43 protein-coding genes and 4 pseudogenes are annotated in these 51,156 nt (G+C 45.6%); 34 read left to right on the top strand and 13 right to left on the bottom strand.

Translation table 11 applies throughout. From position 1 onward, the window contains the following. Window positions 1–123: 123 nt before the first annotated feature. The gene (locus C1T21_RS02490; RefSeq protein WP_103047075.1) at window positions 124–993 is read right to left on the bottom strand and encodes an aminoglycoside 6-adenylyltransferase; all 870 of its coding nucleotides are present in this window, start codon (window positions 991–993) and stop codon (window positions 124–126) included. Between the two features lie 740 nt (window positions 994–1,733). On the opposite strand from C1T21_RS02490, the gene C1T21_RS02485 reads away from it, so the two are divergent. The 6 genes and pseudogenes from C1T21_RS02485 to C1T21_RS02460 form a co-directional block, all read left to right on the top strand. Continuing rightward, window positions 1,734–2,429, top strand: coding sequence for a response regulator transcription factor (locus tag C1T21_RS02485; protein ID WP_103047074.1), 696 nt, complete (start codon window positions 1,734–1,736; stop codon window positions 2,427–2,429). Window position 2,430: 1 nt separating this feature from the next. Beyond that, window positions 2,431–3,486: a HAMP domain-containing sensor histidine kinase gene (locus tag C1T21_RS28285; RefSeq protein WP_103047073.1), complete on the top strand. Its 1,056-nt coding sequence runs from the start codon at window positions 2,431–2,433 to the stop codon at window positions 3,484–3,486. A 222-nt stretch (window positions 3,487–3,708) separates the two neighbouring features. Further along, entirely contained in the window at window positions 3,709–4,890 is a 1,182-nt protein-coding gene (locus C1T21_RS02475; protein ID WP_103047072.1) for an alpha/beta hydrolase, read from the top strand. A gap of 90 nt (window positions 4,891–4,980) precedes the next feature. Beyond that, the gene (locus C1T21_RS02470; protein ID WP_103047071.1) at window positions 4,981–5,931 is read left to right on the top strand and encodes an ABC transporter ATP-binding protein; all 951 of its coding nucleotides are present in this window, start codon (window positions 4,981–4,983) and stop codon (window positions 5,929–5,931) included. Then, window positions 5,931–6,647, top strand: a complete 717-nt coding sequence (locus tag C1T21_RS02465; protein WP_103047070.1) for an ABC transporter permease — start codon at window positions 5,931–5,933, stop codon at window positions 6,645–6,647. Before C1T21_RS02470 ends, C1T21_RS02465 begins: the two co-directional genes overlap by 1 nt. A 439-nt stretch (window positions 6,648–7,086) precedes the next feature. After that, a pseudogene (locus C1T21_RS02460) lies at window positions 7,087–7,334 on the top strand (YdeI/OmpD-associated family protein); the annotation flags it as partial. Between the two features lie 24 nt (window positions 7,335–7,358). Here C1T21_RS02460 and C1T21_RS28395 read toward each other — a convergent pair. From C1T21_RS28395 to C1T21_RS27680, 5 genes and pseudogenes are all read right to left on the bottom strand, one after another. Further along, window positions 7,359–7,733 carry a hypothetical protein gene (locus tag C1T21_RS28395; RefSeq protein ID WP_374703714.1) on the bottom strand — a complete coding sequence of 125 codons (375 nt, stop codon included), beginning with the start codon at window positions 7,731–7,733 and terminating at the stop codon, window positions 7,359–7,361. Then, entirely contained in the window at window positions 7,733–7,846 is a 114-nt protein-coding gene (locus C1T21_RS28390) for a transposase (RefSeq protein WP_348622253.1), read from the bottom strand. Before C1T21_RS28390 ends, C1T21_RS28395 begins: the two co-directional genes overlap by 1 nt. A 413-nt stretch (window positions 7,847–8,259) precedes the next feature. After that, window positions 8,260–9,129: pseudogene (locus C1T21_RS28530) on the bottom strand (transposase); the annotation flags it as partial. Window positions 9,130–9,235: 106 nt separating this feature from the next. Next, window positions 9,236–9,541: a hypothetical protein gene (locus C1T21_RS27685; protein WP_258012335.1), complete on the bottom strand. Its 306-nt coding sequence runs from the start codon at window positions 9,539–9,541 to the stop codon at window positions 9,236–9,238. A gap of 158 nt (window positions 9,542–9,699) precedes the next feature. Next, window positions 9,700–10,011, bottom strand: a complete 312-nt coding sequence (locus C1T21_RS27680; protein ID WP_258012334.1) for a class I SAM-dependent methyltransferase — start codon at window positions 10,009–10,011, stop codon at window positions 9,700–9,702. Window positions 10,012–10,269: 258 nt separating this feature from the next. Between C1T21_RS27680 and C1T21_RS02440 the strand changes: the two genes are divergently transcribed. From C1T21_RS02440 to C1T21_RS02430, 3 genes are all read left to right on the top strand, one after another. Continuing rightward, on the top strand, window positions 10,270–10,998 hold the full coding sequence (locus C1T21_RS02440; protein WP_103047069.1) for a glycosyltransferase family 2 protein: 729 nt from the start codon (window positions 10,270–10,272) through the stop codon (window positions 10,996–10,998). Window positions 10,999–11,457: 459 nt separating this feature from the next. Continuing rightward, the gene (locus C1T21_RS02435) at window positions 11,458–11,811 is read left to right on the top strand and encodes a hypothetical protein (RefSeq protein WP_103047068.1); all 354 of its coding nucleotides are present in this window, start codon (window positions 11,458–11,460) and stop codon (window positions 11,809–11,811) included. Window positions 11,812–12,307: 496 nt separating this feature from the next. Then, complete coding sequence (locus C1T21_RS02430) at window positions 12,308–14,899, top strand: hypothetical protein (RefSeq protein WP_219727863.1); 2,592 nt, start codon at window positions 12,308–12,310, stop codon at window positions 14,897–14,899. A 418-nt stretch (window positions 14,900–15,317) separates the two neighbouring features. On the opposite strand, the gene C1T21_RS02420 is transcribed toward C1T21_RS02430, so the two are convergent. Further along, on the bottom strand, window positions 15,318–16,847 hold the full coding sequence (locus C1T21_RS02420; protein WP_103047066.1) for a glycosyltransferase: 1,530 nt from the start codon (window positions 16,845–16,847) through the stop codon (window positions 15,318–15,320). A 237-nt stretch (window positions 16,848–17,084) separates the two neighbouring features. Here C1T21_RS02420 and C1T21_RS02415 point away from each other — a divergent pair, with 237 nt between their 5' ends. From C1T21_RS02415 to C1T21_RS02370, 10 genes are all read left to right on the top strand, one after another. Next, window positions 17,085–17,951, top strand: coding sequence for a glycosyltransferase family 2 protein (locus C1T21_RS02415; RefSeq protein ID WP_103047065.1), 867 nt, complete (start codon window positions 17,085–17,087; stop codon window positions 17,949–17,951). A gap of 33 nt (window positions 17,952–17,984) precedes the next feature. Continuing rightward, a complete protein-coding gene (locus C1T21_RS02410; protein WP_103047064.1) occupies window positions 17,985–19,127 on the top strand; it encodes a DegT/DnrJ/EryC1/StrS family aminotransferase in 1,143 nt (380 codons plus the stop codon). Then, on the top strand, window positions 19,124–19,765 hold the full coding sequence (locus C1T21_RS02405) for an acetyltransferase (protein ID WP_103047063.1): 642 nt from the start codon (window positions 19,124–19,126) through the stop codon (window positions 19,763–19,765). The genes C1T21_RS02410 and C1T21_RS02405 overlap by 4 nt, the downstream gene beginning before the upstream one ends. A 304-nt stretch (window positions 19,766–20,069) precedes the next feature. Further along, entirely contained in the window at window positions 20,070–22,139 is a 2,070-nt protein-coding gene (locus C1T21_RS02400) for a bifunctional aldolase/short-chain dehydrogenase (RefSeq protein WP_103047062.1), read from the top strand. Window positions 22,140–22,471: 332 nt separating this feature from the next. After that, window positions 22,472–23,692, top strand: a complete 1,221-nt coding sequence (rhaI, locus tag C1T21_RS02395; protein WP_103047061.1) for an L-rhamnose isomerase — start codon at window positions 22,472–22,474, stop codon at window positions 23,690–23,692. Then, complete coding sequence (gene rhaB, locus C1T21_RS02390; protein ID WP_103047060.1) at window positions 23,689–25,164, top strand: rhamnulokinase; 1,476 nt, start codon at window positions 23,689–23,691, stop codon at window positions 25,162–25,164. The genes rhaI and rhaB overlap by 4 nt, the downstream gene beginning before the upstream one ends. Before the next feature lie 20 nt (window positions 25,165–25,184). Beyond that, a complete protein-coding gene (locus C1T21_RS02385; RefSeq protein ID WP_103047059.1) occupies window positions 25,185–25,943 on the top strand; it encodes a DeoR/GlpR family DNA-binding transcription regulator in 759 nt (252 codons plus the stop codon). 267 nt (window positions 25,944–26,210) lie between these two features. Next, window positions 26,211–26,939, top strand: a complete 729-nt coding sequence (locus tag C1T21_RS02380) for a (Fe-S)-binding protein (protein ID WP_061831385.1) — start codon at window positions 26,211–26,213, stop codon at window positions 26,937–26,939. Next, window positions 26,936–28,456: a LutB/LldF family L-lactate oxidation iron-sulfur protein gene (locus tag C1T21_RS02375; protein ID WP_103047058.1), complete on the top strand. Its 1,521-nt coding sequence runs from the start codon at window positions 26,936–26,938 to the stop codon at window positions 28,454–28,456. Before C1T21_RS02380 ends, C1T21_RS02375 begins: the two co-directional genes overlap by 4 nt. After that, window positions 28,449–29,204 carry a LutC/YkgG family protein gene (locus C1T21_RS02370; RefSeq protein WP_103047057.1) on the top strand — a complete coding sequence of 252 codons (756 nt, stop codon included), beginning with the start codon at window positions 28,449–28,451 and terminating at the stop codon, window positions 29,202–29,204. The genes C1T21_RS02375 and C1T21_RS02370 overlap by 8 nt, the downstream gene beginning before the upstream one ends. A gap of 12 nt (window positions 29,205–29,216) precedes the next feature. Here the strand turns inward: C1T21_RS02370 and C1T21_RS02365 are convergent, their stop codons facing one another. Next, the gene (locus C1T21_RS02365; RefSeq protein ID WP_103047056.1) at window positions 29,217–30,194 is read right to left on the bottom strand and encodes a LacI family DNA-binding transcriptional regulator; all 978 of its coding nucleotides are present in this window, start codon (window positions 30,192–30,194) and stop codon (window positions 29,217–29,219) included. 154 nt (window positions 30,195–30,348) lie between these two features. Here C1T21_RS02365 and C1T21_RS02360 point away from each other — a divergent pair, with 154 nt between their 5' ends. The 5 genes from C1T21_RS02360 to C1T21_RS02340 all read left to right on the top strand — a co-directional run bounded on the left by C1T21_RS02360 (window position 30,349) and on the right by C1T21_RS02340 (window position 37,248). After that, window positions 30,349–31,812: a glycoside hydrolase family 1 protein gene (locus C1T21_RS02360; protein ID WP_103047055.1), complete on the top strand. Its 1,464-nt coding sequence runs from the start codon at window positions 30,349–30,351 to the stop codon at window positions 31,810–31,812. A gap of 17 nt (window positions 31,813–31,829) precedes the next feature. Further along, a complete protein-coding gene (locus tag C1T21_RS02355) occupies window positions 31,830–32,684 on the top strand; it encodes a DMT family transporter (RefSeq protein ID WP_103047054.1) in 855 nt (284 codons plus the stop codon). Window positions 32,685–32,942: 258 nt separating this feature from the next. Then, on the top strand, window positions 32,943–33,785 hold the full coding sequence (gene licT, locus C1T21_RS02350; RefSeq protein WP_103047053.1) for a BglG family transcription antiterminator LicT: 843 nt from the start codon (window positions 32,943–32,945) through the stop codon (window positions 33,783–33,785). Between the two features lie 117 nt (window positions 33,786–33,902). After that, window positions 33,903–35,792 carry a beta-glucoside-specific PTS transporter subunit IIABC gene (locus C1T21_RS02345; RefSeq protein ID WP_103047052.1) on the top strand — a complete coding sequence of 630 codons (1,890 nt, stop codon included), beginning with the start codon at window positions 33,903–33,905 and terminating at the stop codon, window positions 35,790–35,792. 19 nt (window positions 35,793–35,811) lie between these two features. Continuing rightward, complete coding sequence (locus C1T21_RS02340) at window positions 35,812–37,248, top strand: glycoside hydrolase family 1 protein (protein WP_103047051.1); 1,437 nt, start codon at window positions 35,812–35,814, stop codon at window positions 37,246–37,248. A gap of 65 nt (window positions 37,249–37,313) precedes the next feature. On the opposite strand, the pseudogene C1T21_RS02335 reads toward C1T21_RS02340, so the two are convergent. From C1T21_RS02335 to C1T21_RS02325, 3 genes and pseudogenes are all read right to left on the bottom strand, one after another. Then, window positions 37,314–38,324: pseudogene (locus tag C1T21_RS02335) on the bottom strand (HAMP domain-containing sensor histidine kinase); the annotation flags it as partial. A 2-nt stretch (window positions 38,325–38,326) separates the two neighbouring features. Further along, window positions 38,327–38,587 (bottom strand): annotated as a pseudogene (locus C1T21_RS02330) (acyltransferase family protein); the annotation flags it as partial. A 318-nt stretch (window positions 38,588–38,905) separates the two neighbouring features. Continuing rightward, window positions 38,906–39,331: a CHRD domain-containing protein gene (locus tag C1T21_RS02325; RefSeq protein ID WP_103047050.1), complete on the bottom strand. Its 426-nt coding sequence runs from the start codon at window positions 39,329–39,331 to the stop codon at window positions 38,906–38,908. Between the two features lie 168 nt (window positions 39,332–39,499). Here C1T21_RS02325 and C1T21_RS02320 point away from each other — a divergent pair, with 168 nt between their 5' ends. The 3 genes from C1T21_RS02320 (at window position 39,500) to C1T21_RS02310 (ending at window position 41,798) form a co-directional block, all read left to right on the top strand. Further along, the gene (locus C1T21_RS02320; RefSeq protein WP_103047049.1) at window positions 39,500–39,922 is read left to right on the top strand and encodes a hypothetical protein; all 423 of its coding nucleotides are present in this window, start codon (window positions 39,500–39,502) and stop codon (window positions 39,920–39,922) included. A 276-nt stretch (window positions 39,923–40,198) separates the two neighbouring features. Next, a complete protein-coding gene (locus tag C1T21_RS02315) occupies window positions 40,199–41,359 on the top strand; it encodes a rhamnogalacturonan acetylesterase (protein ID WP_103047048.1) in 1,161 nt (386 codons plus the stop codon). A gap of 115 nt (window positions 41,360–41,474) precedes the next feature. Beyond that, window positions 41,475–41,798, top strand: coding sequence for an MGMT family protein (locus tag C1T21_RS02310; RefSeq protein ID WP_103047047.1), 324 nt, complete (start codon window positions 41,475–41,477; stop codon window positions 41,796–41,798). Window positions 41,799–41,951: 153 nt separating this feature from the next. Here the strand turns inward: C1T21_RS02310 and C1T21_RS02305 are convergent, their stop codons facing one another. Further along, window positions 41,952–42,140 carry a hypothetical protein gene (locus C1T21_RS02305; protein WP_103047046.1) on the bottom strand — a complete coding sequence of 63 codons (189 nt, stop codon included), beginning with the start codon at window positions 42,138–42,140 and terminating at the stop codon, window positions 41,952–41,954. A gap of 319 nt (window positions 42,141–42,459) precedes the next feature. Between C1T21_RS02305 and C1T21_RS02300 the strand changes: the two genes are divergently transcribed. The 7 genes from C1T21_RS02300 to glpX all read left to right on the top strand — a co-directional run bounded on the left by C1T21_RS02300 (window position 42,460) and on the right by glpX (window position 49,850). Beyond that, complete coding sequence (locus C1T21_RS02300; RefSeq protein WP_103047045.1) at window positions 42,460–43,647, top strand: TolC family protein; 1,188 nt, start codon at window positions 42,460–42,462, stop codon at window positions 43,645–43,647. A gap of 13 nt (window positions 43,648–43,660) precedes the next feature. Continuing rightward, window positions 43,661–45,121, top strand: a complete 1,461-nt coding sequence (locus C1T21_RS02295; protein ID WP_103047044.1) for an efflux RND transporter periplasmic adaptor subunit — start codon at window positions 43,661–43,663, stop codon at window positions 45,119–45,121. 6 nt (window positions 45,122–45,127) lie between these two features. Then, a complete protein-coding gene (locus tag C1T21_RS02290) occupies window positions 45,128–45,847 on the top strand; it encodes an ABC transporter ATP-binding protein (RefSeq protein WP_103047043.1) in 720 nt (239 codons plus the stop codon). Next, window positions 45,844–47,055, top strand: coding sequence for an ABC transporter permease (locus C1T21_RS02285; protein WP_103047042.1), 1,212 nt, complete (start codon window positions 45,844–45,846; stop codon window positions 47,053–47,055). Before C1T21_RS02290 ends, C1T21_RS02285 begins: the two co-directional genes overlap by 4 nt. Window positions 47,056–47,292: 237 nt before the next feature. Then, a complete protein-coding gene (locus tag C1T21_RS02280) occupies window positions 47,293–47,907 on the top strand; it encodes a helix-turn-helix transcriptional regulator (RefSeq protein ID WP_223822107.1) in 615 nt (204 codons plus the stop codon). 13 nt (window positions 47,908–47,920) lie between these two features. Next, window positions 47,921–48,724: a pyruvate, water dikinase regulatory protein gene (locus tag C1T21_RS02275; protein WP_103047041.1), complete on the top strand. Its 804-nt coding sequence runs from the start codon at window positions 47,921–47,923 to the stop codon at window positions 48,722–48,724. A 148-nt stretch (window positions 48,725–48,872) separates the two neighbouring features. Beyond that, complete coding sequence (glpX, locus tag C1T21_RS02270; RefSeq protein WP_103047040.1) at window positions 48,873–49,850, top strand: class II fructose-bisphosphatase; 978 nt, start codon at window positions 48,873–48,875, stop codon at window positions 49,848–49,850. Between the two features lie 504 nt (window positions 49,851–50,354). Here glpX and C1T21_RS27190 read toward each other — a convergent pair. Further along, window positions 50,355–50,525, bottom strand: a complete 171-nt coding sequence (locus tag C1T21_RS27190; RefSeq protein WP_180984539.1) for a hypothetical protein — start codon at window positions 50,523–50,525, stop codon at window positions 50,355–50,357. Between the last annotated feature and the right edge of the window lie 631 nt (window positions 50,526–51,156).

The raw sequence follows: 51,156 nt of genomic DNA, 5'->3' as shown, positions 1-51,156 counted from the left end.
AAACACCTCCAAGGTTGTCTCCATATCTTACGACATGGCTGCATTCTCTTGAAGGTGTTTTAAAATTTGTCTCACGCTATGGGGTCAGTCCCCATATAAATCAAGTGCCGACTGTTTTTTTTATCAATAAATGTCCTTAGCATCTGCTGGGAGAGCTTTTACGTGATGGAGATAGTTTGTAACACGTTGATCGTCCAGAGTCGGATATTCGTAACCATAATGGTTCGCTACTTCCAAGGCAACTTCTCTAAATAAATTTCCCATGATCAAAAGAGACTGCCACATATGTTCATAATCTGCATCCGCAAACGTTTGGATATAGAGTGTCCAAAGTCCAGGTTCAAGGTAGTTCTCGAAATATTTTCCCTGTTTACCCGGATCTGCAGCGAAGTCTGTTCGTATACCAATATGCCATTCCAGCATCAAGTGAAGCGCATCTCTCACAGGCCGATCCAGCATAAATTTGGCATAGGGTAGCTCCTGTCGCCATAACCCTTTAGCCACATAAGTACTGACCCACCAGAACTCGTTGCAGGAATTCGTATAGACTTGGGCAGTTGGAGGTATCGTCTTATAATCTTGAAGACTTGGCGGTGGGAAAGGCTCCACAAGCCCGTCTTTATCCAGCAGCAGTACACTTAAGCTGTCTCGGGTCCAATTGGCGATGTTATTCGCAGGGTAGAGTGTAAGATCTATGCGATTGCCGTCCGTAAATAACATGAGAAAAGCAAAGCGATCATGGGGCATCGGGGTAGGTTCCATATGCTCATCGTGCGTCTGCATAATGATCAATTCACCAAAATGGTTGATCCAGCGACGTTCCTGAATAAAGCTGTCCATGGAAGATACGAGAAAGACAATATCATAATCCTGAAAAATATCCCGTGGAGCATGTGGATTGGCGCGTGAACCATTCAGAATCACGGCACGTACCCGTTCGTCCTCTTGAGCAAAATGGAGAATGGTATGAAGCATTTCATGTTCACTTCTCATAATGTTGTCTCCATAAGCGGAAGGATCATCAAGGAAAACAACCTCCTGTAAGTTCTTTTATCTGGGAAAAGTCTCCTACCCTTACAATAGCCTATACACAGAAGCCATTCAATTGTGCTGCCGAGGCCTTCTTCTTACCCAAAGTACACTTGACCGAATTGTATGTGTTATCCATAATGAAGCGAGGCATCAAGTACAGACCATCCTAGAGCCTAATCCTCTAATACGTTTAAAGGAGTGATGATGTTTGAATACGAACAAACAAATCAAAAAGCTTATGAGAGGTTTATGTATTTAGATGAATAAGAAAGAATCTTTCATAGGCTTATGGGAGGCAAATCAGACAGATGTGTGCTCATCACATGATTCAAGGAATGGAACTCGCAGAATCTTATTTTTATAAGGCATTCGGTCTTTTTAATACAATGAAGCATCACATATCGATTCAAGGTGTCATTAGCGGCACCATACCGGGTAGAATTTTTTATCTAATAATGGGGATAACGCTGTATTGAGCAACCCCCAAGGCATTTTTCTGGGAGGAAGTCCGGACAATAAAGCCTTTTTAAAAGAAATCAACATGTTGCTTCAAGAAATCCTATTACCTCAACTGGCATCCAAAGGAGAAATATCCGGAACTGGAGAGGCGCTTTGAGCGCGACTTTTTTTGTCAATTCGAGTCCATGCGGCTCTTGTGTTATATAAATGCAGTCCATTTAAAGAGGTTGGGAGGTATAAAGATGCCAAAAACGATATTAGTTGTAGACGACGATGAAGAAATCGTAAAACTCATCACAAAGAGTTTAAGGTACGAGCAATTTGCAATAATTTCGGCATGTTCCGGGAAAGAAGCCTTATCTGCATTGGAAGAAAATCACATTGATTTCATCGTTCTTGATATAGTGATGCCTAATATGGATGGACTTGATGTCTGCAGAAGTATCCGAAATTCTTATAATGTCCCAATTCTGTTTTTAAGTGCACGTGATAAGGACATTGATAAAATCGTCGGGCTCGAAATAGGAGCAGACGATTACATGACCAAACCTTTCAGTATTCAGGAGCTTGTCTCCAGGATAAAGGCTCACTTCAGAAAAGTGGACAGGCTTTTTAAAGAGTGGGATGAACTTAGTCCCAGTAACGAAAAGGCGGATGCTCCGCTCATTTTGAACGATAAGACGTTTGAAGCATTTCTGAATAGCAGGAAGCTCGACTTATCAACGAAGGAATTTCAGATTCTGTCTATCCTCATGCGCCACCCCAATCATGTATTGACTCGTGAGCAGATATATGAAAACGTCTGGGGAGACGAATACGGAGAAATAAATACCGTAACGGTTCATATAAAAAATATCCGTAAGAAACTTGGTTCTGAATATGACTTTATTAAAACAATATGGGGCATAGGATATAAATACACGGAAAGAGAGCAATAGTATGAAACTGAAAATAAAGCTCCCTCTTTTGTTCCTGCTGATGTTTATAATATTCATGTTTTCGATTGGAATGTATCTGAAGCTTGTCTTTGCAGTATATTCCCCTATACGCAGTTCATTGCTGGACTCGCGATATATAGCATTGCTCCTGCCCATATTTGCAATTGCCTGTTTCATATTTATTATTCTGATTATCTATATTCATTTTTGCATAGAGAAACCCATTCAGCTTCTGAATACCAGGCTTGAAGAAGTAAATATTGTACATCCACTGCCTCCGCTAGCTCTGAGAAGTAATGATGAGATCGGAGAACTTTATAAGCACTTCAATAAGATGGAGCATCGGCTTCAACTCGCGCACAAAGAGCAGATCGATATGATCGCGGCAATTGCCCACGACTTGAAAACACCCTTGACATCTATTAATGGTTTTACTGAACTGCTGGCTACACACAAGGATTTACCAGAAACTGAAAAGCAGGAATATTATGATTTGATTCAAAAGAAGTCAGGATATATGGTCGAACTCATCAATGATTTCTCCAGCTTCACCAAAGAAAAACTGAAGTTGGAATCTATGGTAGCTAAACCTGTAAAAGCATCAAAATTATTTGAAAACATTGCCCTTGAATATGAGTATGAGTTGGCGGGACTTGACAACGAGCTTACTTGCCGCCATTCATTCACGGAAAATATATTTCTGATGGTCAATGAACCGATGATACGTCGGGTTTTCGGCAACCTCTTTAGCAATGCTGTAAGATATGGAGGGAAAAATAAACTGAAAGTGTATATGACCGGATACCAGCTAGGACAGTATGCCTTTTTTCAAATCGAGGATAATGGAATTGGAGTGCCGGATAAGGATATATCTTCTCTGTTCCTCAAATTTTTCACTGTGGATAAATCGCGGCAAATCCAAAAGGGCGGGCTGGGTCTGGGTCTTGCAAGCTGTAAATCCATTATTGAACATCATAGGGGCAAAATTTGCGCCTACCCTTCCGAATATGGCGGTTTGGGGATAAGATTCAGCCTTCCCTTGGCCGCACAACACTGATTTTATTTTTGCACATTTTCTTTTACTACAGGAGTTAAAGGCTGCTGCCAGGTGTGAACACCCAGGCAGCAGCCTTTTTTTGTTTTTTCAGCGGTTTATAGTTTTTTATATTCTCTTTATAAACATTTATTTTTCTTTTAAAGAAGCTTTATCTTTGTGTTGTAAAAATTACTTGTAGTAAAAAAACTACAATCACTAGAACTGGAAAAGGAGGATGTTGCAATGTCAATTGAGTTCAGCCGTTGGCCCAATAACTACATGATGTCATACCAAGTCACCAAAGCTTTGGGTATGGCAAGCCTCGGTGCTACGGACGTCACCGAGATCTACGAGGCCTGCAAAAAAATCGATCCCGATGACAAGGACACGTGGCACAGGGAATGGCTCATAACGGCTCAGGCATTGGAAAGACACGGCAAGGAGGCCGAAACGGCTGGAAACTGGTATACAGCACGAAACTGCTACATTCGTGCCTGCAATTACTACAGAATTGCGGAATATGCGGTGATGGATGATGACACCGAGAAAATCCGTATATTTAAGAAAGTAAATGAACTCTTCGAAGCTGCCGGAAAGTACTTCGATGTCCAACCGGAGAAGATCCAAGTCGATTACGAAGATGTCAAGTTGGATGGTTACTTCTTCTCCCCTTCCTGGATAAAAGGTCCGAAGCCGACCCTTTTTGCTCTCAACGGTGGCGACGAGTGGTCAATTGAAAACTATTTCTGGCTAGGTCCCGCTTTTATTTCGTGTGGATATAACTTTCTGGTCTATGACCAGCCTGGCACCGGCCTCTCGCTGTACGAAAAGGGAAAAGGAAGACGAGCGGACAGTGAGGCTTTCCATTCCCGAGCAATCGACTTTCTTCTAACGCGGCCGGAAGTCGATCCCGATAAGATTATCGTGCACGGGGAGAGTTTTGCGGCTTACGACTCGCTGCGATTCGCTTCGTTCGATCACAGGATTGCTGCCGTCATCTCCGACGGCGGTACGCACGCCTTCGACTGGGATGCCATGCTTAAATGGATGCCGCCGAGTCTGGCCGCACACGGCATGAGAATTCTGGGGGCAAAAAGCTTGGAGGATTTTGCGGGGAATCCGCGTTTTGCCTATGATCTTGAGGGCGTGCTCCACCAGATAGAATGTCCGCTTCTTGTAATGCACGGAGCGGAAGAGATATTGGTTCAGCCAAATCCGCTGACACAAGCCTTGAAGAATTACGAGCAAGCGGGTTCGAAAAACAAGACGTTCTACCCGATAGAGGATAGACGACTTGGCGGATTAGAACACTGTCAGGTAGACAACATCAACGTGCTGCATGAGGTAGTGCTGAATTGGCTCTGCTCAATTGGGCTTGGGCCAGCCTCGCCTCGCTTAAGCGATTGCCAGGACATCATAAAGTAGATTTATTGAAAAATTTCTGATTGAGCTTGTTCAGGAGTGTCGTACTTAGAATCCTGAATAAGCTCTCTGTTTATGGAGGAGTTGAAGGCTATGAGTATTTTATCAAAGGAAAAAAATGGCGGAACGCCCGCCATACAAATTGAGGGAGTGCACAAAAAATTTGGCGACTATATCGCATTGAACAATCTTTCGCTGGAGGTGAGCCGAGGAGAGATATTTGGATTTTTGGGACTGAATGGCGCTGGAAAGACAACGACCATAAAGATGCTCTTGGCGATGCTCAAGCCAACCTCCGGCAAGCTCTATATGTTAGGTGAAAAGGTCGATGCCGGAAACTATAAATTATGGGACAAGGTTGGATATTTGGAGGAGGCTACTTTTTATCCCGATTTAACTGTAGTTGAAAATCTTGACATAGCACGACGCATGCAAGGGGTGCCTGACAAAGATTCCGTAAATCGGGTTATCTATAAGTTGGGGCTTGAGCTGCACAAACAGAAGAAGGCAAAGAATCTTTCTTTAGGAAACAAACAGCGCCTGGGACTTGCGAAAGCAATGATTCACAATCCGGAAATTCTAATATTGGATGAGCCGATAAATGGCTTCGATCCCGCAGGCGTGGCGGAGATACGGAATATGTTATATAACCTAGCGAAAAATTTCGGCGTAACTGTTTTTATATCCAGCCATCTGTTAGAGGAACTCTCGAAAGTTTCCACACGCATTGGGATTATTCACAATGGCCATCTTGTTAAAGAAGTCGCAATGGATAAGCTGGAGCAATCGTTACAGAAAAACTTAGTGGTGAATGGCCGTGACAAACATGCCTTAAAGGAGGTGCTTGAAGAGCATGGATATGAATTTGAGGAGATAACAGACGGCTATATTAAATTAACCGATGACCACGCAGCGGATAGTCCTGAACGACTGGCCGAACTGCTGGTTAAATCCAATCAACCGCCAACATTGCTTCGAGTGATTACGGAGGATTTGGAAGGATATTTTCTCCGCACAATTGGTATGACAAGGGGGAATATATAATGAATATTTTTTCTGTCTTACATTGTGAGATTCGCAAGATTATCCGCGCCAATGTGTTTTGGTTGGTATTTCTTATTTTTGCATTTGGGCCAATCATGATGGGAGTCGGAATTATTTTATCCAGTGACGCCGGCGGCATCAATTGGAAAATGTATTTAACCGAATTGCTTGATAGTCTTGCCCCGCTGGGACTTATCGGGTACACCTTTATCGCGGCATGGGTATTTGGACGAGAGTTTTCGGATAAAACAATTAAAGATTTGCTTGCAAAGCCCGTTTCCAGATCGAAAATTGTACTGTCCAAATTTCTTGTAATTTTAGCATGGAGCCTATTACTTTCCATGTATATGTTTGCCATAGGTTTTGCCGTGGGGGGTATTCTAGGAGTTGCGGGCGGGTTAGCTTCTTTTATTTGGAATATCTTCTTTAAATTCATTATAACATCGCTATTGTTTATTATTGTTACCACACCAGGCACCCTTCTGGCCAATGTGAGCAAGGGATACTTGGCACCATTAGGACTCATCCTGATAATCGTCATTCTCTCAAATGTTTTGGCCTCTTTTGGATTCGCCCCCTATTTTCCGTGGACCATCCCGTCGGTATTTCAAAGCACCGGGTTTTTAAAGTTGAGTAGTATAATCATTATTGCGTCTACGGGAATAGCCGGAATAGTCGGAACATTTGCCTGGTGGAGATTTGCCGAGCAGCAATAAACGCGCAACATGCACTGAGTTGTAGATATATCAATTATGAAAAGGAACAACAATCTCTCCGCTGCTCGCACGTTCATGCTTGACGATAAACTAAGCGCTGGATTGGAGAGTGTACCACCATATCTATCAAAGCGGCCGTAAACTTTATTTTTCCCCACATTCGGTTGAGTGCATAGCGATCTTCGATTTAACGGATTCATCTTTTCAGTATATAAAACTGCCAGTGACAAAGGGCATAAATATAACGATCAGAGCAAGTTTTCGAAAATTATTGAATGCAACGGCTCGTATTATTTCATTACATTAAATTATCCCGGTATTGTCAAATTGAATATGGAAGATCACCGTATAGAATTATAGACGAGCGGATAGAACCCGTTCAAAAGATGATCTTTGACCCTGAGCGCGGCTATTTGTCCAACAGTGTTTAGGAGGAGGCGCTGTTTGGATGGAGGAAGCCGGTCTTGCAGTGGAACTGAAAAACATGCCGAGTATACGGTTCCCGAAGAACTGCGGCTTAAATTCGAGGAGCGACCGGACCTAAAAACGGCGTTTGAAGCGTTGACGCTCGGAAGCCAGAGAGCGTATCTGCTGTATTTTTCAGAACCGAAGCAGTTCAAAACGCGCGTTTCAAGGGTTGAAAAATACACACAGCCCATTCTGGAGGGCAAAGGGTTGAACGATTAGAACGGATAAATGAACTGGATAGTCTCAAGAAATACGAAAGGCGAGGAACATCTGCCGAAGAGCAGGTGCTTTTTTGCTTAGAATTACAGAGGGAGCGGCAACCCTTAAATTATGAGGGGGGATATGATGTGTTCTTATGCTGAACCTGTTTCCGGTGTTCACCGGCATCGGGCTGATCATTCCGATAATGCCGAAATTCATTAATGAACTGGGGATTGCCGGAAGATGTGTAATGCTCCCATTGAGCCAGTCGACTTCAACGGTAAGTTGATCGACCAGCTTTTCTAGGCGCTCCTGTTTGCTTTCGTATTCCTTTCTCATCTTGTCCGCTTCACTCGTCCCTTTCTCGAACACCATAGACGCCCGGCTCAGAAACTCGGCTTTCCACCAGCTAATCATCACGGACTCATTTCATATTTGGCGGCAATCTCGTTCACGGTCTGCTCTTCCTGCAAGACCTCCAGCACAATCTTCGTCTTAAACTCTGGGGTGTATCGGTTCCGTTTTTCCATAGCTTTATTATAACTTATTTATCACGCTCCCGTGTCTCAACCTATGGGAGCATTATAAAGAATGGAACCCTGTACCTCAATTTTTAATTTTTGTTTAACCAAGTCAAGTTTATTTTCCTGATAAACTACAAAAAGTCTCGAATATTAATTACACACCGGAAGACATCATAAAAGTAGAAAAGATATTTGCAGCCTGTGTTCTTCATATAAATCTTCGTAAAGAAAATCCAACACAAATAATCCTAAATTTCGAAAGCCCATAAGATCAAAGAAGCCAGAGACTCACTGCTCAAAAAAGCTGTAAGAATCAGGGTGTATTAACAGGGGGGAATTCCAAAACGGCTTACTAGCACACAGATTCTCCCTCCCCAGGAGACCGGGCATCTACATTTCCATGTGAGATTTTAGGAGCCTCATTCCAATAGGGCGGTTCGATATTCCACCTGTTTCCAGGTGTGGCGATTGACGAATGCCTTCGCCAGTTTGAGTGCGGTGGTTCGACTATGACTTCCTTGATGTAGTTTTCCATCAACACCGCTGGTTGTAAAAGCGCCACAAATCGATGGATTCCCACTCCAGTCTTCGTCCACGTAACGTTTCCAATATCGACAAGCGGCCACTTCAGCCGCCAATCGCTTGGTCCATTTCATTTTTCCCACATAGTCGATCTGCTGTCCTTCCCAGAGTGAATAGAAGTCTTCGCCGCCAAAGCCCTTGTCAAACCGGGCATATTGGACCCAGTGCTGACCTAAGAGGCTAAAGGTTTCTTCCAGAAAAGGGGAAGCCTCAGTGGAAGAGTGAACATTTCCCGCGCGGAGCACGGCATTCAGACAAAGGTGGGACTGTCCTTCAGAAGCGAGCAAAGGATGGTAGCTTTTGCGCGCCGGCTTATAGGCATTCTCGCCTTTCGCCGCTTAGTCCTGATTGCCGTAGACCGTCTCCACAGTCGAATCCAAATCGAGAATGAGCTTGGAGGACAGACAAGGCCGGATCACTTCGAGGTTCACTTGCCGGAGTTCCCTTCGTACATTAGGATTCGTTTTTCCCAGCCGATCCAGTTCCTTGTACAGAAGCGAGTAGTGTGGACAGCGCTCCCCAAGAAAACGTTGGAGTAGAGAGTCCTTTTGCCATCTGCGAAAATGAAACAGTCGCTCACAGCCCAGTATCCAGCCGACGATGAGGTATAGCAGAAGGCGGTGCACTGGGAACAGTGCATTGTGAGCTTTGCCTCCGGATAAGGTTTGAAGCACAAGGCTCAGTTTAATTTTTTCGAGATAATCGATTAATCTTGGCTGTATCCATGCGATCCAAAACGACTTTTCTAAAAGAGGTATCCAGATACGTCTTCCCATAGGCTATATCTCTCCATAGTTGTAGAGGTGATGAGCTTCAAGACTTGGTACCTACCGCCAGCATATGCGGGCTCATACCGATCACAGACTCCTGCTCTTCAACTTGCCGTGATATATCTAGCAAACGGCTGCGATGGAAAGGAACCGCCCACTTCTCTTCAAATCCGGGTGCAATCCAGATGGGACCTTCTACGCCCAATACACGAGGCTCCGGCAATCCAGCAGCCTGCCAATCTGCACGCAAGGTATCCGATGTATGAAAGTAGGAGCGCGCGATAAAAGAGGGGTAAGCAGCAGGGCGCACATGCTGACCATCTGTCAGCTCCTGTCTGACCATATCCATGAACGCATCTTCCTCCACAATGGTATTGCGCTCGCCGTATACCGATAGTCCCCACAGTAGCGAGCCAAACCTGGAAATAGCTGAAGTAATCAGCGTTCCCCCTTTTTTTAAGACACGCGCCGCTTCTTGCAGTGCTTTTACTCGTTCTTTCTGTTCCGTTAAATGATACTGCGGTTTCCAGCTTGCTGATGTTGGGGTTGTTCAGTTGCTGCTGGAGTGAATTCAATGGCTTGGGGAGATAGATCAAATAGATGCACTTCGTATCCCAGTTCTGCCAACCACGAAGAGTAGACCCCTATACCGCCGCCGATATCGTAAATAACATGAGTAGACTCGCTGAGATAACGTGAAATGATTTCTTTTGATCTTTCCAGTTCTATTTTTCCTATGCCTCGCTCTAACCTGCCTATTTCTCCACCATCATCTAATAAGCCAGAATTTCCTGCGTATCTTTTTCGAGCATAGCGCACCTCATCTGAAGTGATTGGAATAATATAACATTATCACTTACATCATGAACAAGTCTACTGTACCTTTGAAGAGGTATCCACTTTTACCAACTATGAATTTAGGATAAGAACTAGCTATTAAAAGCCAATATGGGGTCCGGGTTGGCTTTTGCTAAGCAGTAAAGCACATCATCCACGATTTGAACCCCACAAATATAAGTTGCATATATTATCAAGCAAGTTGGTCCATAAGCTTTGAATTTGAAAGGGGAAGAGTACGTGATAATCCATGTATATGCTTTATGCTGGAATGAAGAAAAGATGCTCCCGTTTTTTTTTAAGCACTATGATAATATAGCGGATCAATACTATATTTTCGATAATGGCTCAACTGATAATTCTGTATCCATGTTAAGGGAAAATCCCAAAGTTGTTATAGATAGATTTGAAATAGAAGGTAATTCTCTCGTGAAATCAGCACAAGATAAATTCAATCAATTTTGGAAAGGAAGCAGAGGAAAAGCAGACTGGGTTATTGTCTGTGACGCTGATGAACATTTCTATCACCCTAACCTTAGAACATATCTGCAAGAATGCACCTCTAAAGGGATAACATTGATTGTCCCTGATGGTTATGAGATGGTTTCTGATTTTTTTCCGAGTAGCCATCAACCATTATATGAAACGGTAAGGAATGGTGTAAGAAGTCAAACGTACGATAAGCCACAAATATTTAATCCAAATGCGATTCAAGAAATAAATTTCAGTCCAGGCAGGCATACTGCTTCACCTATAGGGGACGTCATAAAGCCATCCAACAATGATGTTTTATTGCTACATTATAAATACTTGGGACTTGACTATATAAATTCACGTTTCTCGGCTTTAAAACAAGGGCTGCGAGAAGGGGACACGGCAAATAGATGGGGATTTCATTATTTATGGGATGAGAAACAAAGGTTGGAACAATTTGAGAAATTAAAAAATAGATCTATTAGAGTGTTGTAGCATGAACTGTTGGCACAAGTGGCATTTGTAAGAAACTATTATAACTTCACTGTTTCTGTGTAAATGTGATTGCAAGAGAATATAGTTTATTTGAAATTGATCTACAAGGATAAAGACACTTTTTTCTCAGGGTGCCTTTATCCTTTTATGGTTGGAAATGAATTTGATGAATCAGCTTACTTAATGCTCGGTCACTACCTTTTAATGTCCCCGGAATTTAAAACGGCTTGAATAAGTAAATATCTATTTTAATTTTAATAGGTAAACAAACAATCATATGTAACAAGTTATTAATATGATACATGGAGCTACAGTAATCCCTATTCTGTTCTATATAGATTGAACTGTAAAATAATATAGTGGATTAAAACCCAGTATATTTTTTAAGTTCAATATATATATAGTATTTTATATGATATGGATTTGTAGTTAATAGATAGGAAAGGGGAGATCAACTTAATGGCTGTATTATCAACTGGACCTATTGAGAATAGTCCTGTTAGTGGGATCAGGCCTATCCAGCAGGTTACTGTTAAAATAATTAACCGCGATTTAGTCAATTCTTCAATTGTTTTAATTCAAGGCTACATTTTAAATGGGTTACGAACATTACATGTACTAGAACAAATAGCTTTAGCCCCCAATGCAGTTGTTACGAGAAATTATCTAGCGAACTTCGACGCATATGAATTCGTTTTTACCACAAGCGGTTTAGCAGAAGAAAGTACTGATATTTCAGTTTGGGGAAAAAACGGGAGTGGTGCAATCATTGATGTTCAGCGCATTGTTGCGGATGAGCAACTAGGGTCTTAAAACTCAACAAATGTACAGAGATAGAACCACAATCGCAGCAAATGGTTGAGACATACAATAGAGGGAACAGGATCTTGAGAAAGATCTCATTGTTCACAAAAAAAGCTTGCTTTTTACTAGAGAGGAGGGAGTACCTAAATGGCAGTATTATCAACTGGACCCATTGCAAACGATCCTGTTCTAGGAGTCAGACCCACCCAACTGGTCACAGTAAAAATAGATAACCGAGATTCTGTAAATTCTTCTACTGTTCTGATTGAGGGTTTTATTTTAAACGGCAGCAGAACATTATATGTACAACAACTAGTAGCAGTGGGGCCAAATGTGGTTATAACTAGGAATTTCTTTGCAGGTTTCGATGCATTTGAATTCGTTTTTACCACAAGCGGGCCAGCAGAGGATGAAACTCAAATTTCTGTTTGGGGTAAAGATGCATTGGGGCAATTAGTACCTGCGCATCGGTTAGTATCTGATGAACTTTTAGGAACCGATCAAGGTGTTCAAGGACCTCAAGGTGTTCAAGGCGATCAAGGACCTCAAGGAGTCCAAGGCGACCAAGGACCTCAGGGAGTTCAAGGCGACCAAGGACCTCAGGGAGTTCAAGGTGACCAAGGACCTCAGGGAGTTCAAGGCGTACAAGGCGACCAAGGACCTCAAGGAGTTCAAGGCGATCAAGGACCTCAGGGAGTTCAAGGCGACCAAGGACCTCAGGGAGTTCAAGGCGATCAAGGCGACCAAGGGCCTCAAGGAGTTCAAGGCGACCAAGGGCCTCAAGGAGTTCAAGGCGACCAAGGACCTCAGGGAGTTCAAGGCGACCAAGGACCTCAAGGAGTTCAAGGTGACCAAGGACCTCAAGGCGTCCAAGGCGACCAAGGGCCTCAAGGAGTTCAAGGCGATCAAGGACCTCAAGGAGTTCAAGGTGACCAAGGACCTCAAGGCGTCCAAGGCGACCAAGGGCCTCAAGGAGTTCAAGGCGATCAAGGACCTCAAGGCGTCCAAGGCGACCAAGGGCCTCAAGGAGTTCAAGGCGACCAAGGACCTCAAGGAGTTCAAGGTGACCAAGGACCTCAAGGAGTCCAAGGCGATCAAGGACCTCAGGGAGTTCAAGGCGACCAAGGACCTCAAGGAGTCCAAGGCGATCAAGGACCTCAAGGAGTCCAAGGCGATCAAGGACCTCAAGGAGTCCAAGGCGATCAAGGACCTCAGGGAGTTCAAGGCGTACAAGGCGACCAAGGACCTCAAGGAGTCCAAGGCGATCAAGGACCTCAGGGAGTTCAAGGAGTCCAAGGCGATCAAGGACCTCAAGGAGTCCAAGGCGATCAAGGACCTCAGGGAGTTCAAGGAGTCCAAGGCGATCAAGGACCTCAAGGAGTCCAAGGCGACCAAGGACCTCAGGGAGTTCAAGGCGTACAAGGCGACCAAGGACCTCAAGGAGTTCAAGGCGTACAAGGTGACCAAGGACCTCAGGGTGTTCAGGGCGTACAAGGAGACCAAGGACCTCAAGGCGTCCAAGGCGACCAAGGGCCTCAAGGAGTTCAAGGCGATCAAGGACCTCAAGGAGTCCAAGGCGACCAAGGGCCTCAAGGAGTTCAAGGCGATCAAGGACCTCAAGGAGTCCAAGGCGATCAAGGACCTCAGGGAGTTCAAGGCGACCAAGGACCTCAGGGAGTCCAAGGCGATCAAGGACCTCAGGGAGTCCAAGGCGATCAAGGACCTCAAGGAGTTCAAGGTGACCAAGGACCTCAAGGAGTTCAAGGCGACCAAGGACCTCAAGGAGTTCAAGGCGTACAAGGTGACCAAGGCCCTCAGGGTGTTCAGGGCGTACAAGGCGACCAAGGACCTCAAGGCGTCCAAGGCGACCAAGGGCCTCAAGGAGTTCAAGGCGATCAAGGACCTCAAGGAGTCCAAGGCGATCAAGGACCTCAGGGAGTTCAAGGCGATCAAGGACCTCAGGGAGTTCAAGGCGACCAAGGACCTCAAGGAGTCCAAGGCGATCAAGGACCTCAAGGAGTTCAAGGCGACCAAGGACCTCAAGGAGTCCAAGGCGATCAAGGACCTCAGGGTGTTCAGGGCGTACAAGGAGACCAAGGACCTCAAGGAGTCCAAGGCGATCAAGGACCTCAGGGTGTTCAGGGCGTACAAGGAGACCAAGGACCTCAAGGAGTCCAAGGCGACCAAGGGCCTCAAGGAGTTCAAGGCGACCAAGGGCCTCAAGGAGTTCAAGGCGATCAAGGACCTCAAGGAGTCCAAGGAGACCAAGGACCTCAAGGAGTTCAAGGTGACCAAGGACCTCAAGGCGTCCAAGGCGACCAAGGGCCTCAAGGAGTTCAAGGAGTTCAAGGCGATCAAGGACCTCAAGGAGTCCAAGGCGATCAAGGACCTCAGGGTGTTCAAGGCGACCAAGGACCTCAGGGTGTTCAAGGACCTCAAGGTGTTCAAGGAGCCCAAGGCGACCAAGGACCTCAAGGAGTCCAAGGCGATCAAGGACCTCAGGGTGTTCAAGGATCGCAAGGCGATCAAGGACCTCAAGGAGTCCAAGGCGATCAAGGACCTCAAGGAGTCCAAGGCGACCAAGGGCCTCAAGGAGTTCAAGGTGACCAAGGACCTCAAGGAGTTCAAGGTGACCAAGGACCTCAAGGAGTCCAAGGCGATCAAGGACCTCAGGGAGTTCAAGGCGACCAAGGACCTCAAGGAGTCCAAGGCGATCAAGGACCTCAGGGAGTTCAAGGATCGCAAGGCGATCAAGGACCTCAGGGTGTTCAGGGCGTACAAGGAGACCAAGGACCTCAGGGAGTTCAAGGCGATCAAGGACCTCAAGGAGTTCAAGGTGACCAAGGACCTCAAGGAGTCCAAGGCGATCAAGGCCCTCAGGGTGTTCAAGGGGCACAAGGAGACCAAGGCCCTCAGGGTGTTCAGGGCGTACAAGGAGACCAAGGACCTCAAGGAGTTCAAGGCGACCAAGGACCTCAGGGTGTTCAAGGAGACCAAGGACCTCAAGGAGTCCAAGGACCGCAAGGAGTCCAAGGACCGCAAGGTGACCAAGGACCTCAGGGCGTTCAAGGACCACAAGGTGCTCAAGGCCCTCTAGGTCCACAAGGTGTTCAAGGCCCTCTAGGTGCTCAAGGCCCTCTAGGTCCACAAGGTGCTGCAGGCCCTCAAGGAGTTCAAGGACCACAAGGCGACCAAGGACCTGAAGGACCTCAAGGTGACCAAGGCCCTCAGGGTGTTCAAGGACCGCAAGGCGACCAAGGGCCTCAGGGTGTTCAAGGACCGCAAGGTGACCAAGGACCTCAAGGCATTCTGTAAGCTTAAGGTCAAGGTATATTTAGATGACTCAAAAGTTATTTATAACTTTTGGGTCCTTTTTTTGTCTTAAGTTAATGTTTGCAGTTCTGCTGTAACCAAAAAAACCTTTGTCGAAGTCTCATGGAAATGATTCAGAGAGACTTCGACAAAGGTATTGGAAAATAATTGTTGGCTAATATTCTAATCAGCCTTGTTGTAATTTACGGAAACACAACCACTTTCTCTTTGCAGGACGCAATAAATTTTCCATATTGAATACAAGTTTCTAATGAATCATTTGGCTCCATTGGCCACCATCGTATGGCTCCCCTGGGAGCTTTGGAGGCATAGGTTTCGATTTCTAATGGAATTCGACCTACAACCACAATTTCGATCTCCCTAAAGTTGTTTTCAATGCTCTTTTGGAGCGTCTTAATTAATTGGGTATGCTCTATTTCAGGGCAGGAATGGGGAATAGGGAACAATATCGAGAATCTTGAGGTATCTTCTTGAATAACGTGAGCAGATTTCCGGGCGGGATCATCCGTAGAAGTCTCCCATATACGACGATAAGGCAATAGTTCTGGTAAATCGAGCTCTTTCAATCTCATTTGGATCCTTTGAAAATAGCATCTATATAGTTCCCTTACAAGAACCTGAATCTGCTTATTTCTGAGAAATGTAGTGTTATTTCCATGTTCGTTACGATATTGGATATATATCAAATCGGGGATGTTTACAAATTTAGTACAAAGAAACGTCCGGACCAGCATATCGTAATCATCTGCTACCAGTAGTTCATTGCGATGGCCTCCGATCAGATGGTAACAGTCCCTCGTCCACGCACGGGGATGATTGGGTAAACCGACCAAATGTCGAATGGTTTTGCCATTAATGGTCGTATGTTTTTGTACATTTTGCCATCTGTTCATTTCATGCAGCCAGACTCGATAATGAACACTGTAACCAAAGCCACAATCCCAGCCATACCAATGTGCATGATTGCTCTCTGCATACACTTCAGCACAATCCCCATAAACAAAGCCGCAGTCAGGGTTTTGTTGAAATGCTTTGACGATTTTCTCCAGGCAGTCAGGTGTTAGCTCATCATCATGATCGACTTCTACTAAAATTTCCCCTGTACATAGACCTGCTGCAAACCTTTTGATAGCCCCTATATAGCCATTGCGGGAATCCTGGCGATATCTCCGCACACGGTGATCCTCTAAAGGGAGTAAATACTCTTTGTATGTCTCATCTTCATCACCGGAATCATCCACGATTACCCATTCCCAGTTCTTGTAGGTCTGCTTCAATAAAGATTGATAAGGTCGTTGAATTTTTTCTTTTGACCTGTAGCTGGCAGTAAACACGGATATTAAAGGTGTGTTTGAAGAAAAATGTGTTGGAGGAATCGTTCTATTCTCCGGAAGAGGATCTGTTGCCTTGAGCCAGCAGAAAAATAAATGCATAGGTTGAATTTCGTCTGGTGATTGGAAATGCAGCCAGCGTTTTTTTTCGTGACCAGACAACGCTTTTAGGGCTGGAAATTCTCCCCACTCTTCTCCGAGTGAGACGTAAACCCGAGGCTTTTGGAGGCTATAGTCTATAAGTGGTTGATCAGCCTCATACAAGTTTATTGTAATGTGATTTTCTTCCAATCTATCTATCAATTCTTTTACATGATCCTTTAAAACCTTCTTCGATACAAATAAATGAGTTGTCAGTAGCGGAGTGAAATTCAATGACATGATCATTCCCCTTTACCAGTTTCGAGCACCAACGAGAGAGAGGTGCCGATTCAGACGTAAGTTATTGTTTTTATTAAAATATCCATTTTCCTGGCATCATTTTATTTCCCAGTAATATATATGTATGTGTATGTGTTCGGGGATGTGAGGAAAATGCCAGCCCATATGAACATAGCGTATAAATCGTCTGAAACCTCCGGCGTAAGCATCTAAGCATAAGAGAAAGGTGGAGAAAGCGTGGAATGCCCATTAGTAAGTGTAGTTATACCTGCATATAACCGGCCGCATACACTAAAAATCGCCATCGACAGTGTATTGGAACAAACTTATCCGAACATCGAAATCATTATTTGTGATGACAGTACAACGAATGAAGTACAAGAAATGCTTGATTCTTATTTAGGTTCTTTCCCCAAAATTAAATACTATAAAAATGATAAAAATCTTTTTCTCGGAAATTGGCATAAATGTTTCGATTTGGCGTTAGGTGAATATATCAATTACTTGATGGATGACGATATGTTTCATAAAGAAAAAATAGCAAGGATGGTCTATTTTTTTGAAAATTTCGAAAACATCACACTGGTTACCTCATATCGGCAAACCATTAATGAGTCAGGGGCTATTCTCCCACCGCTCTATGCAACGGAAAAGTTATTCGAAGAAACAAGAATAATGGACGGAAGAATGTTGGCAAACGTTGCATTAACTCGCTGTTTAAATGTGATTGGTGAACCTACGACAGTGTTATTTAAAAAAACAGATCTTATCGAACGGTTTGGAGTATATAAAGGAAAACAGTATTCTCTTCTTAATGATTTAGCTTCCTGGTTGAACTTACTATCCAAAGGAAAAGTAGTTTATATTCCTGAAGCACTAAGCTATTTCCGAATACATCCCAATCAAAATAATCAAACACTTGGTCAAAATGCGTTCACGGAATGGTTAGATATTATGATTGCCGCAAGAGATGATGGATTTCTTGATACTAACGATTTGTTTAAAACTGCACTTCATTCTTATCAGGAACGAATAAGGGGTCGTCCACAATTTGTTGCAGATATCAAGCGAATTGAAATGATATTAAAAACATTGGAATCCTAGCTTGCTCATTCCATATGCGAAGGAGGCTGGCTCATGTTCGACATTCCCTTCTTACGGCCTAATTTAGTAAAAAAGGAACGATTTATTGCTAATTTTGAGAAAATAGAAGAGACCCGGATTTATTCCAATTATGGTCCCTTAAATAACCTGTTTGAAGAGCGGGTCATTGCGCAAATGTTTGATGGAATCGGTTCGGCTGTGACCGTCCATAACGCTACCATCGGCTTGATTTTGGCGATCGCTCAAAGCAAGCGACCGCAGGGAAAATATGCAGTTATGCCAAGTTTTACTTTTGCTGCCACCCCACTTGCTGCCGAGTGGTGCGGGCTGGAACCCTACTTCCTTGACATTGAACCGGAGAATTGGCAAATAAATAGGGAGCAGTTAGAGCAGGCAGTCAAGCTGCTGGGGGATGAGATTGCGGTAATCGTTCCTTATGCCACTTTCGGTACAGCCATTGATTTATCCGTATATAATAAGCTGCAGGAGCAGGGAATTCCGGTAGTCATTGATGCTGCTGCCAGTTTTGGAACTATGACTTCGGAGGAAGAAAACGCGCATTTTGGCAAAGGTTTCGGAGGAGCCGTCGTATATAGCTTTCATGCCACCAAATCCTTCGGTATTGGAGAGGGTGGCCTAGTATATAGTATGGATCAGGATCTCATCAAGCGGATTCGTCAGGCAGGAAATTTTGGTTTCTCCAGCAGCAGGGAGTCTGTCATCCAAGGTCTAAACAGTAAGATATCTGAGTATACCGCTGCTATCGCTTTAGCCACTCTTGATCATTTCAAGACTGTACGGGAGAATAGAAGGACTATCTACGAATATTATCTTCAAGAACTGCTCCAAGCAGACTTATTAGAAAGAGGATGGTCTATACAAAAAACGCAAGGATCGGTTGTTCATCAATTTATCCCTATTCTTAGTCCAGATTCACACACGAATCAAGAGGTCGTTAAGTTATTAGCCTCTAATTCAATAGAAGCCAGAACCTATTTTTCTCCGGCGTGCCATCAGCAAAAACAATTCCAAAGTTATCTCCATTCTACTCTTCATGTTACCGAGCATATTGCCAAACATATTGTCAGCCTGCCCTTGTGGGAGGAGCTGGACGAGATGATCGTTCGAAGAATTGTGAACGTTCTAGGGAACTTGGGAAGAAAGGCAAGCGGATGAGAAAAATCGTTATCTGGGGATCGGGCGGACATGCGAGGGAAGTCAACTGGTTATGTGAAGAGCTGGGAGTTCAAGTGACAGGTTTTTTAGACGAACGGCCTGAGACGAAAGGGCAGATCGTAAATGGCGTTCCTGTACTGGGAACGTTGAATGACATTGAAGCATTAAAATATGAGGTGGAGCTGATATGTGCGGGGGTGGGTGACCCGGCATTAAAGAAGCGATTCGTTCATCATACAATTCAAGCGGGATTTCGTATCGCAGCTCCGCTAATACATCCCCGTGTTCGCTTGTCTCGAAGAAACACCATTGGAGAAGGAAGCATGATCTTTGAAGGGGCTATCCTGACGGACAATATTAAAATCGGACAGCATGTAATTATCAATCGGAGTGTTAACGTGAGTCATGATGCGGTTATTGGCGATTATGTAACCATAGCCCCCGGCGTGAATCTGGCAGGTAACGTAACCATAGATGAAGGAGCCTATATCGGGGTCGGTGCCTCGGTACGAGAGAAATGTCACATCGGCTGTTGGTCTATGATAGGTGGAGGTGCCTTTGTTAAAGATGATATACCCAGCTTTACCATGGCTGCAGGTGTACCAGCAGTCGTTAAAAAACGACTTGATATGCCCTAAGCCTCCTTCCTTTGAACCAGAGCGCAATCAAATTCGTAGCAATATGCTTGGTAATGAAGTGATTTATCTGTCAAAAGGCCGTACCGGAAAAGGTCCTTATACCTGATCCGGCACGGCCTTATTATATTTTAAGCTAGACGAATATATTCCTTTTTAAGATGGATAAAATTAAAATTTATTTTTGATTATTTTTGTATTACTTATTTTCAAATTAAAACAAAAGTGTTATAGTCTCCATAAACAAAGAATAACCACTGTAATAAAGCCATTCAAAACAAAAACAGAACTTGGAGGTCTTTTTCCTATGGTACAAAGTCTGTGGATTTCTTCACAAGCATCTGAGCAGAAAAGCATGCTGGAACAGCTCGTATACCGTTCTAACCTGATTGGCACAGATAGGAGTGTGTGCAACTGGGGAGGCGGCAACACTTCGGTCAAAACGATGATACAAGATTTTCGTGGGCGTGAAGTAGAAGTGATGTACGTTAAGGGCAGCGGTTCCGATCTAGCAACAATGAAAGCGCATAACTTCACAGGGCTTCGTATGGAGGATATTCGTCCTTTATTTGAAAGGGAAGATATGTCTGACGAGGATATGGTGGCATATTTGGCGAACTGTATGATAGATGCCAAGCATCCACGGGCTTCAATTGAGACGCTATTGCATGCTTTTCTGCCTTTTAGACATGTCGATCATACACACCCGGACGCGATTATTAGTTTGTGTTGTGCGCACAACGGTAAGGAAATTGCTAAGGAAATTTTCGGTGACCGTTTTGTATGGGTGCCTTATATCCGTCCTGGCTTTAAGCTGTCGAAAATGATTGCCCAAGGTGTAATCGATCATCCACAAGCTGAATTGGTATTGATGGAAAAGCATGGTCTGGTTACGTGGGGAGAGACATCCGAAGCGGCTTATGCGAAAACAATCGAAATCATTCAAGAAGCAGAAAGCTATATTAAAGCTCGTCAAGAGGAAAAGCAGGCGTTTGGAGGCGCAAAATATAAAGCGCTTACTTCTGAAGAGCGCCGAAGCATTGCGTCCCAAGTTATGCCATCCGTCCGGGGTGCAGTCAGTGATGAGAAAAAGATGATCCTTACCTTTGATGACGCGGAGGATGTGTTGGAGTTTGTAAACGGCCGAGATTCTGCTCTTTTATCCCAGGTTGGGGCAGCGTGCCCGGATCATCTGGTTCATACCAAGATGAAGCCACTCTATGTAGATTGGACACCGAATGTGGAGGACGTAGAGGGCCTGAAAGTTAAGCTCGCTGAGGGTATAGCGGCCTATAAGGAGCAGTACCAAGCTTATTTCGAGCGTAATCGGCATGAGGGAGATGTTATGTTTGAGGCTGCGCCACGTGTAATTTTGATTCCGGGTGTCGGTATGATCAACACAGGAAAAAGCTGGAGCAACGCGCAGGTAAGCGGCGCCTTGTATCATCGTGCTATTGCTGTCATGCGAGGAGCAACGGCGTTAGGAGAGTTTGTTTCACTCAGCGAGAACGAGTCATATAACGTGGAATATTGGCCGCTGGAGCTTTATAAGCTGTCACTCGCACCAGCAGAAGCAGAATTTTCCCGTAAAATTGCGTTCATTACAGGCGGTGCGGGCGGAATTGGCAGTGCAACCGCACGTCGCTTGGTGGATGAAGGTGCACATGTCGTACTGGCAGATCTGAATCTGGAAGGCGCGCAAAAGGTAGCCGCAGAGATAAATAGCAGCTACGGAGAAAACCGTGCCATAGCCGTAAAAATGGATGTGACGCAGGAGGAGCAAATTCAGGCTGCCTATGCAGAAACGGCATTGACCTATGGCGGTGTAGATATCATCGTCAACAATGCAGGCCTTGCTACATCCAGTCCGTTCGATGAAACATCGTTAAAGGAATGGAATTTAAATGTGAATGTGCTGGGAACGGGTTATTTTCTGGTTGCACGAGAAGCGTTCAAGCTCATGAAGGAGCAGACACTTGGTGGTAGCATGGTGTTCGTCGGCTCCAAAAACTCGGTCTACGCAGGTAAAAATGTAACGGCATATAGCTCGGTCAAGGCGCTGGAAGCACATTTAGCCCGTTGTATTGCCGCAGAAGGCGGTGAATATGGCATCCGTGTGAACACCATTTTGCCGGATGCCATTCTGCAAGGCTCGGCAATTTGGAACTCCAATTGGCGCAACGAGCGCGCTACCGCCTACGGCATCGAGCCCGACCAGCTGGAGGAGCATTACCGCAAACGGACGACGCTGCTGGTCAACATTTATCCGCAGGATATCGCCGAGGGCATTGCCTTTTTCGCCTCATCCAAGGCAGAGAAAACGACAGGCTGTATGCTGACCATCGACGGTGGCGTCCCCGCAGCATTTACACGCTAGCCGAATTAAAATGAACCTATGCAGGCGATAGACTCATTTCAACGGCTCAACACTTAGGATTATAACGAACTAATTTAATGTACTAATCTAATGTACTAATCTATTTCACTAATCCAAGCCACATGACGATAGTTTCGAAGGGCTTATTAATTAGTTGAGAACACGTAAATAAGTTATATAACGCATTTACGTGTTCTCATCCTTTATATACACACTAACACTTTAAAAATAGAAGTGACTTTATGGGTGGTCAGCAGCGGAGCGATCGGAAGAACAATCCGCACGCGAAGCGGCCTCCCGTAACTCACTTTATTTTCCAAGGAGGAACCACGATGAGTGACAAAGCGTACGCCTTATTCGAGGAGCAACAGCAACAACGAGGCATTGACTTGGAGCAAGTAAAGGCAAAGTTGAAAGCGCTTAGCATAGAAACACCATCCTGGGGATATGGCGACTCAGGTACACGGTTTAAAGTCTATCAGAAAACAGGTGTGCCGCGTGATCCGTTCGAAAAGTTGGAGGATGCCGCGCAGGTTCATGCCGTGACAGGCCTATGTCCATCCGTTGCGATCCACATTCCGTGGGATACAGTAGACAATTACGGCAAGCTTCGCAGTCATGCCGAAAGCCTCGGTCTGCAGATTGGGGCAGTGAATCCCAATCTGTTTCAAGACGAGGACTACATGCTCGGCAGTGTCACGAATGTAGACCCGGTCATCCGCCGCAAAGCCATCAACCATTTGCTGGAATGCGTGGATATTGCGAAGGAAACGGGCTCTAACGATTTTAGCTTATGGTTCGCAGACGGAACGAATTATCCCGGTCAGGGGGACATTCGCAAGCGGAAAAATTGGATGCTGGAGGCGCTCAGTGAAATGTATAAGGCGTTAACGCCTGACATGCGTATGCTAATTGAATACAAGGCGTTTGAGCCTGCCTTTTATCATACGGATATTGCCGATTGGGGTATGGCGTACAATTTCGCAACCAAGTTGGGGCTGCAGGCACAGGTGCTGGTGGATACAGGGCATCATCTGCCGGGAGCCAACGTGGAGCATATTGTCGCGTTTCTAATTGATGAAAAGCGACTAGGTGGGTTCCATTTTAATAGCTATAAATATGCGGATGATGATCTGATTGTAGGTTCTGCCAATCCGTATGAGTTATTTTTGATCTTTTATCAGATTTTGAATGCGGCTCAGGATGTAGATGCGGATATTCGCCATACCGTCGATAAAATTGCTTATTTGATCGATCAGTCGCATAATATTGAACCCAAAATTCCTGCTATGATTCGCTCCGTGCTGAATGTGCAGACTCAATATGCAAAGGCACTCTTGATTAATCATGCAGAGGTGGAGGAAGCGGCGAGCCGCCAGGATGTGCTGGGTGCAGAGGATGCTGTGCGCCAAGCGTTTGAGTTTGATGTGGCGCCATTGCTCAGAGCGATCCGTGAAGAGCAAGGGTTACCAGCAGACCCGATGAAAGCCTACTTAGCGTCTGAGTATGGTACGCAGATTTTGCAAAGAGGCAAGGGTGGTGCAAGCTGGTGAGTATCCTCGCTTATGATTTGGGGGCAAGCAGCGGCAGGGTTCTACTCGGAGAATTGACAGATTCACGTATAGTGGTGGAGGAAATCCATCGCTTTTCGAATGATCCGGTCAAGGTTGGGGAACGTCTGCACTGGGATCTGTTGCGTCTGTATCACGAGGTTCAGCAAGGATTGCTCAAAGCCAAGCATATGGGAGTGAATCCGTCCAGTCTTGCGATTGACTCCTGGGCGGTCGATTTTGGATTAATTGGGGAAACCGGAGAATTACTGGGGAACCCTTATCATTATCGGGATTGGCATACCCACGGGGTGATGGAAGGAATACAGAGACGGCTGGGAAAAGAGTTCATTTTTCAGCGTACAGGCATTCAGTTTTTGACGTTTAATACGATTTATCAGCTGGCTGCTATGCGAAATGCGAGTTCTCCGTTGCTGGAGCAGGCAAAGCATTTCTTGATGATTCCAGATCTGCTGCGGTATTTTCTGACAGGTGAAATGTACAATGAGTTTTCGAATGCGACCAGCACGCAATTATATAATCCGTTGCAGCAAAAATGGGATGATGAGCTTTTGTCTGGAATCAATATTCCCCGTTCCTGGTTTGGTGAGGTACTGGAGCCAGGAAATGTTGCAGGAACTATCCGCTCGTCGGTCATGACCGATCTGGGCATTGGGGCGATTCCTGTAATTGCAGTAGCAGAGCACGATACGGGATCTGCTGTGGCTGCCGTGCCTGCGCTGGAGCGCTCGTTTGCGTACTTGAGCTGCGGAACATGGTCCCTGATGGGAACGGAAACGGCACAGCCTGTAATCAATGACGATACGCTTCGTTTTAATTTTACGAACGAAGGTGGGGTCGGTCGAACTTACAGGCTGCTTAAAAACATTATGGGCTTATGGATTTTACAGGAGGCGCGCAGAGAGTGGAAGCGGCAGGGATACTCCTATTCCTTCCCAGAACTGGTTCATATGGCAGAACAGGCTCCAGCATTCACTTCTTTGATTGACCCGGACGATGAACTGTTTCTGCATGCCGGGGATATGAAAACACGTATTCGCCAATATTGCCGTAACACCGGGCAGCCATTGCCCGAGACGCCGGGAGAAATCACGCGCTGTATTTTGGAGAGTCTGGCGTTAAAGTACCGTTACATTCTGGAGCTTACGGAGCAGGTGTCAGGACAACGGTTTAATGGTTTGCATATGGTCGGAGGAGGGATTCAAAATCGCTTGCTGTGCCAATGGACGGCCAATTCGATTCAAAAACCAGTGTGGGCGGGACCTGCAGAAGCGAGCGCAATCGGCAATCTTGCGGTACAATGGATGACACAGGGAAAGTTCGCCGATATATGGGAAGCACGCCGGGTCATCGCGGATTCTATTTCCGTGGAGGAATATGAACCTGCTGAGTCAGAAGCGTGGGAGGATGCCTACGGGCAATTCCGGCGGGTGGCGGGACTTTTTGTACATTAAAGATGTGGAGTGAGATTGCCATGCTGGTCGCAGAAAGATATGAGATGATTGTGCAGCTCGTTAATGAAAAAGGAAGCATACGGGTGTCCGAATTGAGTGAGTTGTGCAAAGTAACGGAGGAAACGATCCGCCGTGATCTGGACCGCCTGGAGCAGGCGGGACGACTGCGCCGTTCGCATGGGGGAGCGGTCAGTGTCAAAAACGAGCAGCCTGAAACGCCCTATGCGGTACGGGAAATTATGAACGCAGAGGAAAAGCGTAGGATTGCCGAAGAAGCGGTCAAGCAGATTCAGCCGAATGATCGTATTTTGCTGGATGCCAGCACAACCGCCTGGTATATGGCGTCAAGTTTACCGGATATTCCTTTGACAATATTAACAAATTCGATTCGGGTAGCTACAGAGCTGGCGGGTAAGGAAAAAATCGAGGTCATTTCGACGGGGGGGCAGTTGCTTCAACGCTCACTGTCATTTGTAGGCCCGCTCGCAGAGCGTTCACTAGAAACCTATTATGTGGATAAATTGTTTTTCTCCAGCCAGGGGGTTCATCTGGATCGCGGTATTAGCGAATCAAATGAACTGCAAGCTCGTTTGAAGCAGAAAATGGTCAGCATTGCAGACCGTGTGATTTTACTGGCGGATGCGAGCAAATTTGGGCAACAGGCGTTTACGCATGTCGTGAACCTGTCGCAGGTATCCGAGATTATTACGGATTCACGGTTGTCGGACCCGATTCGCAGTCAGTTGTCGGAGCTGTCGATTCCAGTTACGGTTGTGTAAAGCGGGGAGTTTCCAAGGTGAAGGCCGCTTTGCGTTTCATTTGATCTTACGATCGCTGTTGCAGTGGGATTCTTTGATGATGTAAAAAGTTATAAGCGAGAATCCCACTGCAAGCTTCTAAATTATCACTTCCCCGGATTTTTAGCATTGAGTAAAAAATCTGGGGGCAACAGCGATGGGAAGCACCATCTGACTGCGCAGTGGCACTATAGGTAACCTTTCAGTTATAAAGTAATAGCAATTCCATGGACGGAAGGGGTGTTCCGTATGAAGGTATCTTTATTTATTACCTGCCTGAGTGATGCGATTTATCCCAAGGTGGGGGAAGCGATGGCACGCTTGCTTGCCAGATATGGTGTTCAGCTGGATTTTCCGAAGGTGCAGACATGCTGCGGACAGCCGTCCTATAACAGCGGCTATTGGGATGAAACGAGGGCTGCGGCCAAAACGATTTTGAAAGCGTTTAACGACAGCGATTTTGTCGTATCTCCTTCCGGCTCTTGCACATATATGATTCATCATTACCCGGAGTTGTTTAAGGATGAACCCGAATGGCTCGATTCGGCACGGAGGCTGGAGCAAAAGACGTATGAGTTTACGCAATTTATGGTGCAGGTGCTTGGCGTGACCGATGTGGGCGCGTCTTTTCCGCATACGGTAACCTACCATCCGTCTTGCCATGGAACACGTTTGCTCGGCGTGAAGGAGGAACCGATGAAGCTGCTTGGCAGTGTAAAGGGGCTGCAATTAGTACCACTGCCCTTTGCTGAGGACTGCTGTGGCTTTGGCGGGACTTTCGCGGTGAAAATGCCAGATATTTCGGGAGCGATGGTGACTGAAAAAGTGGACCACATCAGGGAGACCGAAGCCGAGGTACTGGTCGGACTAGATATGGCTTGCTTGATGAACATTGCCGGAAATCTCCGGTATCGGCAAGAGCCAGTTCGGGTTATGCATCTGGCTGAGCTGCTGTACGAAGGGGTGAAGCACGCATGACCGCCGTACACTCACATTCCATGAACCAAAAGGTCAAAAAACGAGCAGAGCTGGCCCTCAATGATGATTTTCTGCGGAATGCAGTTCGTTTCACTACAGAGCGGCTGCGCAACGGCAAGCGGGTGGCTTCAGAGCAGCACGGAAATTGGGACGAATGGCGTGAGCGCGGGCGCCAAATTCGTCTGCATACCATTGCCCATCTGGACTATTACTTAAATCTATTTGTAGAAAATGCCCGTGCCAACGGAGTGCATATTCATTTTGCCGATACAGCAAACGATGCCGTACGTATTACACTGGATATTGCTGCGCATAGCCAAGCCCGTTCCGTCGTCAAATCCAAGTCAATGGTGTCGGAGGAGCTGCATTTGAATCAGGCGCTGGAGGGGGCGGATATCGAGACGATTGAAAGTGACCTCGGTGAATATATTATTCAACTGGCAGGAGAGCCCCCGTCTCATATCGTCATTCCGGCGATTCACAAAAACCGCTATCAGATTGCCGAACTGTTATCCAAAGAAGCAGGGGAGAAACTGTCCGCGGATACGACGATTTTGGCGGGCTTTGTCCGCAAAAAGCTACGCGAAAAGTTTCTGGAAGCGGATATTGGCATGACCGGGTGTAATTTTGCCATCGCCGAGACAGGCTCCATGGTCCTGTTTGAAAATGAAGGCAACGCACGAATGGTATCCACTTTGCCCAAAACGCAAATTACGTTGATGGGCATGGAACGGATTATTCCATCCTGGACGGATTTGGAGGTGATGGCTACATTACTGCCACGATCTGCTACCGGACAGAAGCTGACCATGTACATGTCTGGTATTTCAGGCCCCCGGCGCAGCCAGGATGCCGATGGGCCTGACGAAATGCACATCATCATCGTAGATAACGGACGTTCACTACAGCTAGGCAATCCCGAGTTTCAAGAGCTGTTGAATTGCATTCGCTGCGGGGCTTGCCTGAATGCCTGTCCGGTGTACCGACACATTGGAGGGCACGCGTATGGTGGGACATATAGTGGCCCTATCGGTGCAGTGCTTACGCCTGCCCTTCATGGCAACATCGAAGAGTGGAACGATATTGCAAGTGCGTCCAGTCTGTGTGGTGCGTGTTATGAAGCCTGTCCAGTCAAAATACCGCTGCATGATATGCTGGTATATTTGCGTAGACGCAAGGTGGAGGCGGGACAAGGAGATAAGCTGGAAACGGCAGGAATGAAAGGTTTTGCAACCGTGGTTTCCAGCTCGAAGCGATTCGCAGCGGCGATTCGGCTAGGGCAGATTGCCCAGAAAGCGGTCGTCCGTAAGGGCGAAATTACCCTTAAGCTGGGCCCGCTAAAGGGATGGAATACGTACCGTGTGGCTCCCTCTTTGGCGAAAAAATCCTTCCGTCAGCAATGGAACACGCTAGAGCATGAGCTGGAGCAGGAACGCAACGTGATGCAGCCGGATGTTCTCAGCCGAATGGAGAAGATTTTGGCAGATAGAAGTAAAGGAGGGACGCAGCATGAGTGAACAGAGTAATCCTTCTGCGCAAGCAAAAGCGGCCCATGAAACGTGGCTTCATCAAATGGAAGTTGAATCCCGTGCCAAGCAGGTACGCTTTATGGACGGCATCGCGACGCGGCTCAAGCGTCCACGACAAACGGAGCCGCCAGTTCAGCCGTTTCGCGGGGCACCTACATTTTGGCACGAATTCGAATGGAGCGCGGAGCGGCGCATCGAGGAGTTCACCGCCAACTTTACAAGTGTTGGCGGGCATGTCGTGCGACTGCCGGATTTGGAGCAGACCGCAGACTGGATCGCGCTCAAAGCGCGAGAGCTGGGAGCGGCCTATATCGTCCGGCAGAATGAGCCGGACCTGGATGCGCTCCAGCTGGAATCGGCGCTGCCGGAAGTCCGTTTATCGGTGTGGAACACCGATCCAGCCGAAGACTGGAAGGCCCGCGTCGCCGAGGCGGATATCGGCATCGTCATGGCCGATGAGGCCGCCGCCTACACCGGCTCGGTGGCGGTGCTATCCTCGCCGGAGAAAGGCCGTGCAGTCAGCCTTTTGCCAACTGCACTGATCATTCTTCTGCCAGTAGAGCGCTTGCGAACACGACTGGGCGAAATTCTAAACCGCTTTGACGAAGCCGGGCGTGAGCAACTGCCCGCAGGCATTCATTTTATTACTGGACCGAGCCGCTCGTCGGATATTGAAAATGATCTGACGATCGGTGTACATGGACCTGGCATCGTCTATACACTGTTGATTGGTTAGTTTGTAGATGGATTAGCAGGTAGACTGGCGGACCTTCAATTCAAAAGCAAGGGAGGCTGGCTCCAAAGGCTGCCCGTTCAATTGCTGATATAATGTACGGAACATTTCCTGTCCGATTCGCTGCAACGGGTTCGTAATATTGGTCAGTCCCATGGCGTCGGCTACCTGACTTTCGTCAGCTTCAAAGCCGACCACTGCCAAATCTCCTGGAACCTTCCAACCTTTACTACGAGCGGCTGAGATAATACCGCATGCCACCAAATCATTGGTTGTCATGATGGCATGGGGACGTTCCTTTAACGACTCCAGCTTGGCGAACGCTCGCATTCCGTCCTGCACCGTATGGATACCACTGAGCAGCCACTCCTCATTCACTGGTAGCTTCCTTGTCAAGAGCAGGTCATAATAGGCCTGGAGTCTTCTTTGGCTGTTTACGCTGTTTTTTCTGCCTACGGTGCAGGCGATTTTTTCAAATCCCAGCTCGGCCAAATGCTCTAAACCAATCCGAAATCCTTCATAATGATCGAGATAAATGGATGAAATCTCTTTATTTTTTAATGGCTCGCAGGTCACAATCGGCCCATACTTGGTGTAATGCCTCACAGCAGACCAATCCAGCATACGCCGTAAAATGACGATCCCGTCCACTTTTTTCTGCCTCAAAAGCTCTAACGCCGCGCTTTCTAAATCCTGATTTTCCTCCGTCTGGTAGATCAAAACCTGATAATCTTGCTCTTTACCCGCATTGGATACTCCCTTGATGATTTGCATGTAATAATTGTTAATCGTTGGGGTCATGATCCCAATAACCTTGGTACGGCCTACTTTCAACTGCACCGCATTAATATTTGGAATATAATCCAGTTCCCGAATGACTTCCATCACCCTGGTCCGCGTTGCTTCACTGACATATGGATGATGATTAAGCACCCGAGACACGGTACTTGTCGATACCCCCGCAATTTCAGCAATTCTTTTTATATTATGCATGACATTCAACTCCAAAAATTTAGTTCTTGACCTGGAATGCATCCCAGATTGTAGCATGAAAGCATAAAGCGTATGCAGCAATCCGGAATGCATTTGAGGGACATGGGTTCCGCATACTTCTTCACAAATTATAACCTACTTGGAGGAATGCAACATGGAACAGGCAAAAGGTTTTCCCAAGGACTTTCTATGGGGCGGGGCAGCCGCTGCCATGCAGATTGAAGGGGCTTACAACGTAGATGGAAGGGGGCTCTCGATTTCTGATGTATTTACCTTTGATCCAGCACTCGACAAAAGGCATTGGCTGGATCAGTGGCATATGATGACCCATGCGCAGGTCAAGGAAGCATTGGACCCAAACAGCACCAAAAATTATCCAAAACGTCGGGGAAATGATTTCTATCACCGTTATGAAGAAGATATTAATCTGCTGGCCGAAATGGGTTTTAAATGCTTCCGCACTTCCATTTCCTGGACACGTATTTTCCCGAATGGCGACGAGACAGAACCCAATGAGAAAGGGCTGCAATTCTATGACAAGGTTTTTGATGCCCTGCTGGCCAAAGGAATTGAACCTGTCATCTCGCTGACCCATTACGATATGCCTTTGTATCTTGTCACCGAATATGGTGGCTGGAAAAACCGGAAACTGATTGAATTTTTCGTCCGCTTTGCCGAGACTGTATTTACCCGTTACAAGGATAAAGTGAAGTACTGGATTACGTTTAACGAAATGAACTGTGTCAAACATCATCCGTTTGTCAGTGCGGGGATCATTGAAGAGAATCACCCGAATCTGGAGCAGGACAAGTATCAATCTGCCCATCATCAGTTTATAGCCAGCGCGCTGGCAGTCAAAGCCTGTCATGAGATTATACCAAACTCCCAGATTGGGTGTATGATCAGCTATCTGTTGCTTTATCCGAATACCTGCAATCCGGATGATGTGCTTGAATGCCAAAAGGAAGAACGAGTGTCCTTCTTTTTCAGTGATGTACAAGCTAGAGGGTATTATCCGTCCTATACCGCACGTATGTTCAAAGAAAAGGGCGTTGTTCTGCATAAAGAACCTGGCGACGATGAAATCTTGCGAGACAACCTCGTGGACTTCGTGTCCCTGAGCTACTATATGTCCAACAATGCCAGTGCCACTGCCGATCAGCATGCCAAAGCAAGTGGAAATCTGATCGGTGGCGTGAAAAATCCTTACCTGGAGCAGTCCGAGTGGGGATGGCAGATTGATCCTAAAGGATTACGTTATGCGCTCAATAACCTGTATGACCGCTATCAAAAGCCACTGTTCATCTCAGAAAACGGCGTGGGTGCGACAGATCAAATGAATCCTGACGGCACCATTAACGATGATTACCGTATCGACTATCTGAAAAAACATATCGAGCAAATGAGGGAAGCCATTGAGGATGGAGTGGACCTGTTCGGCTACACCGCCTGGGGTCCCATCGACATGATCAGTGCTTCGACCTCACAAGCATCCAAGAGATACGGCTTCGTCTACGTCGACCAGGATGATCTGGGCAACGGAACACTGAACCGCTACAAGAAAAAAAGCTTTAACTGGTATAAAAAAGTGATTGAATCGGGCGGAGAAGTGCTCTAAACGGAGGCGTATGATGCATGAAAGGCTTGAGCCTGCTCTTATGCCTGATCTGGGGCTTTAATTTTGTCATCATGAAATTGGGCAATGGAGCCTTTGAACCTGTTCAATTTGCGGCTCTCCGGTTTCTCACAGGGACGCTACTTCTGTTCGGAATTCTCATGTGGAAACGGGTTCCGAACCCTGACAGGAACACGATAAAATGGTATATACTCTGCGGGATTCTCCAGACTACCTATTTTAATATTGCGATTCAGATATCCCTGAACTACATTAATGCGGGCTTAACCTCCGTGCTTACGTACAGCATGCCGCTGTTTTTATCCATAATGGCTCATTTTATGATTTCAGGTGAGCGACTGAATACACGCAAAACGATTGGAATTGCTACAGGGGTCTTGGGGCTGTTATTTGCTATGGACATTCATTTGGGCGGCAATTTGTGGGCCATGCTGCTTGGGGTGAGTTCAGCGATTGCTTGGGCACTTTCGAACCTGATTATCAAGCTCAAGCTCCAGCATTGCGATAAAACCCAGTTCACGACCTGGCAGATGGCGTTCGGTGCGCTCGGATTGTTATTGTACTCCCTGTTGTTTGAGCGATGGGAGCCGAACTTTAGCGCCGCGTCGATCTTTTATATCTTATTTTCCGGCATTGTGGCGTCTGCTCTTGCATTCCTGCTGTGGACTCATATTCTCACTAGAATGGAAGCAAGTAAAGCTTCTGTTACGCTACTGCTGGTTCCTATCATCGGTGTCGTGTCCGGCTGGATCTTTCTTCACGAGGCACTCAAAGCGGCTACCTTGCTTGGCATTTTCTTAGTACTGGCGGGCATCTGGATTGTGAATCGTTCAGGGACTCCGAAGTCGCAGTAAGCGGATGGAAGGCTTTTTTAATAAAGGGTTGACAGAAAAAAAGAAACTCTATTATAATGAAGCCAAGAAAACGATTACAAAAATGAATCTCATAATTTTCAGGGTGTTACTATTTTAGGCATAACCTGAATGGAGTTCCGGTAAATGGGCGATAACGTCTATGAAGCGGTATTCTGTTCAGGTTTTTTAGTGTATGCACATTTTTTAACAGAGTCTCTTTAAAAAATGGCCTTCCAGTAAATAAAAGCAGGTGGTCGCATGATTTTGAAGAAAGCGCTTAACAACAATGTCGTTTTAGCAGAGGAAGAGGACGCCCAAGAGGTCATTGCGACAGGAAATGGAATCGCATTCAACCTGAAACCGGGGGATACCATCGATGAGCGAAAAATCACGAAGCTGTTTGTAGTCAAAACTCAGGATTTATCCGCGAAGCTGGCGGATTTGCTGAAAGATGTGAAGATGGAATGTATTGAAATCGCGGATGAAATCGTGGAGTATGCCAGACCGAGATTGGCTGGGGACATTAGTGACTATATTTACCTAGCCCTGATCGACCACATTTCATTCGCCATCCAACGGCATGAACGGGGAACACCGATTGAAAACCGGTTTCTATGGGAGATCAAGCGGTTTTATCGCGAAGAGTTCGCGATCGGAAAACATGCGCTGGAGATGATTCGTAACAGGATCAACATCAAGTTCGATGAGAATGAAGCCGGGTTTATTGCCCTGCATTTCGTCAACGCCCGCCTGGATAACCAGAAGCTTGATCTGACGCTAAAAACGTCAAAAGTCATCAAGGATATTATGGATATTGTAAAATACCACTTCAATGTCGAGATTGATGAAGATTCATGGAATTACAACCGATTTGTAACCCATCTTAAATTTTTTGCCCAGCGGCTTTTTGCCCACGAATCGGCAGACCCGCAGTACATGAATTTGTTCGAAGACCTGAAAATCAAATTTCCAGAAGAGCACAGATGTGTACAAAAAATAGGGGTGTATGTGAATAAGCAGTTTGAGCAGAAATTAACCAATGATGAAATGATGTATCTTATGATTCACATTTCCAGATTGGTCAACAGAACTGAAAACTAACAGGGTGTTACCATTCGTGGGCATTACCTGAGTGATTTCGATACTAAATTGCATTTTGGTATCGGTGATTACTCAGGTTTTTTTTATATCAACCAGAGAGCATTGGAGGCAGGCATTATGAGCAAACATGATGAAATAACGAAATTCATTGTAATTAATGTAGGCGGAGAAGAAAATATACGTGATCTGTACCATTGTATGACCCGTCTGAGATTTACACTTAAGGACAAGCAAAAAGCCAATAAACAGGCTTTGGAAAATTCCGACGGTGTCATTTCGGTGATAGAAAGTGGAGGGCAGTACCAGGTGGTGATCGGCAATCATGTTAACGAGGTTTATGATACGATTGCGAAAAACTATAACCTTCAGGTAAAAAGCGGCAACGAAAAGAAAGAGGATAATGCAAAGGAAGGTAATTTCATCAGTCGTGCTTTTACCGTCATGAGCTCTATCTTCCAGCCGATTGTACCTGCTTTGGCTGGTGCAGGGATGCTGAAAGCTATCCTGGTTATTCTTACACAGTTAGAGTGGTTGGATAGTGCCTCTAGTACCTATGCTATCCTTGCTGCCGCAGGCAATGGCGTATTTTTCTTCCTGCCACTGATGTTAGCATTTTCAGCTTCGAGAACATTCAAGACCCAGCCTATCGTATCTGCTGCCATTATGGCCGCTCTGCTGGAGCCTAACTTCACCAAGTTGATGGAAAACACGGGGGATATTGCTTCCTTTATCCACATTCCCGTTGTCCTGATGAGTTATACGACATCCATTATTCCAGCAATTTTAGCCATTTGGCTGTATTCATATCTGGAACGGTTTTTGAAGCGGGTGGTTCCGAAAAGCATTGAATTATTTATGGTCCCGCTTGTTTCCTTATTAATTATGGTTCCGCTTACCGCTATTGTGATCGGTCCACTGGGAGTGTACACCGGTAAAGGTATTGCGGATGGTATTGAATTTTTGAGTACGCAAAGCGGTCTCTTGACTGGGGCCATTCTGGGAGGCGGCTGGACCTTCCTGGTGATGTTTGGTTTACACTGGGGGATTGCACCTGCGATGATCAACAATCTTTCCCTCAAAGGGTTTGATACGATCCGACCCATGATGGCTTCTGCGACCTTCGCCCAATCGGGTGTCGCTCTTGGGGTCTTTCTGAAAGCCAAGGACAAAAAGCTGAAAGCTTACGCACTGTCATCTATTTTCCCTTCACTGTTCGCAGGTATTACAGAACCTATCGTTTACGGACTGTCCGTGAAGCTGAAAAGACCAATGATTGCCGCCGTCATCGGGGGAATGATCGGAGGGGCCATTGCCGGACATTTCCAGGCGACCGTGCTTGCTTATGTGTTCCCGGCAATAACAACTATTCCGGCATTCTTTACGAATACAATTGCTTTTTATTTGATTAGTATCATCATTTCATTTGTGGTTACTACCGTATTGACTTATATTCTGGGCTTTAATGAAGGAAACGGGGCAACGGATGCGGAGACAGGAAAGACGGAAGCAGAAAAATCCGAGCCTGCCTTACAAACTGAACCTGGACATACCGAAGTCACCGAGAATGTCTATGCGCCTATCCATGGCCAAATTGTTCCGCTTCATGAGGTGCCTGATCCTGCGTTCTCTACAGAAGCGATGGGTCAAGGAATAGCCATTCTACCGAGTGAAGGAAAGGTATATTCACCGGTTTCCGGGGTTGTCTCGCTCGTATTTCGAACCGGCCATGCGATAGCCATCACCTCAGATAACCATCTGGATCTGTTAATTCATGTGGGACTAGATACGGTTAAGCTAAAAGGCAACTATTTCACGAAGCATGTAGAACAAGGGCAACGGATTGAACGAGGCGATTTGCTGCTTGAATTTGATATTCCGAAAATCCAGGCAGCCGGTTATGACCTGACCACTCCAATTATTGTTACCAACAGCACTGCTAACCAAAAGGTTACCCAGACACAGCAAAAATCCGTAGATTTGCAAAGTATTTTGCTCACCGTACATTAAATAAAGGAGGAAATGAATTATGACAGCACAAATAGCCAAAAGTTTTCCTGAGCATTTTCTATGGGGTGGTGCTATAGCAGCGAATCAGGCTGAAGGGGCATGGAACGAGGATGGTAAAGGGCCAGCAATCAGCGATGCATTTCGGGGAGGAATAGTAGGCGGGACGTTTGATGATACGATTGATGAAAACAAGTACTATGCCAGCCATGAAGCGATTGATTTTTACCATCGTTATAAAGAAGATATCGCCCTGTTCGCCGAAATGGGCATGAAATGCTTTCGGACTTCCATTGCATGGTCCCGAATCTTTCCGAATGGGGACGATGCCGAGCCAAATGAAAAAGGGCTGCAATTTTACGACGATCTGTTTGATGAGCTACTGAAGTATGGAATTGAGCCGGTCATCACCATTTCTCACTTTGAGCTGCCTCTGAATCTGATTCGCAAATACGAAGGCTGGAAAAGCCGCGAGCTGATTGGATTCTACGTAAAGTATGCGGAAGTTGTCTTCAAACGTTATAAAAACAAAGTGAAATATTGGATGAACTTCAACGAAATCAACCATTTCCATACCATTCCTTTGGCGGCAGGAGGCATTGTTGTTCAAGACGATGAGCACAAGCTGCCGACCATTTATCAGGCTAGTCACCATGTTTTCGTTGCCAGCGCCCTGGCTACTAGACTGTGTCATGAAATTATCCCAGGAGCGATGATGGGCGCTATGTTATCCCTGAGTCCGATCTATCCGAATACCTGTAATCCGGACGATGTGTTTGAAGCCTATGAGCTGAGAAGAAGATCCTTATTTTATTCGGATGTGATCCTTAGAGGCTATTATCCAAGCTATGCCAAAAGGATCTGGAAAGAGCATACCATCATGGTCCAAATGGAGCCCGGAGATGAACAATTACTGCGAGAGCATACAGCTGATTATTTAGGATTTAGCTATTATCGAAGTACGACACATAAAGCAGGTATGCCCATCTTGGGCAACACAGGGGGAATTATGGGACTCGACAATCCCTATTTGGAAAAAACGCCATGGGGATGGCCAATTGACCCGAAGGGCTTCCGCTATGTGTGTAATGAGATGTACGACCGATATCAGAAACCTCTGTTTGTTGTAGAGAACGGCTACGGCAGTCATGATGAAATTTTGGAAGACGGTTCAATTCATGATCCCGAGCGGGTAGACTATCTGAACAAGCATCTGATCCAGCTGCATGAAGCTATTGAGGATGGCTGCGAAGTGCTCGGCTATACCTGGTGGGGTCCAATCGACATTGTCAGTGCGGGAACGGGAGAAATGAAAAAAAGGTACGGCTTTATCTATGTAGACAAAAACAACGATGGTACGGGTACGCTGGAAAGAAGAAAAAAGAACAGCTTCTACTGGTACCAAAAGATTATTGAATCCAATGGGGAAGTATTGTTTGAACAAAATAAAGGAATATAGTCCTGTATTAAATAAAAGTCAGAAACGAACCGGCCAGAGATACGATCTTTGGCTGGTTCGTTTGTTTATGTGTAGGAGTAGAGGGGAAAACGGGTTTCAAAATCTGTTTGTCTGCGATTGCTCCTAACCGAAATGCGGCCATCATGCAGCTCAGTAATACTTTTTGTAATCGCAAGGCCCAGTCCGGTGCCTCCGGTTTCCTTGGAACGTGATTTGTCCACCCGGTAAAACCGCTCAAACAAGTGCGGGACATCTTCCGCAGGAATTGGGGTGCCGTAGTTGGTGCAGATTACCACCGCCTCGTCGTCTTCGCGTCCTATGGTGATATCGAGGCGTTTGCCGTCTTTTCCGTATCGAATAGCGTTGGAAAACAAATTTTCATACAGGCGTACCAGCTCGTCGGTATCGACTAGAATCCGAACAGGCTCGACGATTCGGACACGGTAGGACATGTCCGCCTGTTCCAGCGAGGGTACAAATTCCTCAGCAAGCTGAGTGAGCAATTTGCCGAGATCTACAGGCTCCAGCTCCAGTGGCAGACTGCCACCGCTCACACGCGTGTATTCAAACAGCTCGTCGATCAGCTTTTTTAGCGTCAATGACTTCTTATAAGCAATGTTCACATAATAGCGCAGCTCAATTTCATCCCGATAGCGGTCGGTTTCAATATATTCCAAAAAACCGATCACGGATGTTAGCGGGGTACGAAGATCATGAGATACGCCGGTGATCAGGTCGTTTTTGGCTTTGGCGGAAGCCCGTTCTTCTTCCAGTGAGAGACGGAGCTTGTCCGCCATGGTGTTCATATTTTTCGCCAAGGTACCCAGCTCGTCCGCTGAAGAAACAGGAATCGTATAGGACAGGTCTCCGTCAGCAAACTCCTGCATCCCCGTCGTAATTTCGCGAAGGTAGCCAATCGTATTTTTGGTAAAAAGGAAAAAGAAATAAATATATGTAGGTAGCCCGCCTACCAGCATGATCAGTGGGGACCCAATGTGATTTATGGTCCAGCCAACCAGACGGGTGCCAAAAAAAGAACGGGAAGGGTTCAGCCATAGCAGCAAGGATGCTCCATAATCTGCTTATAAAAGCGGCTTAAGAGCTGTCGTCCCATCGGACGATCCTTGTAGTTGTAGAACAGCACCATGCTGCTAAGCGCGATAAATACAGGGGTTCCATACTTCATCAACACATTGAGCGCATTGTATACAACATAAAGACTGGAATTTGTAAGCTGAACTGTTGCATAAGAAGTGGCATGTACCATTAAGACGGCTAAAATCGCCATGGCTCTGACCAACTGCAATTCGGGAATTTTTTCTTTGGTCTTAGGCTTCATAAGCTTCATTTCCTTTCAGGAGTGAACTGTATCTTGTTGAACTCTTTCTATTAAAAGATAAAGTTCTTAACAACCTGAAAGGAACGACTTAAGAAACGCTTATGAAATTCTTAACTTTTGTTAAGAATTGAGGATTTTGCAAAAATTCCATAAGCGACTTCCAATGAACAAGATATAGATCGAAATGGTTTAGTTCGTCTATATATTGCACTTCGGAGCGACTGGAATCGAATTTTGCAAAATCCTGAATTAAAAAGAACTTCCATAGGGCTCAAAATGAGCAGCTTGGAAGTTCTTTTTAATACTCATGTTCATTCGTTATTTGCAACGTTTGATAGGTGCGCGTCTGATTTGTCCACGAATGGCACCGTTCGGATGACGGATCGTGTGGACATTGACGTAGGCGTTGCCCTCTCTAATTTGGCATACCAAATCATTAATGGTTCTGCCTCTGAGCGGACCGGTAAGATCAAATGCACGAAGCACGCCAGTAACGACCCCTCTTTTTACGGTGATTCCAAACTTCGAAGGGCCAAACAGTGTAGCAACAACAGGTCCGTTTTCACCTCTTCGTCCCAGATGAATGTGCGCATCGGTTACCCGTGAAATATTGCGCACAGTCAGTTCGAAGCTTAATTGTTGGCTAGCTTGACGGTAACGAAATTCGGCGGTTCCTGTCGCATTTGTTCTGACAGGAGGCACTTCATTAGCCCCCCTTAAAATGGCTCTAAACTTATTAGACATGACATCCCTCCTTTCCCAGTGTTGGTTTAGTGTATTCACAGGGCCAGAGAAAGGGCTGCACATTCGCCTATTCATCCAAAGTTGTGTGTTTTACAAGTTATTCAGTCCAAGCACAAAACAAACTTTTTCATAGTCTAATAGTATCTGGTAGAGAGAGGGGGAAAAACCATGGGAACATTTATTGATGGAAGAACATCTCAAAATGCCTCATTTGCAAACTCTATTGCCATTCCGATCACCGTTTTAAATACGCCTCAATTGTTCGGGCAGATCGGATTAAACACACTGGGAGCTACAGGTACGGCACGGGTTCTGCTTAAAGGAACCATATCAGTTCAACTTCCGCTTGCTTTAATCGGAATTACGATCACCATAGTAAGAGGTACCTTGCCAACCGATCCTCTCGTTTATTCGGCAACGTCTACGTTCAGCTTAAGTATAACGGCTCCGCAGGTCATCACGTTCTCCGCAGATGATTTTAATCCGCCGATTACGCCACAACTGGTGTACACCGCTTTTGTTTCTTCGAACCTGCTGGGTACAGTACGAGTAGGCCCAGAGAGCTTTGACGGTATTCTGGTTGCGGATTAATGCAGTAATTTTGAATTAACGAAATTTTGATTCATAAAGCTTCGCAGTTGTATCTGCGAAGCTTTTTTGAGTACATACATATACATATAGTGGATCAAGCCCACTATGCAGACTGACAGTACAAGTTACAGCTTAATGAATAAGCTACTCTTCTTCTGCATAGGTAATTAAATAGGTACAACCCTGTATCTATGTGGTGAATTTATTGTATGCGCTTACAATTAAGTTTGAAAAATCCTTTTTTGTGCAATCTAAAATTTGAAGGAGGAATGAAGAATGAAGTGGAAAAAAGGATTGACCGGTATGCTTTTAGCTGCTTTTTTATGTGGTGCACCGGGTTTGGGCATAGCTACCCCGGCACATGCATCCACTGGCGAGTACAAGTTTGATTTTGGTGGAGGTACGGTCGAAACGGGTTATACTGGAGTGAGCGCTTCGCTGTCCTATGACTCAGCACGTGGCTATGGCTTTCGTACCCCTGAGAATATGCGTAATGTCAGTGCTTCGGGGACTGGAGTGGCAAGTGATGCGGTACGGTTCCTGGCTACAGGTACGAAAAGCGAGAATACTTTTGACGTTGATCTTCCTCCTGGTTTGTATGAGGTGTCGGTTACTTTAGGAGATACCTCTCGTTCGAGTATTGCGGCTGAAGGGGTGTATCAGGTCATTAATATGACAGGAAATGGGGCCAAGGATCACTTTCAAATTCCAGTGACAGACGGACAGCTAAATCTGCTGGTTACTGAAGGCAAAGAGGGCGCGGTCTTCACACTCAGTGCATTGGAAATCAGGCAATTATCTAGCAATCCGGTTACGAATCGAACGATTTATATCGGTGGGGATTCTACTGTATGTAACTATTATCCGCTAGATAGCAGCGTGCAGGCGGGATGGGGTCAACTGCTGCCAGAGTTTGTGAACACGAATACTTTTCAAATTCGCAACATGGCGTCAGGAGGTCAGATCGCTAGAGGTTTCCATCAGGACGGTCAGTTGGAGGCCATCGTCCAATATATCAAGCCGGGGGATTATTTTATTCTCCAATTGGGCATTAATGACACCAATCCAAAGCATAATGAAAGCGAAGCGGAGTTTAAGGACTGGATGCGGGATATGATCCGGCAGGTTAAGGCTAAGGGGGCGACAGTCATCCTGTCAACACCGCAAGGTCGAGCCACTGACTTTAATGCCAACAATGTACACAACGCAGAAAAAAGATGGTATAGAAGCGCTATTTTGGCGCTGGCTCAAGAGGAACAAACGCCTTTGGTCGATCTGAATGTTCTTAGCTCAGCTTATTTCACTTCTATTGGCAAGGAGGCTACGCTGGCCTTGTATATGAACGGTGACGCGCTTCATCCGAACTATGCGGGTGCAAGGGAACTGGCGCGATTGGTAGCGCAGGATTTAAAAAGACAGGGTCTGAGCGGATTCTGAATTTAAAAGTTGGTTTTTCCCCTGTTTCTTACATTTGTAGGAGCAGGGGTTTTTGGCTTCTGTTCAGGGTGCTATAATAATAGAAAAAGCAATAGTAATGCGGAGGAATTAGAACATGCAGCCTTTCACTGCCCGTGTGCTTCAAATTATATTGCTGATCCCTGAGGGAAAAGTAATGACTTACGGTCAAATTGCGGCAGAGGCCGGAAGCCCAAGAGGTGCCAGGCAGGTGGTGCGAATTTTGCATACACTGAGCCAAAAACACCGGCTCCCTTGGCATAGAGTAGTCAACCGATTGGGGGAGATTGCTTTGCAGGAGGATGAGTCCGCATCCCTGCAGCGTCTGTATTTGGAGGAGGAAGGCATACGTTTTAATGAAAGCGGGCGTATCCCACTGGATAAATATCTTTATGATCCGCAGGCGGAGATGGAGGAATAGGCGATAAATAAGTTATGGCGGTTTTAGATTTGATTATCACAAAAGATCCGGGACAAATCAATTGTCGATTTGTCCCGGATCTTTTTAATCTAGCAATCTAAGCAGATAACTAGAAGTAATCTGTAATTTATAGCATAAGATTCACTTGTCATTTTATCCGATAAGATGCTGCTGATCCCGTTGGGCAAGGTAAAAAGAAATACTGTTCATCAGCGGTATATCGTTATTTTTCCGGGCTTCCCGGATTAGTTGTTTCTTTTTTTGTTCTGATTCACGTAAAAAGCGGGTCATCCACAAATCAGACGGTTCGTTAGTGGTTGTCATGCGAGTTTCTTTTATCATCTATTAACCCTCCCAGTGAGCGGCTGTTATTCTTTCTCTAGTATATGTTCCAAACCTTAATAGATGCTGTTGGTTTCCTTAAAATTAGCTGAAAATTAGGTAAAGTTCAGGTAAAAACAGGTTAAATCTATATCTGATTGAACGAAAAGTAGTTTACAACGAGTAATCTGGAAGTAAAGGTTACAAAAATGTATTGTTTTGACACCTTGTACCAACATAAACCTGAAAGTACAATTAGATTGCGAATAGATAGTGGAAATTTATGTCGAAAAGGATTGAAATGATTCGAAGAATGCACCGAAAGGGGAGAGATTCATCTATGAAGCAAAAAGCGGCTGCCGTGCTGCTTGTGTTGTCCTTATCATCAGGCTTGGTCTCCACTGTACAGGCTGACAGTTCATCAGGAAGTACAGCAGCAAGTACAGCAGCAAGTACAGCAGCAAGTACGTCAGTTACTTCAACTGCTGCGGCTACATCGAAGACATCATCCGTAACAGGTCAGGTTTTGCCTACACTGACGCTCAAGCAGGCCGCGGAATGGGCACAAACAAACAGTTACAATACGCGTACCGCCGAACGGGACGTAGAGCGTCACAGAATGGAACTAAAAAATGCAGAAAAGGATCTGGGGAATGCATTTGTTGATTTTATAGACGGCGAATATGTTGATGATAATACCTCTTGGAGAAGTTATAACTCTTCGACGCTATCTTATCTAGCCAGCAAAAAGCAGGCGCAGTTCGCCAAAGACCAGATTTATTTTAATGTGATGAAAAGCTACCAAAGTGTGTTTGTAGCAGAAAACCAGGTGAAAAATGATCTGGAAGCGCTTGAAATTGCTCAAGCGGAGGAAAAGATTGCACTTGCCAAATTTGCGCGCGGCAAGCTGTCTGAGTATGCAAAAAACGAGAGTACACAGGCCAGAAGTCAGGCTCAGCAAACAGTAGAGCAGGGGAAAATTGCGTTACAAAAATCCAGAGATGCTCTGAACTTCCTTATGGGACAGCCTAATGGAACAGCTTATGAATTGGTTGATCGACCCGTGTACAAGGAACCAAAAAAACTGGATATCGAATTACATATACAACAGCTGACAGACATGAATCCGAATTTATGGAAGCTGGAGGATAGTATCAAAACTTCGGAGCTCAATGTGAGATACTTCGATTTTAACAGCGGCGCAGGTGCTTACGATCTAGCTAAAATGGATGTCGATACAGCCAAAGAGGAGCTAGCCAAAGGTCAAAAGGATTTTGCCGAATCACTCCGCAATTTGTATGCCACGGTTAAGGAAAACCAAAAGAAATACGTACAACTGGAAGAAAGCTTGCGTACGGCAAAAGAGGCCTTGGAGTTATCACGCAAAAAGTGGGCCAGAGGTCTAATTATCGAGACGGAGTTGAAAAATAATCAGCTAAAAGTGAACCAGATTGAACGGCAAATGGAAGAGCTGGCGATCGAGTTGGATCAAAATGAGTATACGTTGAACAAGCCATGGAGCACATAGGGAGGAAAAGGCGTTGGCAGAAACGGTTTTAAATGATGCTTTAATCAAGTTACGGAAAAAACGGAGAAAAAAGTGGATATGGACTGCAATTGTTCTACTGGTTGTAGGTGGAGGCGGAGCGGCAGTATATCTGAATCTGCCCAAGGAGCAGGAGGCACCTTTAGTTCAGGATGAGACGCTTAAAGTAGAGCGCGGCGATGTGAGTGAGAAGCTGGACACGTCAGGCACTGTGCAAGCATCCAAGGAAGTGAAGTTAAACTTCACGAGTGCAGGTGATAACAAGCTGGCAGCGGTAAATGTGAAAGCCGGGGACAAGGTGAAAAAAGGACAGGTGCTGGCTCTTCTGGACAGTTCAGAAATTAAAATGCAAATTCAGACTGCGTCTGATACTTTGGAAATATCCAAAGCCAAGCTGGCTGAATTAGAAAAAGGTCCGAAGGCAGAGGATATTGAAATTCAGAAGACAAATGTACTTCGGGCCAAAATGGCTATCGATACAGCGCAAGAATCATTTGAATTGGAAGAAGCCGAAAGTCAGAAGAAAACTTCCCAAAAGCAGTTGGAACAGGCGCGAAAGGCATATGAAGACCAAAAGTTTTTACATGATGCCGGGGCGGTGTCCAACAGTGAATTGGAGCAGGCAGAGCAAGCACTGGATAAAGCACAGACGGACTATGATGGTCTGGATCTGCAGTTCCGCAAAATCATGTCGCAAAAACGTCGCACCATTTCAGAAGCTGAAATCGGATATCGTACGGCAATGGCAGAGCTTCGCAAAATTCAGGTTCCTGCTGATGCATCCAATATTCAAGCCTCACGGATAGAGGTTCGAAGACAGGCGACGGAACTGGAGCAGAAGAAAAATGAATTAAACAAGCTTCAGGTCACAGCACCTTGGGACGGAGTGATCTTGAAGGTGAACGGGGATGTCGGGACCAGTCCGACCGCTCCATTCATTGTCATGAATAACTCGGATTCCAACGATCTTAAGGTAGTTGTAAAGGTAAGTCAGACCGACATTGTCAAAGTAAAGAAGGGTCTTCCAGCCGTGTTGACTACCAATGCCTATCCGGGTGAATCTTTTCCAGGGAAGGTGCAATTCGTCTCACCGGAAGCCTCTACGGATGAAGGGATGACGACGTATCTGATGGAACTGTCTGTCCATGATCCGAAAGGCAAGCTCAAAACGGGCATGATTATGAATGTGGCCGTTATTTTGGGAGTACACAAAAATGTACTGTTCGTACCTGCGACTGCGCTGAGATCCGAAGGGGGACAGGATGGCGTGTATGTTTCCGCTAATAATGCTGCAAATCCAGGGGCGCGCACTTTCAAGCCCGTAGAACTCGGATTTTATACGCCGGATCGAGTCGAACTCAAGTCAGGTGTAAAGGAGGGTGACACGCTTATTGTGCCTGCTCCTGAACCTCCGCCGGACCCTTCCGCTATGGGCGGCATGCAGGGAGGCTTTTAAACGGGTATGAGATACGTCATTCAGATTGAGGATTTAAAAAAAGTGTACCAGGTCGGAGATCAGGAAATTCATGCCCTGCGAGAGGTACAACTTGATATTGCTGACGGTGATTTTGTTGCGATCATGGGACCGTCTGGATCAGGCAAGTCCACGATGATGAATGTCATCGGCTGTCTGGATTTACCTACATCGGGACAATTTTATTTGGACGGCTATTCGATATTAGATGCCCGCGAGGATGAACTGGCTATTATACGTAATCAGAAAATCGGATTTGTATTTCAAAAATTCCATTTGCTCCCGCGAGCAACGGCTTTGGAGAATGTGGAACTGCCTATGATCTATGCGGGTATTTCTGCCAAGGAGCGTCGTTTGCGGGCAGTGGAGGCCCTCACTAGCGTAGGTCTAGGCGATCGGATGAACAATAGGCCGAACGAATTGTCAGGCGGTCAGCAGCAGCGGGTATCCATTGCGCGCGCACTTGTGAACAATCCGGTTATTCTCTTGGCGGATGAACCGACAGGCGCATTGGACTCCAAAACAAGTGTTGAAATAATGGGGATTTTTCAGCGTCTGAATGATCAGGGGAAAACGGTTGTATTGGTTACTCATGATCAGGAGGTTGCGGAATACGCCAAGCGTCTGATTCATTTTCGGGATGGGCGGATTGAAGAGGATCAGCCTGTTGGGAAACGAAGAATGGCGGCAGAGGAAGTGAAGGCATGAAGTTTAAGGAAATTATCCGTGTATCGCTCAACAGTTTGCGAACCAATATGCTGCGATCTTTGCTGACCATGGTGGGCATTATTATCGGAGTGGCCGCTGTGATTATGATTGTAGCCATCGGTAAAGGATCGACGGCTACGATTACATCTCAGATCAACAGTATGGGAAATAATCTGCTGATGATCTATCCTTATGCTCCATATGATGGCTCCAGCTCCATGTCGTTCAGTCAGACGAAAGGGATATCTCTGGAAGATATCGATGCGATAGAGCAGCAAAAAGCAGTAGCAGAGGTAGCACCAAGTGCCATGACCAATGCAGATATTACGTGGAGTCGCAATAAGGTCAGCGGGCAAATTGAGGGGACTTCGCTGGCATTCGTTCATGTGAGAAAGCTGTCACTAGCTCAAGGCAGGTCGTTTACCCACTATGAAGTGGATAAACAAATGAATGTGGCTGTGCTTGGGAGTGATGCGGCCCGTAATATTTTTGGTCCGGATGCCTCCAGAGCGGTCGGTGAGACGATCATGATCAAACAGCTTCCTTTTAAGGTGGTTGGTGTGCTGGCAAATTCCAATTCCAATATGAGTAACAGTGGTCAGCAGGTATATGTACCGATTACAACGGGGATGGAACGGCTAGGCAATATGAGTATTCAGCAGGTGAACGCCTCCGCAACAACAGAGGAGAAGATTAGTCAGGCAAGTGCTGAAATTCGGCAGGTGTTACGTGTCAGACATGAGCTAAAGCCATCAGAGGGTGATGATTTTCAGATCATGACCCAGACGGAAATCTTAAAAACAGTGTCCGGGGTTGATCGGATTATGAATATGTTGCTGGCCGGTGTAGCTGCAATTGCGCTTGGCGTTGGTGGTGTCGGCATTATGAATATTATGCTGGTGTCCGTCACGGAACGCACAAGGGAGATCGGGATTCGCAAAGCGATTGGTGCGCAGCGCAGTGATATTATGCTGCAGTTTGTGGCAGAGGCTGTTTTTCTCAGTCTGATGGGTGGACTGGTTGGCGTAATGGTGGGTCTCGGAGGTGCAAAGCTGCTCGAGAAATTCGTCCAAATGCCGATTGTGTATTCGATAGAGCCCGTGCTGTACTCTTTTCTGTGCTGTATGGCAGTCGGGGTATTGTTCGGAGTATATCCGGCGCGGAAGGCGTCGAAGCTGCGTCCAATTGATGCTTTAAGATACGAATAAGGGAGCGGGTACTTTGCCTTACTCGAAAGAGCAGGGTGCAAAGTACCCGTTTTTCATGTTAAATAAGTGTTTTAAATGATAAAAAGACATGAATAACCGCCTTAATTTTATATATGTGATGTTTTATATGATTTTTAAGGTTGATTTATTGTTATATATGACGTATTATATTCAATATTAGATCGCAAGAAAAAAGGAGGGACGTTCATCATCGACCTTACGGCAAGACAAGTAGAAATTTTAAACATCGTACAAAAGCATGCCCCGATTACCGGGGATCAGATTGCGGAAATGCTTAATCTCAGCAAGGCGACCATTCGGACCGACCTATCCAAATTGGGCATTCTGAATTACATAGATGCAAAGCCCAAGGTCGGATATTTTGTTGGTAAGCGGGGTACGCCGAACCGGGAGGAAAAATTCCGGCTGTTGCAAATGAAGGTCGGCGATCTTCATGGAGTTCCAGTCATCGTACGAGAAACAACAACGATTCAGGAAGCTGTCGTAGCTCTCTTTTTGGAAAATGTGAGCAATTTGATCGTCACCGATGAAGACGGAGATTTGGCAGGGGTAGCTTCCCGTAAGGATTTGCTTAAGGTAACGTTAGGGAATCCCAATGCAGCAACCATTCCTGTCAGCCTTGTGATGACCCGACAGGCGAATGTTGTCACCGTTTCCCCAGAGGATACGGTATTAGAGGCAGCGCGCAAAATTATTGCCCGTCAAATCGACAGCCTGCCTGTCGTCGTCCCTTCCGACTCCGACAAGCCAGGGGAGCACTGGAAAGTCGTGGGACGCATTACAAAAACGAATATTATTAAAATGTTGCTCGATATGGTAGCAGAGGATTAATGGGAGGAATCAAATGGTTCAGGCGAGCAGTCATTTTATAGCGATCTGTTCAGACTCGATTGGTGAGACGGCAGAAGCTGTCGTACAGGCGACCATGCGCCAATTTGAGTTACCGGACACAGAGATCAAGAGATTTATGAACGTGAGGGATGAAGACGAACTGAGCCGGGTGATGGAGGAAGTTGCCGAGCGTAAAGGCTTCGTAGCTTACACGCTGGTACAGCCAGAATTGAGAGAAGCGATGAAAGAGGAGGCTGTCCGGCTGAATGTGCGGGCTGTCGACATTATGGGACCGATGATGCAGGCGTTTGCCGATACATTCCATAACGATCCCAAAGAGAAGCCTGGTCTGCTGCACCGACTGGACGATAACTATTTTCGCCGTGTAGAGGCCTTGGAATTTGCGGTTCAATATGATGATGGCAAAGATGTGAGCGCCATTCTCAAAGCGGATATTGTATTGCTTGGAGTATCCCGTATTTCCAAAACCCCTTTATCCATGTTTCTCGCGCATAAAGGTTATAAAACGGTCAACATACCGGTTGTACCGGAGCTGACACCGCCTGTTCAATTGAAGGATGTTCAGCGTGGTCGAGTGTTCGGATTAACGATCGAGCCAGAGTTACTGTTGAAAATACGCAGTGAGCGACTAAAGGTTATGGGGCTTCCTAATAATGTGCAGTATGCTACAGCGATGAGGGTAGAAGAGGAAATAGCGTATGCGCAGTCTCTGTTTAAAGAGCTGAATTGTCCGGTTATTGATGTTACAGATAAGGCGATTGAAGAGACGGCAGGTTTAATTATCAGAATGTTATAGAGCCTAGTAGCTGCTCATATAACTAAAAATTAAAATCGTAGGATACAGGAGTTTAATAGATAAATAGAAAGATTGCAGCGAAGCTGCCCTAAATAAATCATTTGCTTAAGGGTAACAATTAATTTTTAGGAGAGGTGGAGGGATAGGTATGGAGAGTCAATTGGCATTGGAATTCGTTCGGGTAACAGAGGCAGCGGCACTGCAATCAGCACAATGGACAGGGCGTGGAGATAAGAATAGCGCAGACGAGGCGGCTACGGTAGCCATCCGCACTCATTTTAATGCGGTATCCATGGACGGCACGGTCGTCATTGGCGAAGGCGAAATGGATGAGGCTCCCATGCTGTATATCGGGGAAAGAGTAGGCAATCGCAGAGGACCAGCTATGGACATCGCTGTCGATCCACTAGAGGGAACCGAAACGGTAGCAAATGGTTTGAATAACGCTCTGTCGGTCATTGCTGCTGCACCTCGTGGTAGTCTACTCCACGCTCCGGATATGTACATGCAAAAAATGGCCGTTGGCCCGGCATTGGCTGGAAAGCTATCACTTGAGGACTCAATTCCAACTACATTGTCAAAAGCTGCACGAGTACTCGGTAAATCCTTGTCTGATCTTACCGTGTCCATTCTTGATCGTACACGGCACGCCGGGATCATCAAGCTTCTGCGGGAAAGCGGCGTTCGAATCAAACTGCTTGGCCATGGGGATGTGATGGGCGCGATTGAAACATGCCTGGAAAGCGGTGTGGATTTGCATATCGGTTCTGGTGGCGCTCCTGAGGGTGTATTGGCCGCTGCAGCGCTGAAATGCATGGGCGGAGAAATCCAGGGTCGCCTGCTGCCTCATGGTGAAGAAGAGATTGAGCGTTGCAAGCGTATGGGCATTACTGATCCCGGTGCGTTGCTTTCCATGGATGATATGGTCGGACGCCAAGGCGTGATGTTTGTGGCTACAGGTGTGACACCTGGAGAGTGGTTGCAGGGGGTTCGTTCTCTTCCCGGTCACAGAGCGGAAACTCATTCAGTCGTAATGCACTCAGAAACAAAAACGATTCGCTTCGTGCGGAGTATTCATCATACAGCGGATTCTTCCGGTACGCTTGCGGTAGCGGCATCCTCTTGAACATTGAAGTCATGGCTTCCTAAATCTGTTCCCACAGTAGGCGAAAGGTTCTTCTTCACCTTGCATCGTCCAGAGGTGAATTCAAAGCAGAAGTTTCGTATGCTGTAAACACAATACGGAGATTAAGTTTATCGTTTAACAAACGAGGAACGATAGTTCAATAAAACAGCGGTATCTAGGACTCGTCTAAAGATACCGCTGTTTTTCATATTTCGGGGTCAATATAACTGTCATAGAATAGATGAAGTTATCAAATATTGGAATACGCATCGAGTAACCTCACTTTCATTGAGTGACGTAAGCATAATTATTTTTGCCAGTCTATCTGATTATCTTTTAAGATATGAAGTATCTTGGCCCTAGAAGTTTGATAAATTTCTCTAGCAGAATGGATCATCCTCACAATTCTTGTGCTTTTAAAATATATGTGCTCTTACTTGCCGACAAAATTGTAGTATATAGCAAACGGGAGTCGTTTTTTTGTCCGTATTAGAAATGTGGTTTTCATTTATATGCTTTTTTTATTAAACACACAGTCAGATAACCTAGTGCTACTACTCCTGTGCTTATAAAGCAAACTATTAAACCATTTATTTCTACTTTTCGAGTAAGTAAATAAATAGCAAATAGGCCAGTGAAAAATGTAAGGATTAAGTTCATGATAAATTTCTTCATAATTATCAACTCCTTCTGAGAAAAATGCATCCAAAAAGAATTTAAATAGTATTACTAGCATCAAATCAAATGAAATACAAGAAGGATCAGCCTTCGCAATCAGCCAAAAACCTAATTGACAAAGCAAATCCTTATGTAAAATTAGAATAACACAGATTTAAGTAATACTTCCGTCTATTGGCATTATGAATTACTTTGGTGTTTATCTATAGTTGTCTATTAAAAGGAATTAATTGCAAGTAGAATTAATTTGGTATACGTGTTAAATTACTAGTCCAGCCGATAAAATGAGATCAAAGATTTTTAATAAGTTTGAACAAGCTGGAAATTTTTACAGGTAGACTTAATTGCTTTAAATTGATATATTGTTAGTCCATCCCGAAAATGATTATTAAAAATATGGGTTGGATGAATCGCCTGGAATTATTTATAGGTTGAATAATCTAGACGAAAATGTTATATTATTGTTCTGGCTCAAACAAAGCCGTATGCAAGTTTGATCTTTGAAAACTGAACAACGAGTGAGTACGGATTTTGTTTACAAAATCCAACGCTGAGATTTTGGTATATGCCGTCAGGCTGTATGAAATGGAAGCGAAAATGAGATATTTTATCTCGTCAGTTTCAAAAT

Source organism: Paenibacillus sp. F4, assembly GCF_002894905.1.
Lineage (GTDB): Bacteria > Bacillota > Bacilli > Paenibacillales > Paenibacillaceae > Paenibacillus > Paenibacillus polymyxa_B.
The sequence above is the reverse complement of the archived record's forward strand: the minus strand, read 5'-3'. Positions and strand labels throughout refer to the sequence as shown.

What these genes read in the sequence shown, in the direction of transcription:
- C1T21_RS02355 (WP_103047054.1), top strand. Translation starts at nt 31,830, where the DNA reads ATGAAAGGCTTGAGCCTGCTCTTATGCCTGATCTGGGGCTTTAATTTT.
- C1T21_RS27685 (WP_258012335.1), bottom strand. Translation starts at nt 9,541, where the DNA reads ATGGATATGGTCAGACAGGAGCTGACAGATGGTCAGCATGTGCGCCCT.
- C1T21_RS02310 (WP_103047047.1), top strand. Translation starts at nt 41,475, where the DNA reads ATGCAGCCTTTCACTGCCCGTGTGCTTCAAATTATATTGCTGATCCCT.
- C1T21_RS27190 (WP_180984539.1), bottom strand. Translation starts at nt 50,525, where the DNA reads ATGAAGAAATTTATCATGAACTTAATCCTTACATTTTTCACTGGCCTA.
- C1T21_RS02320 (WP_103047049.1), top strand. Translation starts at nt 39,500, where the DNA reads ATGGGAACATTTATTGATGGAAGAACATCTCAAAATGCCTCATTTGCA.
- C1T21_RS02305 (WP_103047046.1), bottom strand. Translation starts at nt 42,140, where the DNA reads ATGATAAAAGAAACTCGCATGACAACCACTAACGAACCGTCTGATTTG.
- C1T21_RS28285 (WP_103047073.1), top strand. Translation starts at nt 2,431, where the DNA reads ATGAAACTGAAAATAAAGCTCCCTCTTTTGTTCCTGCTGATGTTTATA.
- rhaI (WP_103047061.1), top strand. Translation starts at nt 22,472, where the DNA reads ATGAGTGACAAAGCGTACGCCTTATTCGAGGAGCAACAGCAACAACGA.
- C1T21_RS02405 (WP_103047063.1), top strand. Translation starts at nt 19,124, where the DNA reads ATGAGAAAAATCGTTATCTGGGGATCGGGCGGACATGCGAGGGAAGTC.
- C1T21_RS02385 (WP_103047059.1), top strand. Translation starts at nt 25,185, where the DNA reads ATGCTGGTCGCAGAAAGATATGAGATGATTGTGCAGCTCGTTAATGAA.
- C1T21_RS02485 (WP_103047074.1), top strand. Translation starts at nt 1,734, where the DNA reads ATGCCAAAAACGATATTAGTTGTAGACGACGATGAAGAAATCGTAAAA.
- C1T21_RS02380 (WP_061831385.1), top strand. Translation starts at nt 26,211, where the DNA reads ATGAAGGTATCTTTATTTATTACCTGCCTGAGTGATGCGATTTATCCC.
- C1T21_RS02375 (WP_103047058.1), top strand. Translation starts at nt 26,936, where the DNA reads ATGACCGCCGTACACTCACATTCCATGAACCAAAAGGTCAAAAAACGA.
- C1T21_RS02325 (WP_103047050.1), bottom strand. Translation starts at nt 39,331, where the DNA reads ATGTCTAATAAGTTTAGAGCCATTTTAAGGGGGGCTAATGAAGTGCCT.
- C1T21_RS28390 (WP_348622253.1), bottom strand. Translation starts at nt 7,846, where the DNA reads ATGGAAAAACGGAACCGATACACCCCAGAGTTTAAGACGAAGATTGTG.
- C1T21_RS02340 (WP_103047051.1), top strand. Translation starts at nt 35,812, where the DNA reads ATGACAGCACAAATAGCCAAAAGTTTTCCTGAGCATTTTCTATGGGGT.
- C1T21_RS02285 (WP_103047042.1), top strand. Translation starts at nt 45,844, where the DNA reads ATGAAGTTTAAGGAAATTATCCGTGTATCGCTCAACAGTTTGCGAACC.
- C1T21_RS02400 (WP_103047062.1), top strand. Translation starts at nt 20,070, where the DNA reads ATGGTACAAAGTCTGTGGATTTCTTCACAAGCATCTGAGCAGAAAAGC.
- C1T21_RS02475 (WP_103047072.1), top strand. Translation starts at nt 3,709, where the DNA reads ATGTCAATTGAGTTCAGCCGTTGGCCCAATAACTACATGATGTCATAC.
- C1T21_RS02315 (WP_103047048.1), top strand. Translation starts at nt 40,199, where the DNA reads ATGAAGTGGAAAAAAGGATTGACCGGTATGCTTTTAGCTGCTTTTTTA.
- licT (WP_103047053.1), top strand. Translation starts at nt 32,943, where the DNA reads ATGATTTTGAAGAAAGCGCTTAACAACAATGTCGTTTTAGCAGAGGAA.
- C1T21_RS02300 (WP_103047045.1), top strand. Translation starts at nt 42,460, where the DNA reads ATGAAGCAAAAAGCGGCTGCCGTGCTGCTTGTGTTGTCCTTATCATCA.
- C1T21_RS02490 (WP_103047075.1), bottom strand. Translation starts at nt 993, where the DNA reads ATGAGAAGTGAACATGAAATGCTTCATACCATTCTCCATTTTGCTCAA.
- C1T21_RS02435 (WP_103047068.1), top strand. Translation starts at nt 11,458, where the DNA reads ATGGCTGTATTATCAACTGGACCTATTGAGAATAGTCCTGTTAGTGGG.
- C1T21_RS02275 (WP_103047041.1), top strand. Translation starts at nt 47,921, where the DNA reads ATGGTTCAGGCGAGCAGTCATTTTATAGCGATCTGTTCAGACTCGATT.
- C1T21_RS02365 (WP_103047056.1), bottom strand. Translation starts at nt 30,194, where the DNA reads ATGCATAATATAAAAAGAATTGCTGAAATTGCGGGGGTATCGACAAGT.
- C1T21_RS02410 (WP_103047064.1), top strand. Translation starts at nt 17,985, where the DNA reads ATGTTCGACATTCCCTTCTTACGGCCTAATTTAGTAAAAAAGGAACGA.
- C1T21_RS02345 (WP_103047052.1), top strand. Translation starts at nt 33,903, where the DNA reads ATGAGCAAACATGATGAAATAACGAAATTCATTGTAATTAATGTAGGC.
- C1T21_RS28395 (WP_374703714.1), bottom strand. Translation starts at nt 7,733, where the DNA reads ATGATTAGCTGGTGGAAAGCCGAGTTTCTGAGCCGGGCGTCTATGGTG.
- C1T21_RS02470 (WP_103047071.1), top strand. Translation starts at nt 4,981, where the DNA reads ATGAGTATTTTATCAAAGGAAAAAAATGGCGGAACGCCCGCCATACAA.
- C1T21_RS02360 (WP_103047055.1), top strand. Translation starts at nt 30,349, where the DNA reads ATGGAACAGGCAAAAGGTTTTCCCAAGGACTTTCTATGGGGCGGGGCA.
- C1T21_RS02465 (WP_103047070.1), top strand. Translation starts at nt 5,931, where the DNA reads ATGAATATTTTTTCTGTCTTACATTGTGAGATTCGCAAGATTATCCGC.
- C1T21_RS02290 (WP_103047043.1), top strand. Translation starts at nt 45,128, where the DNA reads ATGAGATACGTCATTCAGATTGAGGATTTAAAAAAAGTGTACCAGGTC.
- glpX (WP_103047040.1), top strand. Translation starts at nt 48,873, where the DNA reads ATGGAGAGTCAATTGGCATTGGAATTCGTTCGGGTAACAGAGGCAGCG.
- C1T21_RS02370 (WP_103047057.1), top strand. Translation starts at nt 28,449, where the DNA reads ATGAGTGAACAGAGTAATCCTTCTGCGCAAGCAAAAGCGGCCCATGAA.
- C1T21_RS02420 (WP_103047066.1), bottom strand. Translation starts at nt 16,847, where the DNA reads ATGTCATTGAATTTCACTCCGCTACTGACAACTCATTTATTTGTATCG.